Source organism: Cupriavidus sp. GA3-3 (assembly GCF_000389805.1).
Classification (GTDB): domain Bacteria; phylum Pseudomonadota; class Gammaproteobacteria; order Burkholderiales; family Burkholderiaceae; genus Cupriavidus; species Cupriavidus necator_D.
This window is the reverse complement of the sequence record NZ_KB944502.1, coordinates 1-55,410: the sequence shown is the minus strand read 5'-3', so window position 1 is coordinate 55,410 and position 55,410 is coordinate 1. Positions and strand designations below refer to the sequence as shown.

General features: G+C 68.1%; 55 protein-coding genes and 1 other RNA gene (1 of these 56 only partly in view). 20 read left to right on the top strand and 36 right to left on the bottom strand.

Going from position 1 to position 55,410, the window contains the following annotated elements; translation table 11 throughout:
- From C265_RS25745 to rnpB, 5 genes are all read left to right on the top strand, one after another.
- On the top strand, positions 1–331 hold the final stretch of the coding sequence (locus tag C265_RS25745; RefSeq protein ID WP_010813912.1) for a tartrate dehydrogenase. 743 nt of this gene lie to the left of the window's left edge; only the last 331 of its 1,074 coding nucleotides appear in the window; the start codon falls outside the window, past its left edge; the stop codon is at positions 329–331.
- A complete protein-coding gene (locus C265_RS25740; RefSeq protein ID WP_010813911.1) occupies positions 328–1,635 on the top strand; it encodes a glycerate kinase in 1,308 nt (435 codons plus the stop codon). Before C265_RS25745 ends, C265_RS25740 begins: the two co-directional genes overlap by 4 nt.
- Positions 1,636–1,679: 44 nt before the next feature.
- A complete protein-coding gene (gene pyrC / locus C265_RS25735; protein ID WP_010813910.1) occupies positions 1,680–2,714 on the top strand; it encodes a dihydroorotase in 1,035 nt (344 codons plus the stop codon).
- A 20-nt stretch (positions 2,715–2,734) separates the two neighbouring features.
- Entirely contained in the window at positions 2,735–3,562 is an 828-nt protein-coding gene (locus C265_RS25730) for a DUF3025 domain-containing protein (protein ID WP_010813909.1), read from the top strand.
- Positions 3,563–3,596: 34 nt separating this feature from the next.
- Positions 3,597–3,937, top strand: an RNA gene (rnpB, locus tag C265_RS31090) — RNase P RNA component class A.
- Positions 3,938–3,991: 54 nt separating this feature from the next.
- Here rnpB and C265_RS25725 read toward each other — a convergent pair.
- Positions 3,992–4,414, bottom strand: a complete 423-nt coding sequence (locus tag C265_RS25725) for an OsmC family protein (RefSeq protein ID WP_010813908.1) — start codon at positions 4,412–4,414, stop codon at positions 3,992–3,994.
- A 722-nt stretch (positions 4,415–5,136) separates the two neighbouring features.
- On the opposite strand from C265_RS25725, the gene rplM reads away from it, so the two are divergent.
- The 4 genes from rplM (at position 5,137) to erpA (ending at position 7,184) form a co-directional block, all read left to right on the top strand.
- The gene (rplM, locus tag C265_RS25720; RefSeq protein WP_010813907.1) at positions 5,137–5,565 is read left to right on the top strand and encodes a 50S ribosomal protein L13; all 429 of its coding nucleotides are present in this window, start codon (positions 5,137–5,139) and stop codon (positions 5,563–5,565) included.
- A gap of 12 nt (positions 5,566–5,577) precedes the next feature.
- On the top strand, positions 5,578–5,970 hold the full coding sequence (gene rpsI, locus C265_RS25715; protein WP_010813906.1) for a 30S ribosomal protein S9: 393 nt from the start codon (positions 5,578–5,580) through the stop codon (positions 5,968–5,970).
- Between the two features lie 255 nt (positions 5,971–6,225).
- A complete protein-coding gene (locus tag C265_RS25710) occupies positions 6,226–6,714 on the top strand; it encodes a polymer-forming cytoskeletal protein (RefSeq protein WP_010813905.1) in 489 nt (162 codons plus the stop codon).
- 101 nt (positions 6,715–6,815) lie between these two features.
- A complete protein-coding gene (gene erpA / locus C265_RS25705; protein ID WP_010813904.1) occupies positions 6,816–7,184 on the top strand; it encodes an iron-sulfur cluster insertion protein ErpA in 369 nt (122 codons plus the stop codon).
- Between the two features lie 59 nt (positions 7,185–7,243).
- Here erpA and C265_RS25700 read toward each other — a convergent pair whose 3' ends face one another.
- The gene (locus C265_RS25700) at positions 7,244–8,041 is read right to left on the bottom strand and encodes a phytanoyl-CoA dioxygenase family protein (protein ID WP_010813903.1); all 798 of its coding nucleotides are present in this window, start codon (positions 8,039–8,041) and stop codon (positions 7,244–7,246) included.
- 90 nt (positions 8,042–8,131) lie between these two features.
- Between C265_RS25700 and C265_RS25695 the strand changes: the two genes are divergently transcribed.
- Positions 8,132–9,037 carry a LysR family transcriptional regulator gene (locus C265_RS25695; RefSeq protein ID WP_010813902.1) on the top strand — a complete coding sequence of 302 codons (906 nt, stop codon included), beginning with the start codon at positions 8,132–8,134 and terminating at the stop codon, positions 9,035–9,037.
- Here the strand turns inward: C265_RS25695 and C265_RS25690 are convergent.
- A complete protein-coding gene (locus C265_RS25690) occupies positions 9,034–10,164 on the bottom strand; it encodes an anhydro-N-acetylmuramic acid kinase (protein ID WP_010813901.1) in 1,131 nt (376 codons plus the stop codon). The genes C265_RS25695 and C265_RS25690 overlap by 4 nt on opposite strands.
- Positions 10,165–10,175: 11 nt before the next feature.
- Positions 10,176–11,567 (bottom strand): M23 family metallopeptidase, encoded by a 1,392-nt coding sequence (locus tag C265_RS25685; RefSeq protein ID WP_010813900.1) that lies wholly within the window; start codon positions 11,565–11,567, stop codon positions 10,176–10,178.
- Positions 11,568–11,812: 245 nt separating this feature from the next.
- Between C265_RS25685 and tyrS the strand changes: the two genes are divergently transcribed.
- The 4 genes from tyrS (at position 11,813) to C265_RS25665 (ending at position 14,964) form a co-directional block, all read left to right on the top strand.
- Complete coding sequence (tyrS, locus tag C265_RS25680; protein WP_010813899.1) at positions 11,813–13,054, top strand: tyrosine--tRNA ligase; 1,242 nt, start codon at positions 11,813–11,815, stop codon at positions 13,052–13,054.
- A 10-nt stretch (positions 13,055–13,064) separates the two neighbouring features.
- Positions 13,065–13,526, top strand: coding sequence for a D-aminoacyl-tRNA deacylase (gene dtd / locus C265_RS25675; RefSeq protein WP_010813898.1), 462 nt, complete (start codon positions 13,065–13,067; stop codon positions 13,524–13,526).
- Between the two features lie 51 nt (positions 13,527–13,577).
- The gene (locus tag C265_RS25670) at positions 13,578–14,225 is read left to right on the top strand and encodes a YbhB/YbcL family Raf kinase inhibitor-like protein (RefSeq protein ID WP_010813897.1); all 648 of its coding nucleotides are present in this window, start codon (positions 13,578–13,580) and stop codon (positions 14,223–14,225) included.
- Between the two features lie 64 nt (positions 14,226–14,289).
- On the top strand, positions 14,290–14,964 hold the full coding sequence (locus C265_RS25665) for a histidine phosphatase family protein (RefSeq protein ID WP_010813896.1): 675 nt from the start codon (positions 14,290–14,292) through the stop codon (positions 14,962–14,964).
- A 2-nt stretch (positions 14,965–14,966) separates the two neighbouring features.
- Here the strand turns inward: C265_RS25665 and C265_RS25660 are convergent, their stop codons facing one another.
- From C265_RS25660 to C265_RS25580, 17 genes are all read right to left on the bottom strand, one after another.
- On the bottom strand, positions 14,967–15,692 hold the full coding sequence (locus C265_RS25660; RefSeq protein WP_010813895.1) for a queuosine precursor transporter: 726 nt from the start codon (positions 15,690–15,692) through the stop codon (positions 14,967–14,969).
- A 166-nt stretch (positions 15,693–15,858) separates the two neighbouring features.
- Entirely contained in the window at positions 15,859–16,443 is a 585-nt protein-coding gene (locus C265_RS25655; RefSeq protein WP_010813894.1) for a YSC84-related protein, read from the bottom strand.
- A gap of 44 nt (positions 16,444–16,487) precedes the next feature.
- On the bottom strand, positions 16,488–17,081 hold the full coding sequence (locus C265_RS25650; protein WP_010813893.1) for a hypothetical protein: 594 nt from the start codon (positions 17,079–17,081) through the stop codon (positions 16,488–16,490).
- Between the two features lie 202 nt (positions 17,082–17,283).
- Entirely contained in the window at positions 17,284–18,342 is a 1,059-nt protein-coding gene (ruvB, locus tag C265_RS25645) for a Holliday junction branch migration DNA helicase RuvB (protein WP_010813892.1), read from the bottom strand.
- Between the two features lie 58 nt (positions 18,343–18,400).
- Positions 18,401–18,982: a Holliday junction branch migration protein RuvA gene (ruvA, locus tag C265_RS25640; protein ID WP_010813891.1), complete on the bottom strand. Its 582-nt coding sequence runs from the start codon at positions 18,980–18,982 to the stop codon at positions 18,401–18,403.
- 78 nt (positions 18,983–19,060) lie between these two features.
- On the bottom strand, positions 19,061–20,293 hold the full coding sequence (locus tag C265_RS25635) for a glycerophosphodiester phosphodiesterase (protein ID WP_081645162.1): 1,233 nt from the start codon (positions 20,291–20,293) through the stop codon (positions 19,061–19,063).
- An 80-nt stretch (positions 20,294–20,373) separates the two neighbouring features.
- Positions 20,374–20,919, bottom strand: coding sequence for a crossover junction endodeoxyribonuclease RuvC (gene ruvC, locus C265_RS25630; protein ID WP_010813889.1), 546 nt, complete (start codon positions 20,917–20,919; stop codon positions 20,374–20,376).
- Positions 20,920–21,066: 147 nt separating this feature from the next.
- Positions 21,067–22,641 (bottom strand): bifunctional phosphoribosylaminoimidazolecarboxamide formyltransferase/IMP cyclohydrolase, encoded by a 1,575-nt coding sequence (gene purH / locus C265_RS25625; protein WP_010813888.1) that lies wholly within the window; start codon positions 22,639–22,641, stop codon positions 21,067–21,069.
- A gap of 22 nt (positions 22,642–22,663) precedes the next feature.
- Positions 22,664–22,897: a Fis family transcriptional regulator gene (locus C265_RS25620; RefSeq protein WP_010813887.1), complete on the bottom strand. Its 234-nt coding sequence runs from the start codon at positions 22,895–22,897 to the stop codon at positions 22,664–22,666.
- Positions 22,894–23,955, bottom strand: a complete 1,062-nt coding sequence (dusB, locus tag C265_RS25615; RefSeq protein WP_010813886.1) for a tRNA dihydrouridine synthase DusB — start codon at positions 23,953–23,955, stop codon at positions 22,894–22,896. Before dusB ends, C265_RS25620 begins: the two co-directional genes overlap by 4 nt.
- A 287-nt stretch (positions 23,956–24,242) precedes the next feature.
- On the bottom strand, positions 24,243–25,481 hold the full coding sequence (locus tag C265_RS25610) for a UbiH/UbiF/VisC/COQ6 family ubiquinone biosynthesis hydroxylase (protein ID WP_010813885.1): 1,239 nt from the start codon (positions 25,479–25,481) through the stop codon (positions 24,243–24,245).
- Positions 25,462–25,941 (bottom strand): hypothetical protein, encoded by a 480-nt coding sequence (locus C265_RS25605; protein ID WP_010813884.1) that lies wholly within the window; start codon positions 25,939–25,941, stop codon positions 25,462–25,464. The genes C265_RS25610 and C265_RS25605 overlap by 20 nt, the downstream gene beginning before the upstream one ends.
- Positions 25,938–27,341, bottom strand: a complete 1,404-nt coding sequence (locus C265_RS25600) for an aminopeptidase P N-terminal domain-containing protein (protein ID WP_010813883.1) — start codon at positions 27,339–27,341, stop codon at positions 25,938–25,940. The genes C265_RS25605 and C265_RS25600 overlap by 4 nt, the downstream gene beginning before the upstream one ends.
- Before the next feature lie 106 nt (positions 27,342–27,447).
- Entirely contained in the window at positions 27,448–28,191 is a 744-nt protein-coding gene (gene murU, locus C265_RS25595) for an N-acetylmuramate alpha-1-phosphate uridylyltransferase MurU (protein ID WP_010813882.1), read from the bottom strand.
- The gene (locus tag C265_RS25590) at positions 28,191–28,514 is read right to left on the bottom strand and encodes an AzlD domain-containing protein (RefSeq protein ID WP_010813881.1); all 324 of its coding nucleotides are present in this window, start codon (positions 28,512–28,514) and stop codon (positions 28,191–28,193) included. Before C265_RS25590 ends, murU begins: the two co-directional genes overlap by 1 nt.
- The gene (locus C265_RS25585; protein WP_010813880.1) at positions 28,511–29,314 is read right to left on the bottom strand and encodes an AzlC family ABC transporter permease; all 804 of its coding nucleotides are present in this window, start codon (positions 29,312–29,314) and stop codon (positions 28,511–28,513) included. The genes C265_RS25590 and C265_RS25585 overlap by 4 nt, the downstream gene beginning before the upstream one ends.
- A gap of 4 nt (positions 29,315–29,318) precedes the next feature.
- Positions 29,319–30,353, bottom strand: coding sequence for an aminoglycoside phosphotransferase family protein (locus tag C265_RS25580; RefSeq protein ID WP_010813879.1), 1,035 nt, complete (start codon positions 30,351–30,353; stop codon positions 29,319–29,321).
- Positions 30,354–30,569: 216 nt separating this feature from the next.
- Between C265_RS25580 and C265_RS25575 the strand changes: the two genes are divergently transcribed.
- The 5 genes from C265_RS25575 to trpS are packed head-to-tail and all read left to right on the top strand — an operon-like array spanning position 30,570 to position 37,580.
- A complete protein-coding gene (locus C265_RS25575; protein WP_011614549.1) occupies positions 30,570–33,011 on the top strand; it encodes an LPS-assembly protein LptD in 2,442 nt (813 codons plus the stop codon).
- Between the two features lie 9 nt (positions 33,012–33,020).
- On the top strand, positions 33,021–34,496 hold the full coding sequence (locus C265_RS25570; protein ID WP_010813877.1) for a peptidylprolyl isomerase: 1,476 nt from the start codon (positions 33,021–33,023) through the stop codon (positions 34,494–34,496).
- 29 nt (positions 34,497–34,525) lie between these two features.
- Positions 34,526–35,629 (top strand): 4-hydroxythreonine-4-phosphate dehydrogenase PdxA, encoded by a 1,104-nt coding sequence (gene pdxA / locus C265_RS25565; RefSeq protein WP_010813876.1) that lies wholly within the window; start codon positions 34,526–34,528, stop codon positions 35,627–35,629.
- Positions 35,630–35,646: 17 nt separating this feature from the next.
- Positions 35,647–36,489, top strand: a complete 843-nt coding sequence (gene rsmA / locus C265_RS25560) for a 16S rRNA (adenine(1518)-N(6)/adenine(1519)-N(6))-dimethyltransferase RsmA (RefSeq protein ID WP_010813875.1) — start codon at positions 35,647–35,649, stop codon at positions 36,487–36,489.
- Between the two features lie 56 nt (positions 36,490–36,545).
- Complete coding sequence (gene trpS / locus C265_RS25555; protein WP_010813874.1) at positions 36,546–37,580, top strand: tryptophan--tRNA ligase; 1,035 nt, start codon at positions 36,546–36,548, stop codon at positions 37,578–37,580.
- A gap of 52 nt (positions 37,581–37,632) precedes the next feature.
- On the opposite strand, the gene C265_RS25550 is transcribed toward trpS, so the two are convergent.
- The 15 genes from C265_RS25550 to C265_RS25480 all read right to left on the bottom strand — a co-directional run bounded on the left by C265_RS25550 (position 37,633) and on the right by C265_RS25480 (position 53,695).
- Positions 37,633–38,538: a DMT family transporter gene (locus tag C265_RS25550; protein WP_010813873.1), complete on the bottom strand. Its 906-nt coding sequence runs from the start codon at positions 38,536–38,538 to the stop codon at positions 37,633–37,635.
- Between the two features lie 12 nt (positions 38,539–38,550).
- Complete coding sequence (gloA, locus tag C265_RS25545; protein WP_010813872.1) at positions 38,551–38,958, bottom strand: lactoylglutathione lyase; 408 nt, start codon at positions 38,956–38,958, stop codon at positions 38,551–38,553.
- Between the two features lie 83 nt (positions 38,959–39,041).
- Positions 39,042–39,902 (bottom strand): M48 family metallopeptidase, encoded by an 861-nt coding sequence (locus tag C265_RS25540; RefSeq protein ID WP_010813871.1) that lies wholly within the window; start codon positions 39,900–39,902, stop codon positions 39,042–39,044.
- Positions 39,899–40,663 carry a 1-acyl-sn-glycerol-3-phosphate acyltransferase gene (locus C265_RS25535; RefSeq protein ID WP_011614553.1) on the bottom strand — a complete coding sequence of 255 codons (765 nt, stop codon included), beginning with the start codon at positions 40,661–40,663 and terminating at the stop codon, positions 39,899–39,901. Before C265_RS25535 ends, C265_RS25540 begins: the two co-directional genes overlap by 4 nt.
- 41 nt (positions 40,664–40,704) lie before the next feature.
- On the bottom strand, positions 40,705–41,292 hold the full coding sequence (gmhB, locus tag C265_RS25530; protein ID WP_010813869.1) for a D-glycero-beta-D-manno-heptose 1,7-bisphosphate 7-phosphatase: 588 nt from the start codon (positions 41,290–41,292) through the stop codon (positions 40,705–40,707).
- Positions 41,293–41,313: 21 nt separating this feature from the next.
- Complete coding sequence (gene glyS / locus C265_RS25525) at positions 41,314–43,437, bottom strand: glycine--tRNA ligase subunit beta (protein WP_010813868.1); 2,124 nt, start codon at positions 43,435–43,437, stop codon at positions 41,314–41,316.
- A 36-nt stretch (positions 43,438–43,473) separates the two neighbouring features.
- Positions 43,474–44,103, bottom strand: a complete 630-nt coding sequence (locus C265_RS25520) for a hypothetical protein (protein WP_010813867.1) — start codon at positions 44,101–44,103, stop codon at positions 43,474–43,476.
- Entirely contained in the window at positions 44,100–45,047 is a 948-nt protein-coding gene (glyQ, locus tag C265_RS25515) for a glycine--tRNA ligase subunit alpha (RefSeq protein ID WP_010813866.1), read from the bottom strand. Before glyQ ends, C265_RS25520 begins: the two co-directional genes overlap by 4 nt.
- A 587-nt stretch (positions 45,048–45,634) precedes the next feature.
- Complete coding sequence (gene lnt, locus C265_RS25510; protein WP_010813865.1) at positions 45,635–47,245, bottom strand: apolipoprotein N-acyltransferase; 1,611 nt, start codon at positions 47,243–47,245, stop codon at positions 45,635–45,637.
- Positions 47,242–48,129 (bottom strand): HlyC/CorC family transporter, encoded by an 888-nt coding sequence (locus tag C265_RS25505; RefSeq protein ID WP_010813864.1) that lies wholly within the window; start codon positions 48,127–48,129, stop codon positions 47,242–47,244. Before C265_RS25505 ends, lnt begins: the two co-directional genes overlap by 4 nt.
- A gap of 144 nt (positions 48,130–48,273) precedes the next feature.
- On the bottom strand, positions 48,274–49,020 hold the full coding sequence (ybeY, locus tag C265_RS25500) for an rRNA maturation RNase YbeY (protein WP_010813863.1): 747 nt from the start codon (positions 49,018–49,020) through the stop codon (positions 48,274–48,276).
- Positions 49,021–50,019, bottom strand: coding sequence for a PhoH family protein (locus tag C265_RS25495; RefSeq protein ID WP_010813862.1), 999 nt, complete (start codon positions 50,017–50,019; stop codon positions 49,021–49,023). It lies immediately after the preceding gene.
- A gap of 33 nt (positions 50,020–50,052) precedes the next feature.
- Positions 50,053–51,405 (bottom strand): tRNA (N6-isopentenyl adenosine(37)-C2)-methylthiotransferase MiaB, encoded by a 1,353-nt coding sequence (gene miaB, locus C265_RS25490; protein ID WP_010813861.1) that lies wholly within the window; start codon positions 51,403–51,405, stop codon positions 50,053–50,055.
- An 89-nt stretch (positions 51,406–51,494) separates the two neighbouring features.
- The gene (locus tag C265_RS25485) at positions 51,495–51,896 is read right to left on the bottom strand and encodes a hypothetical protein (protein ID WP_010813860.1); all 402 of its coding nucleotides are present in this window, start codon (positions 51,894–51,896) and stop codon (positions 51,495–51,497) included.
- Positions 51,897–52,009: 113 nt separating this feature from the next.
- Positions 52,010–53,695, bottom strand: coding sequence for a ClcB-like voltage-gated chloride channel protein (locus tag C265_RS25480; RefSeq protein ID WP_010813859.1), 1,686 nt, complete (start codon positions 53,693–53,695; stop codon positions 52,010–52,012).
- A 299-nt stretch (positions 53,696–53,994) separates the two neighbouring features.
- Here C265_RS25480 and C265_RS25475 point away from each other — a divergent pair.
- A partial coding sequence (locus tag C265_RS25475; protein ID WP_010813858.1) for a DEAD/DEAH box helicase occupies positions 53,995–55,410 on the top strand: 1,416 nt, incomplete at its 3' end.

Below are 55,410 nucleotides of genomic sequence, written 5' to 3'. Positions count from 1 at the left end.
CCTGTCCGACCTGGGCCCGGCTTGCACCGGCACCATCGGCATCGCGCCGTCGGGCAATATCAACCCCGACCGCACCTTTCCCAGCCTGTTCGAGCCGGTGCACGGCTCGGCCCCGGATATTGCCGGGCGCGGCGTGGCCAACCCGATCGGCCAGATCTGGTGCGGCGCCATGATGCTGGAGCACCTGGGCCATGAAGCAGCCGGCGCCGCCGTACTGGGCGCGATCGAAAAGGTGCTGGCCGCGGGCCCCGAACACGCGCCGCTGACGCGCGACATCGGCGGCAAGGCCGGCACTGCCGACCTGGGCCTGGCTATCGCGGAGGCGCTGTGAGCGCGGCGGTCGCGGGCGATCCCCGCGCCTTGCTGCTGGACAGCTTCCACGCGGCGGTGGCGGCGGCCGATCCGCTGCAGATCGTGGCGCAGCACCTGCCACCCCCGCACGCGGGCGGCCGCACGCTGGTGGTGGGCGCGGGCAAGGCCGCGGCGTCGATGGCCGCGGCGGTCGAGCGTGCCTACGCTGGCAAGGCCACGCTGGAGGGGCTGGTGGTCACGCGCTACGCCCACGGGCTGCCGACCGACCATATCCGCGTGATCGAGGCCGGCCATCCGGTGCCCGACGAGGCCGGCGAGCAGGCCGCCGCCGATATCCTGGCCAGCGTGCAGTCGCTGACGCCGCAGGACCGGCTGCTGGTGCTGGTGTCAGGCGGCGGCTCCAGCCTGCTGTCGCTGCCGGCCGAAGGCATCCCGATGGCTGACCTGAAGGCCGCCACTCGGGAACTGCTGCGCTGTGGCGCGCCGATCACCGAGATGAATATCGTGCGCAAGCATGTCTCGCGCATCCAGGGCGGGCGGCTGGCGCAGGCAAGCCGTGCGCCGGTGACCACGCTGATCGTCTCGGACGTGGCCGGCGACGATCCCAGTGCGATCGCCTCGGGCCCGACCGTGGCCGACCCGAGCACCTTTGCCGATGCGCTGGAGATCCTGCGCCGCTGGGGCGCGCAGGTGCCGGCCAGCGTGCAGGCACACCTGGAGTGCGGCGCCCGCGGCGACGTGCCGGAGACGCCCAAGCCGGGCGATGCACTGTTCGCCCGGGTCGACCACCGCATGATCGCCACTGCACATGGCAGCCTGCAGGCGGCCGCGGCGCTGTTCCGCGAACGCGGCATCACCCCGGTGGTGCTGGGCGATACCGTGACCGGCGAAGCGCGCGAAGTGGCCCGCGTCTACGCCGCGCTGGTGCGCGAGATTCGCGCGTACAATGCGCCGTTTGCCGCGCCCGTGGCGCTGATTTCCGGAGGTGAGTGCACGGTCACTTTGCCTGCCGGCGGTGGCGCCACGAAGGCACGGGGCGGGCGTTGCTCCGAATTCCTGCTGTCGCTGGCGGTCGAGCTTGACGGCATGCCCGGCGTGCATGCGATCGCAGCCGACACCGACGGCATCGACGGTTCGGAAGACAATGCCGGTGCGCTGGCCGATCCGACCACGCTGGCGCGCGCCGCGGCCGCCGGCCTGCCGGGACTGCGCCAGCTGGACGCGCACGACGCCTGGGGCCTGTTCGATGCCATCGGCGACCTGGTAGTCACCGGCCCGACGCGCACCAATGTGAACGACTACCGCGCCATCCTGATTCTCTGATTTCGACGAACGCCAGCCGCCGCCGCGGCAGGCCCAAGCTAGCCATGACCCAGAAGCTCACCATCACCCGCCCGGACGACTGGCACCTGCACCTGCGCGACGGCGCGGCCCTGGCCGCCGTGCTGCCCGACACCGCGCGCCAGTTCGCACGCGCCATCATCATGCCCAACCTGAAGCCGCCCGTGACCACGGTGGCGCAGGCGCAGGCCTACCGTGCCCGCATCCTGGCGGCGCTGCCGGCCGGCCTGCAGTTCGAGCCGCTGATGACGCTGTACCTGACCGACAACACCACGGCCGAAGAGATCGCCGCGGCCAAGGCCAGCGGCTTTGTGCACGGCGTCAAGCTGTACCCGGCCGGCGCCACCACCAACAGCGACGCCGGCGTGACCGATATCCGCCGCTGCTACCCGGCGCTGGAAGCGATGCAGCGCGCGGGCCTGCCGCTGCTGGTGCATGGCGAGGTGACCGACCCCAGCATCGACATCTTCGATCGCGAAGCCGTCTTTATCGACCGCGTGATGACGCCGCTGCGCCGCGACATGCCCGAGCTGAAGGTGGTGTTCGAGCACATCACCACCAAGGATGCGGCCGAATACGTGCGCGACGCCAGCGGCCCGGTCGGCGCCACCATCACCGCGCACCACCTGCTCTACAACCGCAACGCCATCTTCACCGGCGGCATCCGCCCGCACTACTACTGCCTGCCGGTGCTCAAGCGCGAGACCCATCGCGAGGCCCTGGTGGCGGCCGCGGTCTCGGGCAGCCCGCGCTTTTTCCTGGGCACCGACAGCGCGCCGCACGCGCGCGGGCTGAAGGAGCACGCCTGCGGCTGCGCCGGCTGCTATACCGCGCTGCATGCGATGGAGCTGTATGCCGAGGCCTTCGACGCCGCCGGCGCGCTGGGCAAGCTGGAAGCCTTTGCCAGCTTCAACGGCCCGGCCTTCTACGGCCTGCCGCGCAACACCGGCACGCTGACGCTGGAGCGCGAGGACTGGGAACTGCCGGCCGAGCTGCCCTATGGCGACACCACGCTGGTGCCGCTGCGCGGCGGCGAGACGCTGCGCTGGAAGGCCCGCTAAACCCTGCTGCGGCCTTGCCCATGCAGGCGCAAGCGGGCGACGAGCCCTTCGTCGCCGCGCTGGCCGGGATCGACTGGTCCCGGCCGTGGTTCCAGCTGTTTGCTGCGCAGGGTGCCGCGCTCGCTGCGGCGGTGCAGGGCGGCGCCGATCTGCGCGCGCTGCTAAGTGCGCATGCAGCCCAACTCCGCCTGTGCAATGCCCGCGGCCTGCCGCTGCGTTTCATTGCCCAGCATGCCTTGCCGGAAGGCAGCGCCTATGAGGCGCATATCCATGCCACCGGCGAGATCCCGACCCGCGACAATCTCCACGATTTCTTCAACGCGCTGACCTGGCTGCATTTCCCGCAAGCCAAGCGCGTGCTCAACCAGATCCAGGCCGAGGTCATTGCGCGCGAAGGCGTGCAGACCACGCGCGGCAGCGTGCGCGATGCGGCGACCCTGTTCGACGAAAATGCGGTGCTGTTTGTCAGCACCGACCAGGACCTGGCGGATGCGCTCAAGGGGTTTGCGTGGCAGCGGCTGCTGGTCGAATCCAGGCCGGCGTGGGGCAGGGCCTGCACGGTGGTGCCGTTCGGCCATGCGCTACTCGAAAAACTGGTGCAGCCGTACAAGTCGGTCACTGCCCATGCATGGGTGCTGCCGCTGGCGCCGCAGCAGGCGGCAGGCCCGTGGCTGGACGTCATGCTGGCGCAATCCCTTGCCGCTGCGGCCCAGGCTGGCGCGCTGCGCGGCGGGCGCAGTTTTGCGCCGCTGCCGGTGATGGGCATTCCGGGCTGGTGCGACGATAACGCCGAACCTGGCTTCTACGCCGATACCTCTGTGTTCCGCCCAGGACGGCGCGCCGACTGAAGGCGCCGCCAATCGGTGTTAGACTGCGGGCCGCAAAGCAGGCCAGGCAACCGCTGCCTGCACCGCAAGGTGCAGGGGGAGGAAAGTCCGGACTCCACAGGGCAGGGTGTTGGCTAACAGCCATCCACGGCAACGTGCGGAATAGGGCCACAGAGACGAGTCTTGCCGCCGGGTTCGCCCGGCGGGAAGGGTGAAACGCGGTAACCTCCACCTGGAGCAATCCCAAATAGGCAGGCGATGAAGCGGCCCGCTGAGTCTGCGGGTAGGGAGCTGGAGCCGGCTGGTAACAGCCGGCCTAGAGGAATGGTTGTCACGCACCGTTTGCCGCAAGGCGGGCGGGGCGCACAGAATCCGGCTTATCGGCCTGCTTTGCTTCTTCTTCCGGCATGACCCGGCGCCACCACGGCGTACCGGGTCTGCATCTTCCTTTCAGGCTTCGACGATTTCCATCGTGTGCGTGATCTCGGCCGTCTTGGCCAGCATGATCGACGCCGAGCAGTACTTTTCGTGCGACAGCTTGATGGCACGCTCGACCGTGGCGGGGTTGAGATTCTTGCCGGTCACCACAAAATGGAAGTTGATGCGGGTGAAGACTTTGGGGTCCTCGCCGGCGCGCTCGGCCTGCAGCTGCACGCTGCAGCCGGAAACGTCCTGGCGGCCGCGCTTGAGGATCAGCACCACGTCATAGGCGGTGCAGCCGCCGGTGCCGAGCAGCACCATCTCCATCGGCCGCGGTGCCAGGTTATGGCCGCCGCCGTCGGGCGCACCGTCCATCGCCACGATATGGCCGCTGCCGGTCTGGGCCACGAAGCTCATGCCGTCGGCACCCATCCATGTCACTTTGCATTCCATTTTGTTCGTTCCTGTCGTTTATATTGTGTGCTTCCGATCACAGGCGCATGATCTCGAATCTTGCAATTCTCAGTATATGGCATCGCCCGGCTTGGGTTGCTGACGCCCAAATCCCTATGAAATCTGAGGGTTTCCTCTAGTATGACAGCTCAATGACATACCTTGATTTTTCGTAAGTCATTGATTTTTAATCGAAATGCCCTGTCTGGTGCGTCACGTTTTTCTTTCCGCAATACGAAATTGCATTTCGCAGTACAAATTTTGCTTGCACTGGGGAAAACCCCATGTATAATTTGAATCATTGAACGACGGCACTGACAGCGCGCCAGAGTGCGAAAGCGAAGCCCCAGGGCAAGCCGCACCGCCCGCCAGTCCCTCCGTCGATCTCCCAGTGTCTCCTCCACCCTCCTCCTTTGGTGGATTCAAACCCAAGCTCAACCGCTTGGGTTTTTTTTCGCCCCTGCGTTCTGGCGCGCTAAGCACTGAAAAGCGCGCGACGCTGCCCTGGTTTGGGCCCGCGATGGCGGCGACCTTGACGAAAAGGTCAGTCTTTGCTTGTGTGGTTCCGGTAGCCGCCAGTATAATGGAAGGCTTTCCGTCATACCCGCGGAAGAAAGAGCAGGATCAGGCCAGCCCTCACGGGCCAGCCACAAGACTTGCAGGGGCGAGTACAAGCCTTCGCGAGTCGGATTTCGGGTACGAACTAATAGTCAGGAAAAATCATGAAGACCTTTTCCGCCAAGCCTCATGAGGTAAAGCGCGACTGGTACGTGATTGACGCGACGGACAAAGTCCTCGGCCGTGTCGCCAGCGAAGTGGCACGCCGTCTGCGCGGCAAGCACAAGCCGGAATTCACTCCGCACGTCGACACGGGTGATTACATCATCATCGTCAATGCAGCCAAGCTGCGTGTCACGGGTACCAAGGAAACGGACAAGAAGTACTATCGCCATTCGGGCTACCCGGGCGGTATCTACGAAACGACGTTCGGCAAGATGCAGCAGCGTTTCCCGGGCCGTGCCCTGGAAAAGGCTGTCAAGGGCATGCTGCCGAAGGGTCCGCTGGGCTACGCGATGATCAAGAAGCTGAAGGTTTACGCCGAAGCCGAGCATCCGCATGAAGCGCAGCAGCCCAAGGCGCTGGAAATCTAAGGAGGCCAATCCATGATCGGTAACTGGAATTACGGTACTGGCCGCCGCAAGAGCGCTGTGGCTCGTGTCTTCATCAAGTCGGGCAAGGGCGATATCATCGTCAACGGCAAGCCCATCAAAGAGTATTTCGCTCGCGAAACCTCGCTGATGATCGTGCGCCAGCCCCTGGAACTGACCGCTCACGCTGAAACGTTCGACATCAAGGTCAACGTGACCGGCGGTGGCGAAACCGGCCAGGCCGGCGCAGTGCGCCACGGCATCACCCGCGCCCTGATCGACTACGATGCGACCCTGAAGTCGGCCCTGTCGAAGGCTGGCTACGTCACGCGCGATGCACGTGAAGTCGAGCGTAAGAAGGTCGGCTTCCACAAGGCGCGTCGTCGCAAGCAGTTCTCGAAGCGCTGATGCGTTTTCGCAGGTCCGGTACTGCCGGATCTTGCGAGACCAAAGAAACCGCACGCTGGCCGTGCGGTTTTTTTTCGCCTGCAGGGTACGGAAATACTCTGGCCTGCCGAAAAAGCGATTGGGCAGCCATACTTTTGTGGGGTATGGGCTGCGCGCGGCTACAATCACGCCCTGTCGCCATCGGCAAGTGCTGCTTGCCGGCGCGAATGCGCCACGGCCGGAGGGTTCGGCACGAACGAGAGAGGAGTGAGAGTGATGCTGTTTTCGAAAAAGAAGGGTCTTTCGATCGATACTCTGATCGGCGAACACACCGCCGTCGACGGCGACCTGGTATTTGCGGGCGGCCTGCGCCTGGACGGCCGCGTGCGCGGCAACGTCACCGCGGCGCCGGGCAAGCCGAGCATGCTGGTGGTCAGCGAAAAAGGCATGGTCGAGGGCGAGATCAGCGTCGGCCACCTGGTGCTCAACGGCACCGTCAAGGGCCCGGTGCAGGCCACCGACCTGCTCGAACTGCAGCCGCATGCCCGCGTGCTGGGCGACGTGCGCTATGCGGCGCTGGAAATGCACCAGGGCGCGCTGGTCGAAGGCCGCCTGATGCCGCTGGTGCAAGGCGAGATCAAGGCGCTGCCGAACCTGGTCGAGGCGGCGCCGGCGGTCGAAGTGACGGAAGCGGCGGACGAGGCTGCTGTCACGGACCGCGCAACGCCCGCTGCCGACACCCAACCCACTGAAAAGGCCGCCTGAGCGGCACCCGCCATGCCGGGAACCCCTTGAAAACACAGGGTTTCGGCACGATCTTTCAGTAGCGCTTAGAATACAGGCGTATCTAAACAGGAGAACCCCCCATGAACGCAGTCGCAGAGGCACCCGTTACCGAGGACGTGCCGGCACCGTTCGTCTTTACCGACAGCGCCGCCGACAAGGTCAAGCAGTTGATCGAGGAAGAGGGCAATGCCGAACTGAAACTGCGCGTGTTCGTGCAGGGCGGCGGCTGCTCCGGCTTCCAGTATGGCTTCACCTTCGATGAGGAAGTCAACGAAGACGACACCACCATGGTCAAGAACGGCGTCACCCTGCTGATCGACTCGATGAGCTACCAGTACCTGGTCGGCGCCGAGATCGACTACAAGGAAGACATCAACGGGGCGCAGTTCGTGATCAAGAACCCGAATGCCTCGACCACCTGCGGTTGCGGCTCGTCGTTCTCGGTCTGACCGGCACCGGCCCAGAAAAAAACGCACCTTCGGGTGCGTTTTTTCTTTTCCGCGATGGCTTACCGCGCGGCGCGCCAGACCACGGGAAACCAGTCTTCGCGCATGCGCTCGCCGGTCTGCTGATCGATGCCGGGAAAGGGCGGTGAGGTGCGCCCGGGCCGCTGCATGAAGCGCACGTCGTCGCCCAGGAAGCGCGCCGAGAACGCTCGCCGGCGCCCGCTGCCGGTATTGCCGGCAGCGCCATGCACGGTACGGAAGTCGAACACCACGGCATCGCCTGGCTCCAGTTCCGGTGCGAGCAGGGTGTAGCTGCCGTCTTCCACGTCCGGCATCTCCATGAAGGCGTCGTTACCTCCATAGAAGTTCTCGCTGCTGGCCCAGCGCTTGGGCCGCACCAGCCGCGCCCAGCGGTGCGAGCCGGCCACCACGCGCAGGGTATTGGCCTGCGTCACCGGGTCCAGCGGGATCCAGTAGCTCGCGGTCTGGGTGCCGTCGACACAGTAGTAGGGCAGGTCCTGGTGCCACGGCGTGGGCTTGGCCGTGCCGGGCTCCTTGACCAGGATGTGTTCGTGGAACACCTGCACCGCCTGCGACTGCATGATGCGCCCGGCAATGGCAGCCGCCGGCGACTGGCGGATAAAGTCATCGAACGGCGTAATGCGCTGCCAGTTGCAGTAGTCCTCGAAGAAGCGCCCGCTTTCGCCGGGCCGTACGTTCTCGATGGCGAAGGGGCCCGGCTCGGCCAGGTTCTGCGCAAAGCCGTCGCGCAGCCGTTCGACCCAGTCGGTGAAAGCGCCGCGCAGCACCAGCACGCCGTCGCGCTGGTAGGTGTCGATGTGTTCCTGGGTGATGTTCATGGCGATATTGTGTGGGGGCGATGTGCCCAGTATCGCCATGCATTGGGGATAGGAAAAGCATATATTTCCTATGTTGCGATATAGGAAATCATGATCCCCTTCTCTTTCCGCCAGCTCGAATACTTTGTCGCCGCAGCCGAGCACGGCAGCATCAGCGCGGCGGCTCGCGCGCGCCATGTGTCGCAGCCGTCTGTCTCCACCGCGATCGCGCAGCTGGAAGACACTCTGGGCGAGCCTCTCTTCAGGCGCCAGGTCAGCCGTGGGTTGTCGCTGACGCCCGCCGGTCAGCGCCTGCTGGGGCGGGCACGAGACATCCTTGCGCTGGCGGCCGGCCTCACCGTGGACGACGCCACCGGCCGGGGGTTGACCGGCCAGCTCTCGCTGACCTGCTTCCAGGACCTCGGGCCGTACTTTGTGCCACGTCTGCTGGCGGGGCTGCGCCGGCACCATCCGGGCATCTCGGTGACCTTGTTCGAGGCCGACCTGGCGACCGTCCACCGCACGCTGCAGGCGGGCAAGGCCGAACTGGCGCTGACCTATGAACTGGGGCTCGATTCCCGCACCGAGCGCCGCACGCTGGCGGAACTGGCACCCTATGCGCTGCTGCCCGCCGGCCATCCGCTGGCAAGCGGCACCGATGTGAGCCTGGCCGACCTGGCCGGCGAACGGCTGATCCTCGAGGACATCCCGCAGACGCGCGAGTACTTCCTGTCGCTGTTCTGGGCGCATGGCCTGCACCCGGTGCTGCACCAGTACACGCAGACCTTCGAGATGCAGCGCGGACTGGTGGCGCACGGCTATGGCGTGGCGCTGTCGTGCACGCGCCCGGCCGGCGACCACAGCTACGACGGCGTGCCGATCGCCTGCCTGCCGCTGCGCGAGCCGGTGACGCCGCAGCGCGTGGTGCTGGCGCGCTCGCCGGCCATGCGGGCCTCGCCGCTGGCACAAGCGTTCATGGATTGGGTGGAGGCGGGCGGCGCGATGCGCCTGCCTTAGCGCGGATAGATCGCGCCCAGCACGCGCGGCCCGGCGGCGCCGGTCACGGTGGGCACGTTGCCGGGCAGGCGCAGCAGGCACTGGCGTGCCAGCCAGGCAAAGGCGATGGCTTCGACCTGCGACACCGGCACGCCGTAGTCATCCGAGGTCTCGATGGCCACGCCGGGCAATGCCTGCGTCAGTCGTGCCATCACGAACGCATTGCGGGCGCCGCCGCCGCAGACGATCAGGCGGCGCGCATCAGGCGCATGGGTGCGCATGTCGCGCGCGATGGCCTCGGCAGTCAGCGCGGCCAGTGTCGCCTGCACATCGGCAGGCGCGAGGTGTTGGAACGAGGCGAGACGGGCTTCGAGCCAGCCCGGATGGAACAGGTCGCGCCCGGTGCTCTTGGGCGGTGCTGCGCTGAAGTAGGGCTCGGCCAGGCACTGCGCCAGCAGCGCGGCGTCGACCCGCCCGCTGGCGGCCCAGTCGCCGTTGCTGTCGAAGGGAAGCCCGCGGTGGCGGCCGACCCAGTAGTCGAGCAGCGCATTGCCCGGGCCGCAGTCAAAGCCGCTGACGGCGCCGCCCGCCGCGGGCAGGATGCTGATATTGGAGATGCCGCCGATATTGCAGGCAACGCGGGTTTCGGCGTCGCTGCCGAACAGCGCATGGTGCAGCGCCGGCACCAGCGGCGCGCCCTGGCCACCGGCGGCGAGGTCGCGGCTGCGGAAGTCCGCCACCACGTCGATGCCGGCGAGCTCGGCCAGATGCGCCGGATGCTGGCTTTGGCGGGTGTAGCCGATGCCGTCGTACAGGCCCGGCCGGTGGCGGATAGTCTGGCCGTGGGCGCCGATGGCGGCCACCGCGGCCGCGTCGACCTGGGCCTCGCTCAGCAGTGCCGCCACGCAGTCGGCGTAGACCTGCGCCAGTGCATTGGCTGCCAGCGCCTCGCGATGGATCTCGTCCTCGCCCGGCTGCTGCAGGGCAGAGAATGCCGCGCGCAGCGTGTCGGGGAAAGGCTGGCTGGCGGCCGCCAGCACGGCGGGCCGCGCGCCGCTGAAATCCACCAGCACTGCGTCGGCACCGTCCATGCTGGTGCCGGACATGATGCCGATATAGCGTTCGCTGCCAGGCGCGGGCTGGGTCACGATGGGCGCGGTCAGTTGGAGGCGGTCAGCACGTTGTAGGTGCGCAGCGCATTGATGCGGCTGAGCAGCCCGCTGGTGTAGGTCAGGAATTCCTGGCGCGACTTGCCGGTCAGCGTTGGCGATTCCATCAGCGTGATGGTCAGCGGGTTCTGCGGCACGTCGTTGAAGCGGAACTCATAGTGCAGGTGCGGGCCGGTGGCCCAGCCGGTCGAGCCGACATAGCCGATCAGCTGGCCCTGGCGCACCGGCTGGCCCTGGCGCATGCCGGCAAAGCCGGACAGGTGCGCGTAGTAGGTCGAGTAGCCGTTGGCGTGGTTCAGGATGACGATATTGCCGTAGCCGTTCTGCTGGCCCACGAACTCGACCACGCCGTCGCCGGTGGCCAGCACCTTGGTGCCGGTCGGGGCGGCGAAGTCCACGCCCTTGTGCTGCGCCCAGTCATGATGCAGCGGATGCTCGCGGCCGCCGAAGCCCGACGACACGCGCGAGAATTCCACCGGCGAACGCAGGAACGGCCGCTTCATGCTGCGCCCGTCGAAGGTGTAGTAGGCGCCGCCGTCCTTGCTGTCTTCGGGCGCGAACCACAGCGCCTGGTGCAGCTGGTTGCGGTTGATCAGCTCCAGTGCGACCACGCGGCCGTTGCGCACGAAGGTGCCGTCGCGGAAGCCCGCTTCGTAGATGATGCGGAAGCGGTCGCCGCTGGCGATGTCGTGGTGGAAGTCGATCACGCCGGAGAAGATCGACAGCATCTGCTGCACGACTTCGTCGGGCACGTTGGCCGCGTCCATGGCCTTGAAGAAACCGCCCGCGGAAATCGCGCCCGAGGCCATCTCATAGTGCACGTCATTGTCGACGCGCTGCACCTTGGCCTTGTAGGCGGCGGCGGTGTTGTCGCTGGCCGCGCGCACGCGTTCGATCACCAGCTCGCGCGAGGCGGCTGCGTCGCCGCCCAGGTTGGCCTGCAGCGACACCAGCGTGTTGCTTTCGTCGATCTCCGCCTGCACCGCCTGGCCGGGGTTCAGGTTGAACAGGCCGCGCGCGGTCGGGTTCTTGACGATGAACGCCTGCGCGTCGGCATCGTCCACGCCCAGCCGCTTGAGCAGGCTGGCGATGGTGTCGCCGCGCTGCATGCGTTCTTCGCGCACGTAGACGGCCTGGCTGTCGGTAAGCTGTTCAAGTTGCTCGCGCACGTCGGGCATGCGCAGCGCCTGCTGCGTGCGCGGTGCGAGCGGATCGTCAAAGGCGCTGCGCGGCGCAACGCCCATCGCCGCGGCCATGCCGAGCGTGAAGATTGCGCCCACCGAGGCCGTCAGTTGTTTGCGCCGCCGCGCGTGCTGGGGGTTGGTCGGATCGACAAGAACCACCAGCTCACGCGCGAAAACTTCGCGGAGTCTGGACCACATCACGTAAAATTCAACCTTGGTCTGAGCACCGCTGCCGGGGACGATGTGTCTCGTCTGCCTTCCTCCCCCGAGGTGCGGCGCGGGCTCTTCACTGTTATTTGGCCGCCTGCATTGCTGCATAAAGTGGCGGGTGGCGCACTGGAAAGGCTTCCGTAGGCGCCGGGAATCGCGGATTATACCAAAATCCGGCTCTGGCGGCTGTCAGGAAATTTCCTAAAATTTCAAGTATTTCAAAGACTTACGTCATGACTGAAGTTGCCACGGGCCCTACGGCCAAATACCCCCTGACGCCGTCGGTGATGCAGGCCCTGGAAGTCTCCAAGCGAGGCTGCGACGAACTGCTGATCGAATCCGAATGGGCGCAGAAGCTGGCGCGCAGCGAGGCCACCGGCGTGCCGCTGCGCATCAAGCTGGGCCTGGATCCGACCGCGCCCGACATCCATATCGGCCATACCGTGGTGCTGAACAAGCTGCGCCAGCTGCAGGACCTCGGCCACCAGGTGATCTTCCTGATCGGCGACTTCACCTCGACCATCGGCGATCCGTCGGGCCGCAACAGCACGCGCCCGCCGCTCACGCGCGAGCAGATCGAGGCCAACGCCCAGACCTACTACCGCCAGGCCAGCCTGGTGCTGGACCCGGCCCGCACCGAGATCCGCTACAACAGCGAGTGGTGCGATCCGCTGGGCGCGCGCGGCATGATCCAACTGGCGGCCAAGTACACCGTGGCGCGCATGATGGAGCGCGACGACTTCACCAAGCGCTTCCGCTCCGGGATTCCGATCTCCGTGCATGAGTTCCTGTACCCGCTGATGCAGGGCTATGACTCGGTCGCGCTCAAGTCAGACCTGGAGCTCGGCGGCACCGACCAGAAGTTCAACCTGCTGGTCGGGCGCGAGCTGCAGAAGGAATACGGCCAGGAGCCGCAGTGCATCCTGACCATGCCGCTGCTGGTGGGCCTGGACGGCGTCGAGAAGATGTCCAAGTCCAAGGGCAACTACGTCGGCGTGACCGAGGCGCCCAACGAGATGTTCGGCAAGCTGATGAGCATCTCGGACGACCTGATGTGGCAGTACTACACGCTGCTGTCGTTCCGCCCGCTGGCCGAGATCGAGCTGATGAAGCAGGAAATCGCGCTGGGCCGCAATCCGCGCGACTGCAAGGTGCTGCTGGCGCAGGAAATCGTGGCGCGCTTCCACAGCCAGGCCGATGCCGAGAAGGCGCTGGAAGACTTCAACCACCGCGCCCGCGGCGGCGTGCCGGACGATATCCCGGCAGTGAGCCTGACTGGCGCGCCGCTGGGCATCGCGCAGCTGCTCAAGCAGGCCAACCTGGTGCCGTCCACCTCGGAAGCCAACCGCAATATCGAGCAGGGCGGCGTCAAGATCGATGGCGCCACGGTCAGCGACAAGGCCACCAGGGTGGCAGCGGGCACCTATGTCGTGCAGGTGGGCAAGCGCCGTTTCGCGCGCGTGACGCTGGCCTGAGGCGGCCGGGATGATCGCGCTGATCCAGCGGGTGGCCCAGGCCCGCGTCACGGTCGAAGGCCGCACCACCGGTGAAATCGGCGCCGGCCTGCTGGCGCTGGTCTGCGCCGAGCGCGGCGACACCGAGGCGCAGGCCGAGCGGCTGCTGGCCAAGATGCTGTCGTACCGGGTGTTTTCCGATGCTGCCGGCAAGATGAACCTGCCGGTTCAGAACATGGACGGCAACGGCAACGCCGGCGGGCTGCTGGTGGTTTCGCAGTTCACGCTGGCGGCCGATACCAACAGCGGCACGCGGCCGAGTTTCACGCCCGCTGCCTCGCCCGAGGACGGCCGGCGCCTGTACGAGCATTTCGTGGCGCAGGCGCGCGCCGCCCATCCGCAGGTGCAGACAGGCGAGTTCGGCGCGATGATGCAGGTCAGCCTGGTCAACGACGGCCCGGTCACCTTCTGGCTGCGGGTGCCGCCGGCCTGAACAGATTCCAAGCTGCCGCGCCCCGGCGCGGCACCAAGACAGGAGAGACAAATGAAACTCTGGAGCAAGTCCTTCAACGACAACGCGCCGATTCCCGGCGAGTTCGCCTTCTGCGTGCCCGACGCCGCCGCCCACGTGGCCCTGTCGAATAACCGCAATCCCGACCTGCGCTGGGAAGACGCCCCGGCCGAGACGCGCTCGTTCGTGCTGATCTGCCACGACCGCGACGTGCCCAGCAAGGGCGACGACGTCAACCAGGAAGGCCGCGAAGTGCCGGCCGCGCTGCCGCGCGTTGACTTCTTCCACTGGGTGCTGGTCGACATCCCGCCGGGCCTGACCTCGATCGCGGCGGGCTCGCACAGCGACGGCGTGATCGCGCGCGGCAAGCCGGGCCCCGAAGCCACCGGCGGCACCGCCACCGCGGGCGGCCTGCGCCACGGCATCAACGACTACACCGGCTGGTTCGCCGGCGATGCCGACATGAAGGGCGACTACTACGGCTATGACGGCCCGTGCCCCCCGTGGAACGACACGCTGCTGCACCACTACGTGTTCACGCTGTATGCGCTGGACATCGACCGGCTGCCGCTCGATGGCACCTTCACCGGCGCGCAGGTGCGCGAGGCGATCCAGGGCCATGTGCTGGCGCAGGCCAGCCTCACCGGCACTTATACGCTGAACCCCAATCTGGCGAAATAACGTCTGGCCGGCGCCGCGCCAGCCGCGCGGCGCCGGCCTCAAAGGAAATCCCGAAGGAAACGGCATGTCGCAAAGCCCCGGGCCGCATTCGCTGGCCTATACCCACCTGATCGTGATCCGCCACGGCGAAACGGCCTGGAACCGGGAGCGCCGGCTGCAGGGCCAGCTCGACATTCCCCTGAACGAGACGGGCCGCGCCCAGGCGCGCGCGCTGGCCACGGCGCTGGCGGGCGAGCCGATCGATGCGGTCTATGCCAGCGACCTGTCGCGTGCGATGGAAACCGCTGCGCCGCTGGCCGAGGTGCTCGGGCTGCAGGTGCGCCCCGATGCGCGCCTGCGCGAGCGCAGCTACGGCACGCTGCAGGGTAAGACCTACGCCGAAGTAGCCGAGCACCTGCCCGAGGATTTCGCCCGCTGGCAGGCGCGCGTGCCGGACTACGCGCCGCCTGAAGGCGAATCGCTGCTGGGCTTCCATGAGCGCGCGGTCGAGGTGGTGCTGGCGCTGTCGCGCCGGCACCCCGGCGAGCGCATCGCGCTGGTGGCGCACGGTGGCGTGCTTGACTGCCTGTACCGCGAGGCCACCGGCATGACGCTGGAAGCACCGCGCCAGCATGAACTGCTCAATGCCAGCGTCAACCGGCTACGCAGCGACAGCAGCCACCTGACGCTGGCGCAGTGGGGCGATGTCAGCCACCTTGAAAACCTGGCGCTGGACGAGGTGGACCGGCGCGTGCCTTAGCGCTACACGCGGACGCGGAACGGGGTGAAGTCGGTATTGCGGTCGAAATAATCCTCGTTCTCGGCCCGCTTCAGGAACCCGACTACCTTGTACGTCACCGGTGTCATCACCACTTCCCAGCCGGTCTTCAGCACGTACTGCGCCACTGCCACCTGGATCACCTTCTCCAGCGGCCAGATGCCGTAGAACGCGATCACGTAGAACAGCGACGAGTCGACCAGCTCCCCGGCCAGCGTAGAGCCGATCGTGCGCGTCCACAGCCACCTCCCCGAGGTCCACAGCTTCATCTTGGCCAGCACGTAGCTGTTGGTGAAGCTGCCGCAGCAGAAGGCGATCAGCGAGCCGAGCGCAATCCGCCAGGTGTTGCCGAACACGTCCTGCAGGCTTTTCTGGTAGTCCGCCATGAAGGGCGCCACCGGCATGTTCAGCACCACCAGGCTCATGAAGGTGGCGAAAGCCAGCGCGGCAAAGCCGGCCCAGACCACGCGCCGGTCGCGGCCGTAGCCGTAGACCTCGGTCAACACGTCGCCGAAGATGTAGGAGATCGGGAAGAACAGCACGCCGGCGCCGAAGGTCACCGTGCCGATCACGGGCAGCGTCACCTGTGCCGCCTTGGCCGCGCCGATCAGGTTCGAGCACAGCAGCACGGTGACAAAGGCCACCATGACGAAGTCATAGTAACGGTAGACGCGGCCAGCGGGGCCTGCGCTGGCGGGGATGGCGGACATGGGGGCTCCCGGTCGGACGCGCTGGCGCGCGGTGTTTTGGGCGCGATTATGCCAGCGGACCCCGGATTCTGCCGCGGCATGCGCAAGCGTTGCTGCGGCCGCCTGAAATGAAAATTCCCGGCCGAAGCCGGGAATTTCAGGTGGAGCGGCGCAGCCGGTGGCCGGGTCAGATATCCAGCTTGCTGATCTTGGAGCCGTTTACCGAGACGTCGAACATCAGGCCGGCATTGGTCTGCACGAAGGCAATCACCGGCTGCTGGCTGGTCAGGGTGTCGAGCCTGCCGTCCGCGCCGACCTTGGCCACCGCCACGTTGGCATCGGCGCCGGCGGTCCAGCCCTTGCTGGCAACAAACTTGTTGTAGGCCTCCGGGGTCATGAACATGATGATGACGGCCTTGGACTGCCCGCCGGCGGTCAGCCCGACCGAGGCCTGCGTCGTGCTGTAGTAGCCGACCGTCGCGCCCTTCGATCGCAGCGCACCCTCGCCGTACTCGCCGCCTACCACCAGGCCGGCCGAGATGACACGCGGGAACACCAGGACTCCTTGCGCACGCTGCGCCAGGTCGCGTGCGCCGGGGTTGGCGGAGAACAGCCGGTTCAGCGCTCCGTCCACCCCTGCATCGATTTCCTGCTTCTTGGCGACCGGGTCCTTCGAGGCGCTGGTGCCGGTGGTGGTGCAGCCTGCCGCCATTGCGGTGGCAACGAGCAGGCCCGATCCGGCAACCCGGGTAACAAAGTGGCGACGATTCATAGGTAACCTCCTGATGGGAAAAGTACCGCGTCTGGCTCAGTGGCTCAGTTGGCTGCGGCTGCCGCGGGTGCCTTGACCGTAATGGCCACGACTTCACGGTAGACGATCTTGGCCATCTGGCCCTGCTTGATGCCGTTCAGGTCGATGGCCGGATCCTGCACTTTCACGGTGCGCAGCGTCTCGCGCGGACCGCGGAAGGTGATCAGGCGCTTGGCCGGGTCGACCTTGGTGATCTGTGCGGTCACTGTGGTGGTGATCTCGCGCATGATGCCGGGCTTGCCGCCCTCGGCGGCGCGCGTGGTGCGGTCGACCGATTCGGCCAGTGCGGTGGCCTTGCTGTCGACCGGCTCAAGCGCGGCGACCAGCGCGGCGCCACGCGCCACGGTGAGGATGTCGCCCTTGCGGATCTGGCCAAAGTTGCGGGCCTCGTCGCCAGCCACCAGTTCGACCACGTTGCCGCGCGGGCCCTGGACCAGCACGGCCTTGGATTCGGGATCGATATCGACGATCTTGCCGCTGATGACCGCCTCTTCGGCCACGCCGACCGGCGCCGGCGGGCGCTGGGCGTTGGCACTGCCGGCGGCGAACGCGGTGGCGGCGAGGGCTGCGGCGAGCAGGCTGGACGAATGGCGAATCATTGGCTTTCCTTGACGTATTTGTGAAGGTGCCGTGCCTGGCGGGGCGCGGCCATCGCAGCACCGGGCCGGTGCCGATAAAGCCATTGTGGACAATCGGCCACGGGCCAGCAATCCACTTCGAAAAAATTTGGAGCGCGAAATTAAAACGTTTAATTGGTGCTGCGCCGGGGCCCTGCCAAGGCGCTGTTGCTGCTTCGTGCTGTCAGGCGTCGCCGAACAGTTCGCTGGCGCCGCTGCCTTGCGGGTTGGCCAGGCCGAAATGCCGGTAGGCGGCAGCCGTGGCCACGCGCCCGCGCGGCGTGCGCTGCAGGTAGCCTTGCTGGATCAGGTAGGGCTCGAGCACGTCCTCGATGGTGTCGCGCTCCTCGCCGATGGCCGCGGCGAGGTTGTCCACGCCCACGGGGCCGCCGCCGAACTTGTGCAGCACGGCTTCCAGCAGCTTGCGGTCCATCAGGTCGAAGCCGACGCTGTCCACGTCCAGCATGGCCAGCGCCGCGTCGGCCATGGCGCGAGTGATGTTCCCGTCACCCTTGACCTCGGCGTAGTCGCGCACCCGGCGCAGCAGCCGGTTGGCGATACGGGGCGTGCCGCGCGCGCGCCGGGCGATCTCCAGCGCGCCCTGCGGGTCGATACGGGCATGCAGCAGCTGCGCCGAGCGCGTGACGATGCGGGCCAGCTCATCGGCGGTATAGAACTCCAGCCGCGCCACGATGCCGAAGCGGTCGCGCAGCGGGTTGGTCAGCATGCCGGCACGCGTGGTGGCGCCCACCAGCGTGAACGGCTGCAGGTCGAGCTTGACCGAGCGCGCCGCCGGGCCCTCGCCGATCATGATGTCGATCTGGTAGTCCTCGAGCGCCGGGTACAGGATCTCCTCGACGACCGGCGAGAGCCGGTGGATCTCGTCGATGAACAGCACGTCGTTGGCTTCCAGGTTGGTCAGCAGCGCGGCCAGGTCGCCCGGGCGCTCCAGCACGGGGCCCGAGGTCTGGCGCAGGTTGACGCCCATCTCGCGCGCGATGATGTGGGCCAGCGTGGTCTTGCCCAGGCCCGGCGGGCCGAACAGCAGCACGTGGTCCAGCGCCTCGCGCCGGTTGCGCGCGGCGTGCATGAAGATATCGAGCTGCCCGCGCACCTTTTCCTGGCCGACGTACTCGTCCAGCAGCTTGGGCCGCAGCGCGCGCTCGAACGCCTCCTCCTGCGACGAGGCGGGGGTGGCGGCAATTACGCGGGCGGGGGCGGCAAGCTTGTCAGTTTCGATCATGGTGGTCAGGGGCCCGGACAGCGGCAACAATCCGCCATTCTACGCGCCTATGCAGGTCTCAAGCCTTGGACAATGCCTTGAGCGCCAGCTTGATGCCGTCCGACACGCCGGTCCCCGCCGGCACCTGCTTGATCGCGGCGGCGGCTTCCTTTTCCGAGTAGCCCAGCGCCAGCAGCGCATTGAGCACGTCGACGGCGCTGTCCGGCACCGCCGGCGTGCCCGGCACGTGGCCCAGCTCCGCGCCCAGCTTGCCCTTGAGCTCCAGCAGCAGCCGCTCCGCGGTCTTCTTGCCGATGCCGGGAATGCGCGTGAGGCGGCCGGCTTCCTGCAGCGTGATGGCCTGCGCCAGCTCGGGCACCGACATGCCCGACAGCACCGCCAGCGCCATGCGCGCGCCGATGCCGGTGATCTTGATCAGCTCGCGGAAGGTGTTGCGCTCCGATGCGGTGCCGAAGCCGTACAGCAGGTGCGCGTCCTCGCGCACGATCAGCTGCGTCAGCAGTGTCACCGGCTGGCCCACCGCGGGCAGGTTGTAGAAGGTGCTCATCGGCACGTCCACCTCGTAGCCGACGCCGTGGCAGTCGACCAGCAGGTGCGGGGGATTCTTCTCGATAAGGGTGCCGGCGATGCGTCCGATCATGGTGCGGAGGAGGGAATGGAAGGTGGGGGTCAGGGACCAGGCGGCCGCAAGTGTAGCCCAGCGGCCGCCCTGCCGGGGTCAGCGCGCCGGCGTATCCACCGCGCGCCGGCCCAGCGCCGGGTCGTCGGTGAAGAAGCCATCGATGCCGGCCGCGATAAAGGCCTGCACTTCCCGCTCCATGCCGGACGGGCTGCGCGTGGCGTCGTCGCCGCCGGTCTGGAGCGCCTTGGGCAGGAAGCTGTTTTCCGGACGGAAGGTGTAGGGATGGACGAACAGCCCGGCAGCATGCGCCTGGCGCACCACCGGCGTCGGCGCAGCCAGCGCGCCCTGCGCATCGCGCGGCACCACGCTGCTCTTCTCGGGGCCGATGCCGTCGGCATAGGCTGCCACCTCGCGCAGGCCGGTTGCGCCCAGCATGTCGCCGAAGGTGCGGCCGTCGCCCGCCAGCTTCCAGTCGGCCGGGCCCTTGCGCGGGTTGCCGATGAGCTGCACCAGCTTCACGTTGGGCTGCCCGCTGCCAAGCGTGCGCCGCAGCGCGCGCAGGCTGCCGGTCTCGAAGCATTGGATAAACACGGGTGCGTTGCGCAGGTAGGGTTGTGCCCGCAGCGCGGCCACCAGCTTGTCCTCGAGCGGCAGCCCGATGCCGCGGAAGTAGCTCGGGTGCTTCAGCTCCGCGTAGATGCCGATGGGTTTGCCGGTGCGCAGCGCGGCCTGCTCGGCCAGGCGCACGATCTCGTCGAAGGTCGGCACCTCGAACTGGTCGTTCAGGCGCGCATTGTCCGGGCGCAGGCGCGGGATGCGCTCACGCGCGCGCAGCGTCTTGAGCTCCGCCAGCGTGAAGTCTTCGGTGAACCAGCCGCTCAGGCGCTCGCCGTCGATCACCTTGGTGCGCTTGCGCTCGGCGAACTGCGGCAGTTCGGCCACGTTGGTGGTGCCGGTGATGTCGTTCTCGTGGCGCGCTACCAGCACGCCGTCGCGTGTCATGACCAGGTCGGGCTCGATGGCGTCGGCGCCGTCCTCGATGGCTTTGGCGTAGGCGGAAAGTGTATGTTCGGGGCGCAGCGCGCTGGCGCCGCGATGGGCGATCACCAGCGGTTTGGGAGGCTGGGTGGCGGCGGCCGCAGGCGCAGCGCTCGCGGCGGGTGCCGGCACCGGAGCCGCGGACACGGGCTTAGGGCGCGGCGCGGTGGCGCAGCCCGCGACCAGCGCGGCCCAGGCCGCGGCGGCCGGAAACAGCCAACGCCGGAAGGCAAGAACAGGGAAGAGGCTGGGGCGCCGGCGCGGCGCGCTCAATCGGGACTGACTAGGCATGCAGCGTTCCTGTGGTGAGACCAAGGCCCGATTGTAAGAGATGGGGAAGCGGGCACAGCAAGCGCCAGCCGCTGGCGTGTTCAGCCGACCAGCCGCCCGCGCCGCACGCGCATGCCTTTGCGCACCAGGTCGGGCGCCAGGCCCGACAGCGTGCCCAGGGTATCGCTGCCGTTGGCATGGCAGATCGCCACGCCGAGCGCATCGGCCGCATCGCTGCCGGGCTGGCCGGGCAGCATCAGCAGCCGCGTCACCATTTCCTGCACCTGCGCCTTGTTGGCGCGGCCGTAGCCGACCACCGCCACCTTGAGCTGCAGCGCGGTGTACTCGAACACCGGCAAGCCGTAGCCCACCAGCCCGCAGATCGCCGCGCCGCGGGCCTGGCCGAGCAGCAGCGTGGACTGCGGGTTGACGTTGACGAAGACCTTCTCGATCGCCGCGCAGTCGGGTGCATAGGTGCGCGACACTTCGCTGATGCCGTCGTAGAGCGTCTTCAGCCGTTCCGGCAACGTTGAATTGCCGTCGCTCTTGATCGTGCCCGAGGCCACGTAGGCAAGCTTGTTGCCGTGCTTCTCGATCACGCCGAAGCCGGTGGTGCGCAGGCCGGGGTCGATGCCTAGGATTCGCATTGGGTGGGTAGGATGGATGCCGTCGCTAGTGTATTGCTTTTTGCACCGGCACCTAAGGCAAAAAGCGGTTTCGCTTTCCCTTGCAGGAGAACGAAACCGCTTCGGAGCCGGCGGCCTTGCCAGGCAAGGCCGCAAGCCTGCCAGTGCTTAGTGGCGGAAGTGGCGCGTGCCGGTCACCACCATGGCGATGCCGCGTTCGTCGGCGGCGGCGATCACTTCGTCGTCGCGCATCGAGCCGCCCGGCTGGATCACGCAGGTCGCGCCCGCGTCGACCACCACGTCCAGGCCGTCACGGAACGGGAAGAACGCGTCCGAGGCCACTGCCGAGCCGGCCAGCGTCAGGCCGGCATTCTGCGCCTTGATGCTGGCGATGCGGGCCGAATCCACGCGGCTCATCTGGCCCGCGCCCACGCCCAGCGTCATGCCGCCGCCGCAGAACACGATGGCATTGGACTTGACGAACTTGGCCACGCGCCAGGCGAACATCAGGTCGTCCATTTCCTTCGGGTTCGGGTGGCGGCGCGTCACCACGCGCAGCTCGGACGGCTGCACGTTCCTGGCGTCCGGGCTCTGCACCAGCAGGCCGCCGCCGACACGCTTGAAGTCATACTGGTTGATGCCCTGGCCCAACGGGATCTCCAGCAGGCGCACATTCTGCTTGGCCGCGAACACGGCACGCGCGCCGGCGCTGAACGACGGGGCGATCAGCACTTCGACGAACTGCCTGGCCACGGCCTGCGCGGCGGTTTCGTCCAGCTCGACGTTGAAGGCGATGATGCCGCCGAAGGCCGAGGTCGAATCGGTCTTGAAGGCCTTGTCATACGCTTCCAGCGCATTCGCGCCCAGCGCCACGCCGCACGGGTTGGCGTGCTTGATGATGACGCAGGCGGCGCCGCTGGCGGCGTCGAACGACTTGACGCATTCCCAGGCCGCGTCGGCGTCGGCGATGTTGTTGTACGACAGTTCCTTGCCCTGCAGCTGCACGTAGTTGGCCAGCGCGCCGTCCACGGCCCTCAGGTCGCGGTAGAACGCGGCGGACTGGTGCGGGTTCTCGCCGTAGCGCATTTCCTGCACCTTGTCGAAGGCGAGGTTCAGCGTCTGCGGGTAGGCGCTGCGGCCCTGGTGCGACTTGTCGGCACCCAGGCTGGTCAGGTAGTTGGTGATGGCGCCGTCGTACTGGGCGGTGTGCGCGAACACCTTGGTGGCCAGGCGGAAATTGGTGTCGTAGCCGACGCTGTTGGCGTTGGCGCGCATTTCGTCGAGCACCACGGCGTAGTCGGCCGGGTCGACGATCACGGTCACGTCGCGATGGTTCTTGGCCGCCGAACGCAGCATGGTCGGGCCGCCGATGTCGATGTTCTCGATCGCGTCGGGCAGGGTGCAGTCATCCTTGGCCACGGTCTGCTGGAACGGGTACAGGTTCACCACCAGCAGGTCGATGGTCGGGATGTCGTGCTCGGCCAGCGCGGCCATGTGCTCGGGCAGGTCGCGGCGCGCCAGGATGCCGCCGTGGACCTTGGGATGCAGTGTCTTGACGCGGCCGTCGAGCATTTCCGGGAAGCCGGTGTAGTCGGCCACCTCCGTCACGGGCAGGCCGCTGTCGGCCAGCAGCTTGGCGGTGCCGCCGGTGGAAAGCAGCGTGACGCCGAGCGCGTTCAGTTCGCGCGCGAAATCGACGATGCCGGTCTTGTCGGAAACGGAGAGTAGGGCTTGCTTGATCATGGCTGTGGGAGACGCTTCAAATTCAAAGTAAACCGTGCTGCTGCAGCTTCTTGCGCAGCGTATTGCGATTGATGCCCAGATAGGCGGCGGCCAGCGACTGGTTGCGCTCTGCGCGCACCATCACGGCTTCCAGCAGCGGCCGTTCGACCGCCTCGAGCACCATGTTGTACATATTGGACGGCTCTTCGCCGTCCAGGTCGCGAAAATAAGTGTCCAGGCTTTCCCGGATGCACTGGTCGATAGCGTTGCGGCTCATGCGGCAAGCAACTCCCCGTTTTTGTTGTTGTTCGCTTCGTCTTGGTCTTGTGCTGCGTCGTCCACGTACACCAGCCGGTCAGAGATCTGCGCCTGCTCGTCGAAGAACGCATTGACCGCCGCCAGTTGTTCGGCGGTGCTCTCCAGTGTGTTCATGCGGTGGCGGAACAGGTTGGCGCCGCGCAGCCCGCGCGTGTACCAGGCAATATGCTTGCGCGCGGTGCGCACGCCGGTGAATTCGCCATAGAAGGCGTAGTGGTCTTCCAGGTGCGCATTCATGATGGCACGGATCTCGGCCACTTCCGGCGACGGCAGCATCTCGCCGGTCTTCAGGAAGTGCTCGATCTCACGGAACAGCCAGGGCCGGCCCTGCGCCGCGCGGCCGATCATGATCGCGTCCGCGCCGGTCAGCGCCAGTACTTGCTTTGCCTTCTGCGGCGTGGTGATGTCGCCGTTGGCGACCACCGGGATCGAGACCGCTGCCTTGACCGCGGCAATGGTCTCGTACTCGGCGTTACCGTGGTACAGGTCGGCGCGGGTGCGGCCGTGGATGGTCAGCATGCTGATGCCCGCGTCCTCGACCATGTGCGCGATGCGCAGCGCATTGCGGTTCTCGCGGTTCCAGCCGGTGCGGATCTTCAGCGTGACCGGCACCCGGTCGCCCACTGCGCCGACCACGGCCTGAACGATGCGCACCACCAGCGGCTCGTTCTGCAGCAGGGCCGAGCCGGCGGCGACGTTGCACACCTTCTTGGCCGGGCAGCCCATGTTGATGTCGATGATCTGCGCGCCGCGGTCCACGTTGTAGCGCGCGGCCTCGGCCATCATCGACGGCTCGGCGCCGGCGATCTGCACGGCGATGGGTTCGACCTCGCCGGCGTGGTTGGCGCGGCGCATGGTTTTCTCGCTCTTCCACAGCTGTGCGTTGGACGCCACCATTTCCGACACCGCATAGCCCGCGCCGAGCTGCTTGCACAGCTGGCGGAAGGGCCGGTCCGTCACGCCCGCCATCGGGGCGACAAACAGGTTGTTGCGGAGTTGGTGAGGTCCGATCTGCACGGTTGGGCGGCGGTTCTGAGAGGCCGTCCCGGTGACCGTAGCGTTCCCCTCGCGGCGTGGATGGCGCCAGGGAAGGGGTCGGGACAGCCTGCTCTGAGACGGAAGACGAAACGGAAAAACATGCCCCTGCCGAAACTGCAGCCGGCCTTGGATCGGGACATGTGCGAGGGCAGGATTCTACCGCCAAACCATCGCCATTGCCCAAGATTTGAGCATCCGGAGCGCAACCGGGCAGGGGCCGTGGCGCAAACGCCGCCATGCGCGTGGCGCTTGCGCCACTGGCGGGGTCAGCGACGCATCCCGAACATCATGTGGCGCGCCAGCGCATGCCGCAGCGGCGGCAGGCAGGCCAGCACGGCCAGCGACGCGCCCCGCGCGTGCGCGGCCAGCGGGTAGGCGATGCCGAACACACGTGGCAGCAGGTCGGTCACGCCGATGGTGACGGCGCGGTCGAGCCGGTGGCGGCTGGCGAAGGCTTGCAGCGCCTGCGGCGTGCAGGCGCTGCGCAGCGAATCGGCCAGCGCGAAGGCGTCGCGCAAGCCCAGGTTGAGTCCCTGTCCGGCCACCGGGTGCAGCGTTTGCGCGGCATTGCCGACCGCCGCCACGCGGCCGTTGACGGTCACCGGGGCCGCATTCAGGCCGAGCGGGAAGGCATGGCGCTTGCCGGCCAGCGTGAAATGGCCCATGCGGTCGCCAAAGGCCCGGCCCAGTTCCGCCGCGAACTCCGCTTCCGGCAGCGCGATGCGCCGCGCGGCCTGGTCCGGCGGGCAGCACCACACCAGCGCATAGCCCGGCACGCCATGCTCCTCGTGCGGCAGCAGCGCCAGCGGGCCTTCGTCGGTAAAGCGCTCCCAGGCCCAGCCCGGCTGCGGGCGCGAGCAGGTCACATGGGCGATCACCGCGGTCTGGCGGTAGTCGCGCGTGCGCGCGCCGCGGCCCTGGTGGGCGGCCTGCTGGTGGAACAGCCCGCCCTCGGCCTGCACCACCAGGCGCGCGGCCAGGTGTGCCACCTGGCCGTCGTGGCCGGTGCCGGCCAGTTGCACGGCGCCGGCATCGGGATCGTCCGCGGCGCTCGGCGCAGGATCCTGTGCGATCTGGTCGATGCGGGTCTCGAACACACGCTGCAGCCGGCCTTCGCCCGCCGCCTGCGCGGCATGGGCGAGCGCGCGCTCCAGTGCCTCGCACAAGTCGCCGTAGCGGACCACGTAACCGAGCGCCGGCACGCCGTAGTCGTCATGGTGCAGCCGCACATGGCCGAAGCGGCCGCGCTGCGAGACATGGATATGCTCGATCGGGCTGCCGGGCACCGGCCAGGCGCCGATCTGCTCCAGCAGCTGGCGGCTGCCATGCGACAGCGCGATCGCGCGCGGATCGCGCGCGGCGCGCGCCGGCGTGGCGGCATCGACCAGTGTCAGGCGCCAGCTGGTAGTGCGGAGCAACTGGCAGGCCAGCGCCAGCCCGACCGGGCCGCCGCCGACGATGGCGATATCGCGCAGGCTTTGGAAATCAGGCTGCGCGGCCGGCATCGTCGCTGCCTCCTGCATGACCCGCATCCGCCTCCGTTGGTGCTGCCGCATCGCGCTTCCAGCAGATCGCATCCGAGCGCGATTTGCCGGCCGCGGCGTCGCGCAGCGCGTTCTCGAGCTTCTGGTGGTTGAAACCCGGCAGTGCGCGCAGCTGCTCAAGCAGTGCACCATGGTTGGCGGCATTCAGCGGCGCCACGCAGCCCTGGCCCGAATCGGGCGTGCCGATCAGGATCAGCCAGGCCGTGCCGGCCCAGGGCGCGCGGTCGGACACCCGGACCACCACGCGCTCGAGCGTGTCCCAGGCGACTTCCTCGCGCTGGCCGTCGGGGCGGTGCACCACCACGCGGTCGTCGTACAGGTTGATGATGAAGGGTTCGGACGGATCGGGCCGGCGGTCGCTGCCAGCATTGCTGCCGCTGCGGGCCTGGCCCGGAAAGATCCTGCGCAGCCAGCCGATCATCGCAGACCTCCGGCAGCATTGGCGTTATCGCGCATCAGCGCCTCGATCTCGTCGGCCAGCACCGGCACGCCGCGCGTGATCAGCTCGCAGTCGCCGTCGGTGACCACGGCGTCGTCCTCGATGCGGATGCCGATATGCCAGTAGCGCTCGGGCACGTCCTCGGCCGGGCGCACATAGATGCCGGGCTCGATGGTCAGCACCATGCCCGGCTGCAGCGGCCGCCACGGGCGCTCGCCTTCGCCGCCGTGGCTGGCCACGCGGTATTCGCCCACGTCATGGACATCCATGCCAAGCCAGTGGCCGGTGCGGTGCATGTAGAAGCGGCGGTAGCTGCCGCTGGCGAGCACGTCGTCGAGAGTGCCTTCCTTGTTGCGGTCGAGCAGGCCGGTATCGAGCATGCCCTGCGCCAGCACGCGCACGGCGGCGTCATGCGGCACGTTGTAGGGCACGCCGGCGCGGGTCTCGGCGATGGCGGCGTCCTGCGCGGCCACCACCAGGTCGTACAGCTCTCGCTGCGCCGGCGAGAAGCGGCCCGAGACCGGGAAGGTGCGGGTGATGTCCGAGGCGTAGCCGTCGAACTCGCAGCCGGCATCGATCAGGCAGAGGTCGCCGTCCCTCAGTTCGGCGGGGCCGGCGCGGTAGTGCAGCACGCAGGCGTTGGGGCCGGCCGCGACGATCGAGTTATAGGCCACGCTCTGCGCGCCATGGCGGCGGAACTCATAGAGCAGTTCCGCCTCCAGGTGGTATTCACGCAGTCCGGCGCGGGTGGCCTGCATGGCCCGTACATGGGCCCCGGCGGAGATCTGCGCCGCGCGGCGCATGGTGGCCAGCTCGCCGGCATCCTTGAACAGGCGCATTTCGTCGAGCACGGTGCGGATGTCGAGCGCAACCGACGGCGCGGCCACCCCGGCGCGGCCCTGCATGCGCACGGCGTCCATCCAGCGCCGCATCTGCACGTCGGTGCGGGTCGAGTCGGCCAGCGGGTAGGCAATCTGCGCGCGGTTGGCCAGCAGCGGCGGCAGCGCGGCGTCGATCTCTTCGACCGAATGCGCTTCATCGAAGCCGAACGCGGCGCGCGCGCCATCCGGGCCGAAACGGAAACCGTCCCAGATCTCGCGCTCTTCATGCTTGGGGCGGCAGAACAGGATGCTGCGGTCGGCATCGGCGGGGTCGCCCGGCGCGCCGGCCACCAGCACCAGCACGGCCTCGGGCTCGGTAAAGCCGCTCAGGTAATAGAAATAGCTGTCGTGCCGGTACGGGTAGTCGCTGTCGCGGTTGCGCATGGCTTCCGGCGCCGTGGGCAGGATCGCCACACCGCCGCCGCCGGCGCGCAGGTGCTGCAGCACACGGGCGCGGCGGTCGCGGCAGGCGGCGAGGAGGGCGTTGTCGGGTGAGGACATGGTAGGGCCTGGGATGAGGAGGATCAGGGCGATTCTACCGCCGCTGGCGCCTCGCTGGCCGCGGGATCGTCCGGGCGCCTTGCCAGCCCCCGCCCAGTCAGCCGACCTAGCGCCCGTGCGCCGCCACAGGCGCTGCTGTTGCAAGCGCCGCATCCAGCTCGGCCAGCTGCGCCGGCGTGCCCACGTTCTCCCAGCGCCCGTCGAAGCGTTCGCCGGTAGCGGCGCCGGCGTCGATGGCCTCCCAGTAGTAGGGTGTCATCGGCATTTTGGTGCCAGGTTCGATGGCGGTGAAAAGGCGCGTGTCGTACAGGCCGATATTGCCGAATGTCAGCCGTTCGCCACCGTTGGCCAGTGTCCCGTCGAGCGTCAGCAGCCCGTTCGGTTGCAAGGTGAAGTCGCCGTTCGGGTGAAAGTCCGGGTTGGGCACCATCACCAGGTGCATGCGCGGGGCGGGCGCGCCGGCCATGTCGTGCGCGCGAGGCAACAGCCTGCGGAAGTCGTAGTCGCAGAAAATGTCGCCCGACACGGCCAGGAAGATCTCGCCGCGCTCCGGGTGCGTGGACAGCAGTGGCAGGGCCTGTGCGATGCCACCGGCGGTTTCCAGCGCAGTGCCCTCGGCAGAATAGGCCAGCCGCACGCCAAAACGGCTGCCGTCTCCCAGCGTGGCTTCGATCTGTCCGCCCAGCCAGGCATGGTTGATGACGATGTCGCGCAGGCCGGCACGCGCCAGCGCCTCGATCTTCCAGACGATCAGTGGCTTGCCGCCCACCGCCAGCAGCGGCTTGGGGCAGGTATCGGTCAACGGACGCATGCGGTCGCCGCGGCCGGCGGCGAAGATCATGGCCTTCATCAGAACAGAGCCTCCAGGGCAAGCAGCGCGGCCATGCCACCGGCGATGGTCCAGCCCACGCTGCGGGTTCGAGCGGCGATCAGGATGGCCACCACGCCGGCCACCAGCCGCGCGTTGGCGGGGGTGAGGGCAAGCTCGCCATGCTGCATCAGCAGATCAGGGGCGATCAGCGCCGACAGCATCGCTGCCGGCACGAACTGCAGCGCGGTGCGGAACCACGACGGCAGCCGCACGCGGCCTTCCACGGCGATGAACGACAGGCGGATCAGGAAGGTTGCCAGGCCCGCGGCAAGGAAGACCCACAGCAGGGTCATCGCACTCATGCGGCCTCCTTGCCGGCTGTTCCGCCTGGCGTGGCATCGGCGCCACGGCTGGCCGGGCGTTGCCCGGGGCGGTTGCCGCGGCCCAGCAGCAGCATGCCCACGGCAATGCCGCCGAGCGCCGCCACCATCAGCCCGAGCTTGTGCGGCAGGCTGTAGCAGGCCACCGCCAGCACGCTGGCGGCCAGCGCCGCGGCCACGTGCGAGCGGTGCTTCAGGCCCGGCACGATGATGCCGATGAAGGTCAGCGGCAGGAAGAAGTCGAGCGGCCAGTCGCGCGGCACCTGGGCGCCGACCAGCACGCCGGCCAGCGTCGACAGCTGCCAGCTGGCCCACAGCGCGAAGCCGCCGCCGAAGTAGTACCAGTGGCGGTAGCGGGCGCGCGGGCCGCTGTCGCCAAGCCGGTGCGTCATCGCGGCAAAGGCTTCGTCGGTCAGCAGGTAGGCGATCAGCGCCTTCCAGCGCCGCGGCAGGTGCGCGAGCGTGGGCGCGATGGTGGCGGAATACAGCGCATGGCGCAGGTTGACCATGGCCACCGTCAGCGTGATTACCACTGCCGGGGTGCCGGCGGTCCACAACTGGGTCAGGATCATCTGCGAGGCGCCGCCGAACACGACCACGCTCATCGCGCAGGCCAGCCACGCCGGCATGCCGGCGCCGACGGCCAGCACGCCGTAGATCAGGCCGAACGGCACCACGCCCAGCAGCATCGGCGCGAGCGCGCGCGCGCCGGCCAGCCATTCGCCGGCGGCGGTGATGGCGGGCGCGCGGTGGTCGCGCAGAACGGGCTGGTTGTCGGGCACGGCGTCAGAACGTGTAGCCGGCCGGGCTGGCCACGCCTTCGAGCGCGTCCAGTAGCCGGATCAGCTTGCGCAGTTCGGTGTAGCGGCCGGCCACCTGGCGGGTGTACTTCATCACCAGCGGCAGGTTGGCGAGGTAGCCATCCTTGCCGTCGCGGTGGTACAGGCGGGCAAAGATGCCCAGCACCTTGAGGTGGCGCTGCAGGCCCATCCACTCAAAATCGCGATAGAACTCGCCAAAGTCGGCGCTGACCGGCAGGCCGGCCTTGCGCGCGCGCTCCCAGTAGCGGATCAGCCAGTCCAGCTGCTGCTCCTCGTCCCATTCGATATAGGCGTCGCGCCATAGCGAGACCGCGTCGTAGGTGATCGGGCCGATCACCGCGTCCTGGAAGTCGAGCACGCCCGGGTTGGCGCCGCCATCGAGCACCATCAGGTTGCGCGAGTGGAAATCGCGGTGCACGTAGACCTGCGGCTGCGCAAGGATATTGATGAGTAGCGCTTCAGTCACTTCGCGCAGGTCCGCCTGCTGGGCCTCGGTCAGAGTGGCGCCCAGGTGCCTGGCCACATACCACTGCGGGAACAGGTCGAGCTCGCGCTGCAGCAGCGCGCGGTCGTAGGCCGGCAGTTCGCCGGGGCGGGTGGCGGCCTGGATGCGGACCAGGGCGGCGGCCGCGTCGGCGTACATGGCGTGGGCGGTGGAGTCATCGAGCCGCGACAGGTAGGTCTGGTTGCCAAGGTCGGCCAGCAGCAGGAAACCCTGCTCCAGGTCCTGCGCCAGCACGGTCGGCACGGTCACGCCGGCCGCGCCGAACAGCCCGCATACGTGGATGAACGGGCGGCAGTCCTCGTGCGCCGGCGGGGCGTCCATCACGATGGCGGTGGGATGCGCCGGATGGCCGGTGCTGACGCGGAAATAGCGCCGGAAGCTGGCGTCGGCCGAGGCGGGGGCGCAGGAATCGGGATCGGCGGACCAAGTCGGGCCAAGTCCGGATACCCAGGCCTTGAGCTGGTCCAGGCGCGGGTCGTGGGGGAGAGCTGCCATACAGATACGTGTGGGGAACGGGCGCAGAGTGGAAACGTAAATGAAACCGAAAGTAAGCGGGAAGGCGACCCTAGGTTGCCCCGTATAATACCCGACCAGACCCGGGCGCCGGGCGGCCCCCGGGTGGGGCCATTCGGTGCCCCGCAGCCTGCTCCGGCGGGGGCTGGCGGCTTGCAGGCGGGCCGCAGCCGACGCCGAGACTGACAACCCGTGCGAATGACCGAACAACGACGATCACCGAACAACAGGGCCTTGCCTTCGCCTGCCCCAACCAGCGTTCCTGCCCGAGCCAGGCGCGCCGGCGGCCTGCACGCGGGCGCGCTGCGGCCGCTGGTGCTGGCCATGGCCAGCCTGTCGGCCGGCGCACACGCGCAGATGTCCGGTTCGGCGATCCCCGATCTCGACCAGGTCGAGCCGGTGTTCGAAGCCGCGCCGAAAGCGCCGCCGCTTCCGGTGGAATCCGGCGAACTGGTGCCGCGGCTTGCCGAACCCGGCAAACAGTCTGACGCCGGCTCCGACGCCCCGACCTTTATCGAGGCCGACCGCATGACCGGCTACAGCGAGCGCGGCGTCGAGCTGGAAGGCCATGCCGAGCTGCGCCGTGACGGCGGTGCGATCAAGGGCGACAAGCTGACCTACGACCAGGACACCGACGAAGCCTTTGCTCAGGGCAATGTGCGCATGTCGCGCAGCGGCACGCTGGCGGTCGGTCCCGAGGCGCGGATGAAGGTCGAGGCCAACGAAGGCTATATGCTGTCGCCGGACTATTATTTCCAGCAGACCGGCGGCTCGGGCAAGGCCGAGCGCATCGACTTCCTGGACAAGGACCGCAGCACCGCCAGGCACGCGTCATACACCACCTGTTCGCCGGACAACGCCGACTGGTATTTCAGCGCGAACCGGATCGACCTGGACAACGACCGCCAGGTGGGCGTGGCCTACGGCGGCGTGCTGAATTTCTTCGGCGTGCCGATCGCTGCGGCGCCGGCGTTCAGCTTTCCGCTGAACGACGACCGCCGCAGTGGTTTCCTGCCGCCGCTGATGGGCTACGGCTCGCGTTCGGGCTTCGACCTGACCACGCCATACTACGTCAATATCGCGCCGAACCGCGACCTGACCATCTATCCGCGGCTGATGACGGAGCGCGGCCTGCAGCTCGGCGGCGAATACCGTTATCTGGGCCAGGGCTACAACGGGCGCCTGCGCGCCGAGTTCCTGCCGGACGACAAGAAGACCAATTCGAACCGCTGGGCCTACTCGATCCAGCATAACCAGAACCTGGCCAAGGGTCTCAATGCCTACCTGAATGTGAACCGGGTATCGGACGACCAGTACCCGGACGATTTCAACCGCAGCGTGTCGCAATCGACGCTGCGCCAGTACACGCAGGAAGGCGGCGTTACTTATAACTGGCAGGATTTCACGTTCCTGGCCCGGGTGCAGAAGTTCCAGACGCTGCGCCCAAGCGAGCCGTCGTACGAGCGCGTGCCGCAGCTCAACGGCAAGTACATCCGCTATGACCTGGGCGGCTTCGACGTGCAGGTGGAAGCGGACTACACGCGCTTCCGCATTCCGCTGACGTCCACCGGCTTCCAGCAGCCGCAGGGCGAGCGCATGTTTATCCAGCCGAGCATCAGCTACCCGATCGTACGGGCGGGCTGGTACGTGACGCCGAAGGTCACCTTCAACGCGACCCAGTACCAGATGGAGGCGGCCTCCAACACGCCTACGGTGCAGAATAATTTCTCGCGCGTGCTGCCGACCATGAGCCTGGACTCGGGCATGACATTCGAGCGCGAGGCACCGACGGTCAGCCGCCTCTTCGGCGTGAACTATGTGCAGACGCTGGAGCCGCGCCTGTTCTACGTGTACACCCCGTTCCGCGACCAGAGCCAGTTCCCGCTGTTCGACACGGTGCAGTCCGACTTCGGCTACGGGCAGATCTTCAGCGAGAACCCGTTCACCGGCTACGACCGCGTCGCCGACAACAACAAGCTGACCGGCGGCCTGACCACGCGCCTGATCGAAGCCGACACCGGAATCGAGCGCTTCCGTGGCACCATCGCGCAGCGCTACGACTTCACCGGCCAGCGCGTGCAGATCAACGGCACGCTGGCGGATCCCAAGGCGGGTTTCTCGGATCTGCTGGCGGCCACCACCATCCAGATGTTCCGCGGCTATTACCTGGACGCGGGGGTGCAGTACAACCCGGACAGCGACCGGATCAACTACGGCAACGTGGCGGTCTCTTACCGGCCCGAGTCGCGCAAGGTGATTAACGCAGGCTACCGCTACCGCCGCCCGACCTCGGTGACCGACAACACCGCGATCGACCAGTTCGAGGTGTCAAGCCAGTGGCCGATCACGCGCCGTGCCTACGGCATCGCACGCTTTGCCTTCGACCTGGCCGCAAGCCAGATGGTCGATGCGCTGGCCGGCGTCGAGTACGCCGCCGACTGCTGGGTCGGCCGCGTGGTCTACCAGCGCTTCCGCAACACCACGCAAGGCTACACCGGGCGGGTCTTCCTGCAGGTGGAGTTCCGTGGCCTTTCCAAGATCGGTTCCAACCCGTTGAACATCCTGCGCCTGAACGTGCCCGGCTATGAGCCCGTGTCGGCCAAGCCGGTGCCGACGACCCAGTTCGATCACTATGAATGACGGATTACGATGAAACGTCAAGAATTCGCCGTGTTTTCCTTTCTCCTGACGTCCTGGCATCGCTTGCTGCTGCCGGCGGTGCTGGCCGCCATGACGGTGCCGGCTGCCGCGCAGCTCAAGGCGCCCGGGACGGCGCCGCGCTCCAGTGGCATCTTCGTGCCGCAGGCGTCTGACGTCGCGGCGCCGTCGAGCCAGCCCAAGCTGGGCGTGCCCCAGGCCGGCGGCCAGAAGCGTTCGCAACTGGTCGACGAAGTGGTGGCAGTCGTCAACAACAGCGTGATCACGCGGCGCGAGCTGCTCGACCGTGCCGACGAGATCGAAGGCCAGCTGCGTGCCGCCGGCCGCCCGGTGCCCGCGCGCGCCGACCTGCTGGGCGAGGTGCTCGAGCGCCTCGTAATGGAGCGCGTGCAGACCCAGGCCGCACAGGAGGCCGGCATCCGCGTGACCGACCAGGAAATCGACCGCGCCATCGAATCGGTGGCACAGCAGAACCGGCTGAACGCGACCGAGCTGCGCCGCCGCGTCGAGGCCAGTGGCATGACCTGGACCAAGTACCGCGAGGAACTGCGCAAGCAGGTACAGGTGATCCGCCTGCGCGAGCGCGAGGTCGATTCCAAGGTGCAGGTCTACGACGGCGAGATCGACAACTACCTGGCGGCGCGCGGCGGCCAGGGCGCCGCCAGCGGCCCGACCGAATACAACGTGGCGCAGATCCTCGTGCGCGTGCCCGAGAATGCCTCGGACGCACAGAAGCAGGCGCAGCGCGCCAAGGCCGAAGGGCTGCTCAAGCAGGCCCAGGGCGGTGCCGACTTCGCGCAGCTGGCGCAGGCCAATTCCGAGGGCCCCGAGGCGGCCCAGGGCGGCGCGATGGGCTTCCGCGAGATCGGCCGCCTGCCGGCACTGTTCGCCAACGCCGTGGTCGACTTGCAGGCTGGCGGGGTGGCGCCGCAGGTGGTGGAAAGCGCGGCGGGCTTCCATGTGGTCAAGCTGGTGGCCAAGCGCGCGGCGCCGGCATCCAGCCCGGCCGCGGCCTCGAAGATCACCCAGACCCAGGTGCGCCACATCCTGATCCGCACCGGCCCCAACATGCCCGAAGCCGAGGCGCGCCGCCAGCTCAGCACGCTGCGCGACCGCATCACCCACGGCGGCGATTTTGCCGACGCGGCCAAGCGTTTCTCGCAGGACGGCTCGGCGCAGAACGGCGGCGACCTCGGCTGGGTCTCGCCGGGCGAGCTGGTGCCCGAGTTCGAGCAGGCGATGAGCCGCCTGCGCCCGAACGAGATCTCGGAGCCGGTGGTCACGCAGTTCGGCGTGCACCTGATCCAGGTGCTCAACCGGCGCGAGACCGAGATGTCGCCCGAGAAGCAGCGCGACTTCGCCCGTGCCGAAGTCCGCGAACAGAAGCTGCGCGCAGCCTATGATGACTGGGTGCGCCAGCTGCGCTCGCAGGCGTACGTGGAGTATCGGGTCAACCGGCAGCGCTGAAGCGCCGGTCCCCGATCCGCTGACCTGACATGCCCGACCCGCTAGCCCTTGCCATCTCGACCGGAGAACCCGCCGGCATCGGTCCCGATATCACCATCGGGGCGTTGCTGCAGCTGGCGGGCGCCAACAATGGCGTCGGCGGCGGGCAATACCGCTTCCATGTGCTGGGCGATGCCCGCCTGCTGGCCGATCGCGCCGCGGCGCTGGGCGCCACGCACGCCTGGGAGCGGCGCATTGCCGACGGCGACGTGGTGGTCGAGGACATACCGCTGGCGGTCGCGTGCGAGGCCGGGCGGCTCGACGCGCGCAACGGCCCCTATGTGCTGAAGCTGCTCGATGCCGCCATCCGCGGCTGCCGCGCGCGCGGCAAGTCCGCGCCCCGGTATGCCGCAATGATCACGGCGCCGGTGCAGAAGAGCACCATCAACGACGCCGGCGTCCCCTTCACCGGCCATACCGAATACCTGGCCGAGAGCGCCCGCGTGCCGCGCGTGGTGATGATGCTGGCCGGCCCGCAGCCCGCGCACGACGGCGCCATGCTGCGCGTGGCGCTGGCCACCACCCACCTGCCGCTGCGCGCGGTGCCCGATGCGCTGTCGGTGCCGCTGCTGGTGCAGACGCTGTCGATCATCGATGCCGACCTGCGCCGCTACTTCGGCATCTCGCGGCCGCGCATCCTGGTCACGGGCCTGAACCCGCACGCCGGCGAAAGCGGCCATATGGGCCGCGAAGAGATCGACATCATCACGCCCGCGCTGGCGCAGGCCAAAGATGCCGGCATCGACGCGCGCGGACCCTTTCCGGCCGACACGCTGTTCCAGCCGCGCCACCTGCGCGATGCCGACTGCGTGCTGGCGATGTACCATGACCAGGGGCTGGCGCCACTGAAATACGGCACCTTCGGCCACGGCGTGAATATCACGCTGGGGCTGCCCTTTATCCGCACCTCGGTGGACCATGGCACCGCGCTCGACCTTGCCGGCACCGGCCAGGCCGAACACGGCAGCATGATCGAGGCCATCCGCAGTGCGGTCACCATGGCCGGCCACGCCAATGGCCGGCGCCCTGGCAGCAACGGTGCCACGGGCAGCCATCCTGGCCACACCCATTCCGGCCTGCAGCCGCCATGCTGAAGCTGGACGAATAACCCATGCGTTCAAACGTGCACCAGGGCCATGTGGCCCGCAAACGATTCGGGCAGAACTTCCTGGTCGACGACACCATCATCCACGGCATCGTCAATGCCATCAGCCCGCAGGCCGACGACGTGCTGGTCGAGATCGGCCCCGGCCTGGGCGCGCTGACCGACCCGCTGCTCGAACGGATCCCGCAGATGCAGGTGGTTGAGCTGGATCGCGATCTGGTCGAGCGCCTGCGCCGCCGCTATGGCGAGCGCCTGCAGGTCCACGCCGGCGATGCGCTGGCGTTCGATTTCGACAAGCTCGCCGTGCCCGGCCGCCCGCTGCGCATCGTCGGCAACCTGCCGTACAACATCTCCAGCCCGCTGCTGTTCCACCTGATGGATTTCGCCGACCACGTGCGCGACCAGCACTTCATGCTGCAGAAAGAGGTGGTGGAGCGCATGGTGGCCGAACCCGGCAGCAAGGCCTTCGGCCGGCTCTCGATCATGCTGCAGGTGCGCTACTACATGGAACACGTGCTGGACGTACCGCCGGGCGCCTTCAATCCGCCGCCCAAGGTCGATTCCGCCGTGGTCCGCATGATCCCGTGGCCGCGCCACAGCGACGGCCGGCTGCGTTCGCCGCATGCCGATTGCGACATCACCGTGCTGGGCGACGTGGTCACTGCAGCGTTCTCGCAGCGGCGCAAGGTGCTGCGCAACACGCTCTCGTTCCTGCGCGACCAGGTCGACTTCGATGCGATGGGTTTCGACCTCGGCCGCCGCGCCGAGGAAGTGCCCGTCGGCGAATATGTCGAACTGGCCCGGCGCCTCGGTGGTACGCCATCCGGCCGGGCCGGACAGGCCGCCTGAGGCCCGCGCATCCCGATTCCCGAATTTCCCGCGACTATTTCGTGCAAGACCGTCCCATGACAGCCCAGACCCAAACCAACCGGCGTCCCGTGATCCTGACCGGCGACCGTCCCACCGGCCCGCTGCACCTTGGCCACTATGTCGGCTCGCTGAAGAGCCGCGTGACGCTGCAGGACACGCATGAGCAATACGTGCTGCTGGCCGACACCCAGGCCATGACCGACAACGCGCACGATCCCGACAAGGTGCGCCGCAACGTGCTGGAAGTGGCGCTGGACTACCTGGCCGTGGGCATCGACCCGGCCAAGACCACCATCACCGTGCAGTCGCACCTGCCGGCGCTGGCCGAGCTGACGCTGATGTACCTGAACTTCGTCACGGTGGCGCGGCTCGAGCGCAACCCGACCATCAAGGAAGAGATCCAGGCGCGTGGCTTTGGCCGCGACATCCCGGCCGGCTTCCTGTGCTACCCGGCATCGCAGGCCGCGGACATCACTGCCTTCAAGGCCCACGTGGTGCCGGTGGGCGAAGACCAGGCGCCGCTGATCGAGCAGACCAACGAGATCGTGCGCCGCATCAACCACCAGGTCGGCCGCGAAGTGCTGCCCGAATGCAAGGCCCTGATCCCCGAGTTCGGCCGCCTGCCTGGCGTCGACGGCAAGGCCAAGATGAGCAAGTCGCTGGGCAACGCGATCGCGCTGGGGGCTTCGCCCGAGCAGATCAAGGCTGCGGTGCACAGCATGTACACCGACCCCAACCACCTGCGCGTGTCGGACCCGGGCCAGGTCGAGGGCAACGTGGTGTTCACCTACCTGGATGCGTTCGACCCCAACACCGAGGAAGTCAAGGCGCTGAAGGAGCACTACCGGAAGGGCGGCCTGGGCGACATGGTGCTCAAGCGCCGCGTCGAGGGCATCCTGCAGGACATGCTGGCCCCGATCCGCGCGCGCCGCGAAGAACTGGCCAAGGATCCGGACTATGTGTTCGACATCCTGCGCCAGGGCACCGCGAAGGCACGCGCACTGACCCAGCAGACGCTGGACGAAGTGCGCGACGCGCTCGGCATGTTCTCGTTCGAGGCACGCCGCTGAGCGTCAGGCAGCGGCGGCTCCGGCCGCCGCAGTATTGCGCTTGCCGCGCCGCTCAGGCGCGGCGATTGACCAGCACGATGCCGGCCAGCACCAGGAGTGCCGCCACGGCAAAGCGCGGGCCCACCGCGTCGTGCATCAGCACCACGCCGAAGGCGACCCCGAACAGCGGCGTCAGGAAGGAAAATACCGACAGCCGCGACGCCAGGTAGCGCCGCAGCAGCCAGAACCAGGTCAGGTAGCTGGCAAACGCGATCAGCACTGACTGGTAGAACAGGCTCGCCAGCACCACCCCGTCGATCTGCACGGTTGCGGTCTGGCCGGCGGCCACCGCCATCGCCAGCAGCATCACCGCGGACACCGCCAACTGGTACAGCAGGGTCTTGCTGGCCGGGGCGCTGGCCAGCGGGCTGGCGCGCACCACCAAGGTGGTGGCGGCCCACAGTGCGCCGGCGAGGATGCCAAGCGCATCGCCCGGCAGCGTGCTGCCCTGCGCCGACGGCGCGGCAATGCCATCGGCAAAGGCCAGTGCCATGCCCGCGAACGCGAGCGCCACGCCCAGCCATTGCCAGGTGTGGAGCCGCTCACCCGGCACCACGAAATGCAGGCCCAGCGCGGTGAAGATCGGTGCGGTGTACAGGAACACCGCCATGCGCGAGGCCGTGGTGTGTCCCAGCCCGACGAAGATGCAGAAGAACTCCGCGCCGAACAGCAGCCCGGCCAGCAAGCCGGCGTTCAGCGTGCCGTCGCGCCGCCACAGCGGCGTGCCGCGCCAGGCGGCAAAGCCGAACACCAGCAACGCCGCCACCGCCGAGCGCACGCCGGCCTGCAGCACCGCGCCCATCACCGGCGCGGTGACCTTGATCACCACCTGCTGCAGGCCCCAGGCGGCGCACAGCACCACCATCAGGCCCACGGCGATGCCGTCGAGCGGCTGCCGGGTCAGGGCTTGCGTGCTCATCGCCAGCGTCCGTCAGGGACGCCTGGCGTCGCGGGTCGAATGGCGCTCGATCAGTTCGATCTTGTAGCCGTCCGGGTCTTCGACAAAGGCGATCACGGTGGTGCCGCCCTTGACCGGGCCGGCTTCGCGCGTGACCTTGCCGCCGGCGGCGCGGATGCGCTCGCAGGCGGCCGCGGCATCATCGGTCTCCAGCGCGATATGGCCGTAGGCCGTGCCCAGGTCATACTGGTCGACGCCGTAGTTGTAGGTCAGCTCCAGCACCGCGGTCTCGCTCTCGGGGCCGTAGCCGACGAAGGCGAGGCGGTACTTGTACTCAGGGTTGTCGCTCTGGCGCAGCAGCTGCATGCCGAGCACGCGGGTATAGAAATCGATGGAGCGCTGCATGTCGCCGACGCGCAGCATGGTGTGGAGGAGTCGCATTTGAGGGCCTTCAACTGTTTTAGGTATAGGAAGGCGCCATTTTAGTGCGTTTGGCCGAAACGTACCGGCCCGCTCCCGCCCGCTCAGAAAGTCGGCAACAGCTCGGGCGGGTGTGCCCGCAGTTGCGCGCGCGCATCGCGGAACTCGGGGAAGATCGATTCCACGGTCTGCCAGAAGCGCGGGCCGTGGTTCATTTCCTTCAGGTGCGCCAGCTCGTGCGCGGCGACATAGTCGATCATCGACAGCGGGAAATGCATCAGGCGCCAGTTCAGCCGGATCTTGCCGTCGGCGGTGCAGCTGCCCCAGCGCGTGGCAGCCGAGGTCAGCGCAAAGCCGGTGTGGCGCACGCCCAGCTTGTCGGCGTAGATATCGAGGCGCTCGGCCAGCAGCCGGCGTGCCTGCTGCTGCAGCCAGCCCTGCACGCGGTCCTTGATCTGCTGCTCGTCGGCATGGCCCGGCAGCGCCAGGTGCAGCACGCGGCGGTCGGCATCGAACAGCAGCGCGCCGAGCGGCGACTCCAGCGACAGCGTCAGCGGCTGCCCCAGGAAGGGCAGGCTGGCGCCGTCGCGCCATTGCACCGTGGGCAGGATGCGGCGCGACTCGCGGTGGCGCCACTCGCCCAGCTTGTTGAAGATCCAGCGCTGTTTTTCCAGGATGGCCGACTCGATGTCCGCCAGCGTGACCCAGCGCGGCGCCGTGATCGACAGGCCGCGGTCGTCGATGGTGAAGCCGATGGTGCGGCGCGCCGAGCGCTTGAGCGTGTAGTGCAGCGGCCGTTCGCCGATACGCAGCAGGCGTGCATTGGGTTGCGGCACCGGCCAGGCGGGCTGCTGCGGCGGCTCCGGCGCAGGCGGGGCCGCAGGCTGCGGCGCCTGGGCGGACTCCGCCAGCGGCAGCTCCAGCTGCGCGCCGTCGGCGTCGGTGGCGGGTCGCAGCAGCTTCATGCGGCGGGCCCGCCCGGGGCCGCGCTCCGGTAGCTCTGCGGATCGATGCGGCGCATATCGCGCTCGATCCATTCCGCCACCTCCTGGTTGAGCTGGTCCGCGGTCTTGTTGGCCGAGGCGATCGCCGGGCCAACCGAGATCGTCACCATGCCCGGGTGCTTCAGGAACGAATTGCGCGGCCACACCCGGCCCGAGTTGACCGCCATCGGCAGCACCCAGGCGCCGGTTTCCACCGCCAGGCGCGCACCGCCGCTCTTGTAGCGCGCCTTCTCCAGGCCCGAAGGCGTGCGCGTGCCTTCCGGGAACATGATGATCCAGGCGCCTTCGGCCAGCCGCTCGCGGCCCTGACGCGCGGCCGAGGCGAAGGCGCGGGTGCCTTCCTTGCGGTTGATATGGACCATCTTCAGCATGCCCAGCGCCCAGCCGAAGAACGGCACCAGCAGCAGCTCGCGCTTGAACACGAAGCACAGCGGCTTGGGCATCAGCGCCACGTAGGCCACGGTTTCCCAGGCTGACTGGTGCTTGGACAGCAGCACCACAGGCTTGTCGAGCATCACGTCCATATGCTCATGGCCTTCAATGCGGTACTGGATGCCGCAGATGCCGCGCGCGGCCCAGATCACCAGCAGGGGCCAGCCGCGCACGAAGCGGAAGCGCTGGTCGGCATTCATGAACGGGAACACCAGGAAGCAGGCGCAAGCGTACGGCGGCGTCAGCACCAGCAGGTACAGCGCAAACAACAGGGAACGGAGAAACGTCATGCGGGGGGGCGGGGGTGCGAATAGGGAATGGATGCGGGCGGTCAGCCGGCGCTATGAGTGGGTGGGCGCTGTGCGCCGCCGTTGCCGGTCAGCCAGCGCGCAAACGCGAGCAGGTCGTCGTGCACTTGCGTGCCCGGCGGCAGGGCGCCCTGGTCGAGGGTCTTCTGGCCCTTGCCGCTGCGTACCAGGTGCGGCGCGCAACCGACCGCCACGCCGGCTTCCAGGTCGCGCAGCGAATCGCCAACGATGGGCACGCCGCGGAGCTCGATGCCGAAGCGCTCGCTGATCTGCTCCAGCATGCCGGGCTTGGGCTTGCGGCAGTCGCAGCCGTCCGCGGCGGTATGGGGGCAGAAGAACACCGCGTCGACGCGCCCGCCCAGGCGCGCGAGCAACGTGTGCATCTTCTCGTGCATGGCGTTGAGCGCGCTCATCTCGAACAGCCCGCGGCCGATGCCGGACTGGTTGCTGGCGAGGACCACGCGGTAGCCGGCCTGGTTCAGCGCGGCGATGGCCTCCAGGCTGCCGTCGATCGGCACCCATTCATCGGGCGTCTTGATGAACTGGTCGCTGTCGAGGTTGACCACCCCGTCGCGGTCCAGGATGACAAACTTGGGCGGCGTCTGCGGCATGTGCGGCTCCGGTGGCTGAGATCAGGCGGCCAGCTTGGAGATGTCGGCCACGCGGTTGGCCATCGCGTGCAGCGAAGCCAGCAGCGCCAGGCGGTTGGCGCGCAGCTGCGCATCCTCGGCCATCACCATCACATCATTGAAGAAGCGGTCGACGGCATCGCGCAGCTGGGCCAGGTCGCGCAGCGCGGCGGTGAAATCGCCGCTGGCGAAGGCGGCTTCCACGGCCGGGCGCACGCGCTCGATGGCGGCGTGCAGCGCGCCTTCGGCCTCTTCCCGGAACAGCGCCGGATCGACCGCGCCGACCGGTTCGGTGTTCTTGCGCAGGATGTTGGTGATGCGCTTGTTGGCGGCGGCCAGGGCCTCGGCCTCGGGCAGCGCGGCAAAGGTGCGCACGGCTTCCATGCGGCCCAGGATGTCGTGCAGCTGGTCCGGGCGCAGGCTGACCACGGCCTCGACTTCGTTGGTGGTGTAGCCCTTGTCCTTCAGGTAGCCGCGCACGCGGTCGTACAGGAAGTCGGCGATTGCGTCGGGTGCCGGCTTGACTGCAGCGATGCCGGCAAAGGCCTGTTGCGTCAGCGCCAGCAGCGACGACAGCGACAGCGCCAGCGGCTTTTCGATCAGCATGCGCAGGATGCCCAGCGCATGGCGGCGCAGCGCGAACGGATCCTTCTCGCCGGTGGGCTGCAGGCCGATGCCCCAGATCCCGACCAGGGTCTCGAGCTTGTCGGCCAGCGCCACGGCGGTGCTGACCGCGCCTGCGGGCAGCGCATCGCCGGCAAAGCGCGGACGGTAGTGTTCGGAGCAGGCCAGTGCCACGTCTTCGGCTTCGTCGTCGTGGCGGGCATAGTACGTGCCCATGGTGCCCTGCAGCTCGGGGAACTCGCCGACCATGTCGGTCAGCAGGTCGGCCTTGGCCAGTTCGGCGCCGCGCATCGCGGCGGCCTTGTCGGTCGGCACGCCGCTGCCGTTGAGGGCGTCAGCGATATGGCCGGCGATCTGCTGCAGGCGCTGCACGCGGTCCAGCTGGGTGCCGATCTTGTTGTGGTAGACCACGCTGGCCAGCTGCGGCACGCGCGACGCCAGCGTCTTCTTGCGGTCCTGGTCGAAGAAGAACTTGGCATCGGCCAGGCGCGGGCGCACCACGCGCTCGTTGCCGGTGATGATCGACTGCGGCGTCTCGGTGGCCAGGTTCGACACGATCAGGAAGCGGTTGCGCAGGTGGCCGTCGGCATCGGTCAGCGCAAAGTACTTCTGGTTGGTCTGCATGGTCAGGATCAGGCATTCCTGCGGCACCGCCAGGAAGGCTTCCTCGAAATGGCAGGCATAGACCACCGGCCATTCCACCAGCGAATTGACTTCATCGAGCAGCGACTCGGGCATGATCACCTGGTCGGCGCCGGCTTCCTTGAGCAGCGCGGCGCGCATGCGCTCGCGGCGCTCGGCGTAGCTGGCGACCACGTGGCCGGCGGATTCCAGCCGCTGCGCATAATCATTGGCATGCGCGATCTCGATCACGCCATGCGACAGGAAGCGGTGGCCCTGGGTCAGGTTGCTGGCCTGCAGCCCCAGCAGCGTCACCGGCAGGATCTCGGCGCCGAACAGTGCGATCAGGCTGTGCGCCGGGCGCACGAAATGCACGGTGCTGCCGTCCGGGCGCTGGTAGCTCATGACCTTGGGGATCGGCAGCTTCGCAATGGTGTCTTCCAGCGCTGCCTGCACCGCGGCAGCCAGTTCGGCGCCGCGTGCGGTATAGCGGTAGAAGAAGGCCTCGGCCTTGCCGTCGGAGGCGCGCTCCAGCGACTGCCAGTCGATCTCGGCAACGCCGACCGACTTGGCCAGCGCAGCCAGCTTCTTGGCCAGCGGCGCGGTGGGCTCGCCGTTGGCGTCCAGCGCGACCGACAGCGGCAGGACCTTCTCGCGCTGCTCGCGGTCCGGCGCGCTGCGGCGCACGCCCGACACCAGCGCGGCCAGGCGGCGCGGGGTGGCGAACGGCGTCACGGTGGCGCCCGGCTCAAGCAGGTCGCGCTCGCCCAGGCCGGCGAACAGGCCCTGCGCGAAGGAGTCGCCCAGGCGCGCCAGCGCCTTGGGTGGCAGCTCTTCGGTGAACAGTTCGATCAGCAGCGAGTCGGTCATGGGTTGCGACATGAATCGTATCCAACAGGTTGTAGCGCGCGCCGCTTATCAGCAGCGCGGCGAAAGATTAGGTTCCACTCCGGACAGCAGCCACAGGCCGTTCTGTTGCCGGAATTGCAGCGTGGTGTAGGCGCATTGCGCGGCCGCCGCGGCGCTGGCCGCGCCGTTGCTGCCGCCGCGGCTGCCTGCAGCCGGGAAGCGTGCGTCGATGCGGCGCAGGCGCTTGTCGTAGCGGATCTCGTCGATGCGCCCGCCCACCCAGAAATCGATCTTCGGCGGCAGCTGCGCCGCCGAATAGTAAGTCTTGACCGTGCGGCGGGTGCGGCCGTTGCGGGTCTCCATCTCCACCCACGTCAGCGGGTAGCGGATCGCGCTTTCATAGGCGCGCAGCGGCACGCGGTGCCACCCCAGGTCGCGCTGGCCGGACAGGTCGCACGAGAACGAGCGCACCAGCTGCGCCCACTGGTCGAGCGCGTTCAGCGACGGGCGCCATTGGCGCGCCATGGCCAGCTGCAGCGCCTGCGGATCGGCCTCGCACACATTGCTCAGTTCGGCCGGCAGCATCAGCACCTGCGCGCTGGGTGCCGCCTGCGCGCGCGCGCCGATGGCATTGCCGGCGGCGGCGAGCGCGGCGATCGCCATGGCGCAGCACAGCGCGCTGCGCGCCAGTTGCGTCATGCCCGGGCTCCGCCGTTGCCGCACATCGGGAAGCCGAGGGCCTCGCGCGAGTCGTAGTAGGCCTGCGCCACCTGGCGCGACAGGTTGCGGATGCGGCCGATATACGCCGCGCGCTCGGTCACCGAGATCGCGCCGCGCGCGTCCAGCAGGTTGAAGGTGTGGGCGGCCTTGAGCACCTGCTCGTAGGCGGGCAGCGCCAGGCGCGTGCCGGCGGCCTGGCCTTCCTCGGCGCCATCGCCGTTGCCCATCAGCCGCTTGGCTTCGCCTTCGTGCTCGGCGAAATGGCGGAACAGGATCTCGGTGTTGCTGTGCTCGAAGTTGTAGGTCGACTGCTCGACTTCGTTCTGGTGGTACACGTCGCCATAGGTCAGGCGGCGCGTCTCGCCGTTCTCGACCCACTCGGTCCAGATCAGGTCATAGACGTTCTCGACCTTCTGCAGGTACATCGCCAGGCGTTCGATGCCGTAGGTGATCTCGCCGGTGATGGGCTTGCAGTCGATCCCGCCCACCTGCTGGAAGTAGGTGAACTGCGTCACTTCCATGCCGTTGAGCCAGACTTCCCAGCCCAGGCCCCAGGCGCCCAGCGTGGGGTTCTCCCAGTCGTCCTCGACGAAGCGGATGTCGTTCTGCTTCAGGTCCAGGCCGAGCGCCTCGAGCGAGCCCAGGTACAGCTCCAGGATGTTCTCCGGCGCGGGCTTGAGCACCACCTGGTACTGGTAGTAGTGCTGCAGGCGGTTGGGGTTCTCGCCATAGCGGCCGTCCTTGGGGCGGCGCGACGGCTGCACGTAGGCGGCACGCCACGGCTCGGGGCCGAGCGCGCGCAGGAAGGTGTGTACGTGGGATGTGCCGGCGCCGACCTCCAGATCGATGGGTTGCAACAGCGCGCAGCCCTGCCGGTCCCAATAGGCCTGCAGGGTCAGAATCATTTGTTGGAAGGTCAGCATATGAAGACTAGGTAGAGGCACCCGGGCGCGGTCGCGGCGCCCGGCATGCAGGCCGCGCGGCGCGTGCCGGAGCCGGCGCATGCGGATTTTGCCAAACCCTGAATTCTATCGGCTTTTTGGCGAGGCGCCCCGTTTGGCGGGGCCGGCTAGGTCACGCACCGATGGTGGAGGATGCCCGCCAATGTCGGTCCTACGCAACGCATCGGGAAAATACCGAGGCGGATTTCAGGTTTGGCCGCTGCTGGCCGATAACGTTTTTGTATACAGTATGAGTAAGCAACCCGTTTCAGAGCGTTGCGATTGACAGTCCGTGCCGGCATGGCGGGCACGGCGGCTGCTGGCTGGCACCGCAGTAGCCGTTTGTCGGTAACTGATTATTGATGGGGACTTGGCATCATGGCACTTCTTTCTCGCAAACCTTACCTGGTCGCAATCGTGGTCATGATCGCCGCGGCCACCGTGTCCGTGGCGACCGGGCTGCTGAACTGAACCGGCTGGCGCCCACCTGAGGCGCCACCACCGGCACCGCAATCCAGCGCCGGACGGCGGCGGCGATCCCGCCGGGTCCGGTGCCTGCTCCTGTGCCTTCAGCCTGCACCGCGCAGCTTGCGCACACGCCAGGCAGCAAGCCCCAGCACCAGTGCAAACAGCGCCAGCACCGGCGCGTTCCCCCAGCGGATATAGGGCGTCAGCCCCTGCATGCCCTGCACCTCGGCCGCCAGCGTGCCGACCGTGAAGGTCGGCAGGCGTTGCTGCACCGAGCCGTCCGGACGCACCACCGCGGTCATGCCGGTATTGGTCGAGCGCAGCATCGGCCGGCGCGTTTCCAGTGCGCGCATGCGCGAGATCTGCAGGTGCTGGTCCAGCGCGATGGTGTCGCCGAACCATGCCAGGTTGGTCAGGTTGGCCAGGACATTGGCCGGCGCCGGCTGCTGGCGCAGCGTCTGCGCGATCTCCTCGCCGAACAGATCCTCGTAGCAGATATTGGGCGCCACGCGCACGCCGCGCACCGGCAGCGAGGCCTGGTCGAGCCCGCCGCGGCGGAAGTCGCCCAGCGGCATCTTCATCATGTCGACGAACCAGCGGAACCCCAGCGGGATGAATTCGCCGAACGGCACCAGGTGGTGCTTGTTGTAGCGGTACAGGCGTTCGGTCTCGGGGCCCAGGCCGAAGACGCTGTTGGTGAAGTCCACCGGCGAGTCGGCGCCGGCGGCGCCGAACAGCACCGTGGTGCCGCTGGCCAGCGCGTAGTCGCGCACCGCCACGGCCACGTCGACCGGCAGCTCCTGCAGGATGACCGGGAACGCGGTTTCCGGCGTGACCACGAGGTCGGCCGGCGCGGCGGTGATCATGTCGCGGTACAGCTCGATCGAGCGCTGGATGCCGGCGGGCTCGAACTTGATGTCCTGGGCCACGTTGCCTTGCAGCAGCCGCACCGACAGCGGCTTGCCGGCGGGCGTGGTCCAGGCCAGCGGCGCCAGCGCGGCGCCCGCGGCGGGCAGGGCCAGTGCCAGTGCCAGGGCGCCCAGCGCCCGGCCGCGCTCGCCGCGGCCCAGCCCGCGTACTGCAGCCGCCAGCAGTGCCGCCACAGCGGCTGCCAGCGCGCCGATGCCGTACACGCCAAGCAGCGGCGCGAAGCCGGCCAGCGGGCCATCGGCATGGGCATATCCGCCCGACAGCCACGGGAAGCCGGTAAACACCACGCCGCGCAGCCATTCGGTGAGTCCCCAGGCAGCGCCGAAGGCCAGCGGCGCCAGCAGCGTGGCCCGGGGCAGGCGCGCCGTCAGCCGATGCCACAGCGCGCCGGCCAGTGCCGGGTAGAGCGACAGGAAGCCCGAGAACAGCACCACCGCGAGCGCGGCCATCCACGCCGGCATCTCGCCGTAGACGTGCATGCTGATATAGAGCCACCAGATGCCGGACAGGAACCAGCCCAGCCCGAAGGCATAGCCAGTGGCGGCGGCCAGGCGCGCGCGCGGCGCGTCGGCCATCAGCGCGGCCAGGCCGGCCAGCGACAGGATCTGCAGCCACCACCAGTCATGGGGGGCAAAGGCTTGCGTATGGGCGATGCCGAGCACGCCGGCCAGCAGCAGCCGCGCCATGGTCGCCGTGCGCGAATGCGCGCGCGTGCCAGGCACGCCCGCCGGGGCGGCGTCGGCAGCGGCGGCGCCGTTGAGGATCGGGGCGGAACGCTTCATGCGCCGGCCGCGCCCGCGTTGTCGCCGTTGGATTCCCGGTGCACCTGCAGCAGGTGCACCTGGCGCGCGTCGGCGCGCAGCACTTCGAAGCGGATCGGCGGCAGGGTGATGACCTCGCCGCGGTGGGGCACGTGGCCCACGTGGTTGGATAGCAGCCCGCCCACGGTATCGACATCGTGGTCGGAGAAGGCGGTGCCGAAGGCGTCGTTGAACTGGGCGATCTCGGTCAGGCCGTGCACGCGCCAGCTGCCGTCGGGCATCGGCAGGATATTGTCCTGGTCTTCGTCCAGGTCGAACTCATCCTCGATGTCGCCGACGATCTGCTCCAGCACGTCCTCGATCGTCACCAGGCCTGCCACGCCGCCATACTCGTCGACGACCATGGCGATATGGTTGCGGTTGATGCGGAAGTCGCGCAGCAGGATGTTCAGGCGCTTGGACTCGGGGATGAACACCGCCGGGCGCAGGGTCTCGCGCAGGTCGAAGGCGGGGTCGGTGTAGTAGCGCAGCAGGTCCTTGGCCAGCAGGATGCCGATGATGTTGTCACGGCTGCCTTCATAGACCGGGAAGCGCGAGTGCGCGGTCTGCTGCATGAAGGGGATGAACGCCTCCGGGGCATCCGCGATATTGACCATATCCATCTGCGCGCGCGGCACCATGATGTCGCTCGCGGTCAGTTCGGAGACCTGGAACACGCCCTCGATCATCGACAGCGAGTCGGCGTCGATCAGGTTGCGCTCATGCGCTTCCTGGAGCACTTCGAGCAATTCCGCGCGGGTGTCCGGCTCGGGGGAAATCAGGTCTGACAGGCGTTCGAGAAGCGATCTGGGCCGATCGGCCTGCTTCAGGTAAGCGGGCTTCGAACTGGGATAAGGGTCGTTCATTTCGCGGCGAGCGCGTGGTGGAGATCGTCTGAAGGATACACTAAAAGCCTGGCCGTCCCGTGACGGCGGGCGGTGGCCTGCGACAATATGTGCAGCAGGCGGCGCCCGGTCGGCGCCGCCCGTGAGAAAGGAATTACGCGGGGATCACGCGGTGCGATCGCCCTGGTAAGGGTCGGCGTAACCGAGTGCCTGCAGCGTTTCGGTCTCGATCGCCTCCATTTCCTCGGCCTCGGCGTCTTCCTCGTGCTCGTAGCCTTGCGCATGCAGCACGCCGTGCACGATCAGGTGCGCATAGTGCGCTTCCAGCGGCTTGCGCTGCTCGCGCGCCTCGGTTTCCACCACCGGGCAGCAAAGCACGATATCGCCCGTGACCGGGTCTTCCTCGTTCTCCGCATAGGCAAAGGTCAGCACATTGGTGGCGTAATCCTTGCCGCGATAGGTGCGGTTCAGCGTGCGGCCCTCTTCCTCATCGACGAAGCGGATGGTCAGCGCGGCGTCGGCATACAGCGCCGACTTGACCCAGGTCTCGATCTTGCGGCGCGGCGGCAGGCCGGCGCGCTTGCCGACGCCGTCGCCGTTCTGGATCTCGAGTTCGAGTCCGGGCGGGGTGGCCGGCGTGCCGGTGGTGGTGACCACCGGCGTGGCGGTCACGGCCACCGACAGCGAGTCATGGTTGTCCGGGCGCACCAGCAGGCCAGCCTGCTGGTTGGTGTCGGTGTGCTCGGCCAGCAGCGCGACCACGCCGTCGGCGGCCTGCGACAGGTCCAGCGTCAGGCTGCGGCCGTCGGGCAACTGCACGCGCAGCGCGTGCGCGGCGCTCTTGCGCGCGCGGCCGTCGCCGTCGAACAGGGTCAGGCTCACGGCGGAAGACTTGGATTTCTGGGATTTCAATTAAGCGTCCTTGTGCTGGGCGTGGTATTCGTCATAGGCATCGACGATGCGGGCCACCAGCGGATGGCGCACCACGTCGATGCTGGTAAAGCGGGTGCAGGCAATGCCGCGCACGTCGCGCAGCACGTGCAGCGCCTCCACCAGGCCGCTCTTCTGCCCCCTGGGCAGGTCGATCTGGGTGGTGTCGCCGGTGATCACCGCCTTGGAGCCGAAGCCGATGCGCGTGAGGAACATCTTCATCTGCTCGGGCGTGGTGTTCTGCGCCTCGTCCAGGATGATGAAGGCATGGTTCAGCGTGCGCCCGCGCATATAGGCCAGCGGCGCGATCTCGATCATCTGGCGCTCGAACATCTTCTGCGTGCGGTCGAAGCCAAGCAGGTCGTACAGCGCGTCATACAGCGGGCGCAGGTAGGGGTCGACCTTCTGCGCCAGGTCGCCAGGCAGGAAGCCCAGGCGCTCGCCGGCTTCCACCGCCGGGCGCGTCAGCACGATGCGCTTGACCGCGTCGCGCTCCAGCGCATCGACCGCGCACGCCACTGCCAGGTAGGTCTTGCCGGTGCCGGCCGGGCCGACACCCAGCGTCAGGTCGTGCGACAGGATATTGCGCAGGTAGTCGCGCTGCGCCACGGTGCGGCCCTGCAGGCCGGTGCGGCGCGTGTGCAGCACCGGCGATTCGTCGCCGATCTCGCGCTCTTCGACATTGTCGCCGTTGCCGGGCAGGTAGCTGCCATGCGCGGACAGCTGGCGCGTTTCCACCAGGCCCAGCTGCACGTCGTCGATCGACAGCGGCGTGCGCGCCTGGTTGTAGAAGCGCTCCAGCGCCGTTGCCGCATCCTGCGCGTTGCCGCCGCGCACCGTCATGCGGTGGCCACGGCGCTGGATGTTCACGTCCAGCGCCTGCTCGATCTGGCGCAGGTTCTCGTCGAGCGGCCCGCACAGGTTCTGCAGCCGGGTGTTGTCGTCCTTGGGGGCGACGAATTCTGCGGAAGGGATTTTCATCGGTAGGCGATGGCCTCGCTGGATGGTGCCTGGTTACTGCCGAACCACGATCTCGCCGCGCAGCGAGTGCGGGAAGGCCTGCGTGATGCTGACATCGACCAGCTGGCCGACCAGCCGGTCGCGGCCTGCCTGCGGCACGCCCGGCAGCGCAAAGTTGACCACGCGGTTGTTCTCGGTGCGCCCGTGCAGCTCGGTCGGATCCTTGCGCGCGGGGCCTTCCACCAGGATGCGCTGCACCGTGCCGACCATGTTCTGGCTGATGCGCTGCACGTTTTCCTCGATGGTGGCCTGCAGGCGCTGCAGCCGGCGCAGCTTGACCTCGTGCGGGGTGTCGTCGTGCAGGTTGGCAGCGGGCGTGCCCGGGCGGGGGCTGAAGATGAACGAGAACGAGGTGTCGTAGCCGATCTCTTCGATCATCGCCATCAGCTTCTCGAAGTCGGCATCGGTCTCGCCGGGGAAGCCCACGATAAAGTCCGAAGACATCGACATATCCGGGCGCAGCACGCGCAGCTTGCGGATGATGCTCTTGTACTCCAGCACGCTGTAGCCGCGCTTCATCGCCATCAGGATGCGGTCGGACGCATGCTGCACCGGCAGGTGCAGGTGGTTGACCAGCTTGTCGCAGCGGCCGTACAGCTCGACCAGGCGCGAGGTGAATTCCTTCGGGTGGCTGGTGGTGTAGCGGATGCGCTCGATGCCGGGGATCTCGGCCACGTACTCGATCAGCAGCGCAAAGTCGGCGATCTCGGTGGTGTCGCCCATTTTGCCGCGGTAGGCGTTGACGTTCTGGCCCAGCAGCGTGACTTCACGCACGCCCTGTTCGGCCAGGCCGGCGACTTCGGCCAGCACGTCCTCGAACGGGCGCGACACTTCCTCGCCGCGGGTATAGGGCACCACGCAGTAGCTGCAGTACTTGGAGCAGCCTTCCATGATCGAGACAAAGGCGCTCGGGCCTTCGACGCGTGCCGGCGGCAGGTGGTCGAACTTCTCGATCTCGGGGAAGGAGATATCCACCTGCGACTGGCCGGTGCGCTGGCGGCGCGCGATCAGGTCGGGCAGGCGGTGCAGCGTCTGCGGGCCGAACACCACGTCGACATAGGGTGCGCGCGAGACGATGCTGGCACCTTCCTGGCTGGCCACGCAGCCGCCCACGCCGATCACCAGGTCGGGTTTGACGGCCTTGAGCGCCTTCATCCGGCCCAGTTCCGAGAACACCTTCTCCTGCGCCTTCTCGCGCACCGAGCAGGTGTTGAACAGGATCACATCGGCGTCTTCGACGTTGTCGGTGGGTTCCAGCCCCTGGCTGGCGTTGAGGACGTCGACCATCTTGTCCGAGTCGTACTCGTTCATCTGGCAGCCGTACGTCTTGACGAAAACTTTCTTCATATGCCGATCTCAGTGGTTGACCTGGGGGCATCAGGATGTTGCAACAACACGGCCGGCGCGTGGGGCACGCTGGTCGCACTTCCGGGGGACTACGATTTCTTCTTCAGCGCCTTCTGTTCCGGCTCGCTCAGCACCCAGGCGGTCAGCAACTGGCCGTACAGGTCCAGCTTGTACCGCACCGGCAGCTTCTGGCCCGCCACCGCGGCACTGGCCAGCAACTGGTTGTCGGAGCCGAACAGGCGCAGGCCCGGCGCCACGCCGACGGTCTTGCCGTCGAGCGTGGCCGTCTGCGGGGCACCGGCAGACGGCGTGGCGATAACGAGCCTGGCCGCCTGCGCATCGTCCGGGATCGCCCGCACCGGCTGGGCCATCGCGCTTGCCGCACCGAGCAGCAGGGCGGCGGCGCAGGCCAGCGCTGGCAACAGCCTGCGGGCGCGCCCGGGTTGGACAGACTCCGGCGCCTCGCGGCGCGCATCACGACCTGCTGGCATGGGGGAGAACTCCGACAAATGGGACGACGCGTTGGCGGGAAACGCCCAAAGGCGGGCGCAACCCGGCATTTTACCCCGCTGGCGGCCTGGCCGGGTCGGCGATGCGGCGGGGCTCAGAACAGGCAGGATGCCTCTTGCAGCACACGCTGCTTGGACACCGTGCCCATCAGTTCGCGGCCGGCGCTGTCGCGCACCAGCGGGATGCGGTTGATGCCGTGCTCGGCAAACACCGCCAGGGCGTCGCGCAGGCGCGAATCCGGCGTCAGCGCGGGGAAGTCGCGCTCGGCCAGCGCCAGCACGTCGTCCGCGGCGCCCTCGCGCTGGGCGCGCTGCAGCGCATGGATTGACAGCGCGCCCAGCAGGCGGCCATCCGCTTCGACCAGATAGAGGTAGCGCGTGCCGGTCTCGGCAAACTTGTCGGCTGCGGCCGACAGGGTGGCGTTGGGGTCGAGCACGGTATCGGTCGGGTCGCACAGGCCCGCCAGCGTCAGCGTGCGGGCGTGTTCGGCCGCGGCCGAGGCCTGCGCGCGCTCGGCGATCACGCTGTACAGCGACAGCGTCTGGCAGCGTGACGCGGTGTAGTACGCCGCCACTGCGCCGATCATCGACGGCAGCAGCAGCGCGGGCGCCAGCGTCATCTCGAACACCATCAACACCGACATCAGCGGCGCCTGGCTGGTGGCCGCCAGGAACGCGCTCATGCCCACCAGCGGCAGCAGCGGCGCCGCAGCGGCCGCCGTGCCCTGCATGCCGATGGCCAGTAACTGCCCGAGCGCCGCCCCCACGAACAGCGACGGCGTGAACACGCCGCCGACCGCCCCCGAGCCCATGCTGATCACCGTAGCCACCAGCTTGGCCAGCAGCACGCCGGCCACCGGCACGCTCAGCGGCTGCTCCTGCAGGATGGTCTGGATGGTGGAATAGCCGTTGCCAACCACCTCGGGCACCGCCATCGCGAGCACGCCGACCAGCGCCCCGCCCAGCGTCAGCCGGGCCACCGGGCCGCCAGGCATCGCTGCAAAGCGGCTGCGCGCAAAGCCCGCCGCACGCATGAACAGCGCGCCCGCAATGCCGGCGGCCACGCCCAGCGCGGCCGCGGCCAGCAGGATGTGCGGGCGCAGGTCGGGGGCGATATCCAGGCCCGGGTAGAGCGGCTGCAGGCCGCCGTGCCACTGGCTGACCATGGCACCGGCCACCGAAGCCAGGAAGAGCGGCATCAGGCGCTGCACCGCGAGCGCCCCGAACACCACTTCGGCAACGAAGACGGCAGCGGAGAAGGGGGTGTGATAAACGGTGGCAAGGCCCGCCGCGGCCCCGCAGGCGGTCAGCATGCGGCGCATGTTCGAGCCGCCGCCGCGTTCCAGCCGGGTCGACGGGAACAGCGAGCCGCACAGCGCCGCCAGCTGGATCATCGCGCCTTCCTTGCCGACCGAGCTGCCGCTGACGATCGAGAAAAACGACGAGAGCGCGCGCAGCAAGGTGATCCGCACCGGCAGGCGGCCGCTGCCGCTGGCCACCGCTTCCATGTAGTCGGTGGCGCCGCCGTGGCTGCCGGCCAGGCGATTGGCCAGCACCAGCAGGCTGCCCGCCAGCGCGCCGCCCACGGCCGGCACCACCACACGCCACGCCAGCGCCAGCGTGGCGAATACGGCGACCACGTCGGCATGGCTGGAAAACAGGACCACGCCCGCGCCATCCAGCGCCTCCTTGAACAGCGTGGTGGCAATGGCCGCGACGATCCCGACCGGGATGGCCGCGAACAGGGTGACTTCCTGGTCTTCGAGGAAACGCAAGCGCATGGCGGCTTTCCGGGGCACATGTGGAGCGGGTGCGGAGCCGGAGAGGGGCGGGCAGAGGCTGTCATGATAGCGCAGCGCCACCCGCGCAGACCCGATGTGCGCCGGCGCGCATGCGGGGCCGCGCGCGGTGCAGAACCCGCTGGTCCCGGACTGGTACACTACCGCTCTTTCCTTCGCGGGCGGGCCGGTGCCCTGCCATGCCGGCTTCCCGGCGTTCGCGTTCCGATTCCGATCCGATTACCAGGAGCCATCCGGCGTTTGGCGCACCGCGTGCGCAGCGATGGCCCAAGCAGCAATTCATGTCTTTTTCTGAACTCGGCTTGTCCGACAAGATTGTGCGTGCCGTGGCCGAACAGGGCTACACCACGCCGACTCCCATCCAGGCCCAGGCGATCCCCGCCATCCTCAAGGGCGGCGACCTGCTCGCCGGCGCGCAGACCGGCACCGGCAAGACCGCCGGCTTTACGCTGCCGATGCTGCAGCTGTTGTCCGACTCCGCGGCGCGCGGCGCCAATGGCGCGCAGCGTCCGGCCCGCCTGCCGGTGCGCGCACTGGTGCTGACGCCCACGCGCGAACTGGCCGCCCAGGTCGAGGAGAGCGTGCGCAACTACGGCAAGTACCTGCGCCTGCGCTCGATGGTGATGTTCGGCGGCGTCGGCATCAATCCGCAGATCGAGCAGCTCAAGCGCGGCGTCGAGATCGTCGTGGCCACGCCCGGCCGCCTGCTGGACCACGTGTCCCAGCGCACCATCGACCTGTCGCAGGTGGAACTGCTGGTGCTGGACGAAGCCGACCGCATGCTCGACATGGGCTTCATCCACGATATCCGCAAGATCCTCAACGTGCTGCCGGCCAAGCGCCAGAACCTGCTGTTCTCGGCGACGTTCTCCGACGACATCCGCGCGCTGGCAGACCGCCTGCTGAACAACCCGGCCTCGATCGAGGTGGCGCGGCGCAATACCACGGCCGAGACCGTGGACCAGCGCGTCTACCCGGTGGACCGCGAGCGCAAGCGTGAACTGCTGGCCCACCTGGTGCGTCAGCATGACTGGCACCAGGTGCTGGTGTTCACCCGCACCAAGCACGGCGCCAACCGCCTGGCCGAGCAGCTGACCAAGGACGGCCTGTCGGCACTGGCGATCCATGGCAACAAGAGCCAGTCGGCGCGCACGCGCGCGCTGTCGGAATTCAAGTCCGGCACGCTGCGGCTGCTGGTGGCAACCGATATCGCCGCGCGCGGCATCGATATCGACCAGCTGCCGCACGTGGTCAATTTCGACCTGCCCAACGTGCCCGAGGACTATGTGCACCGCATCGGCCGCACTGGCCGCGCCGGCGCCGAGGGCGAAGCGATCTCGCTGGTCTGCGTGGACGAGATTGCGCTGCTGCGCGATATCGAACGCCTGATCAAGCGCAAGCTCGAGCAGACTGTGCTGCCGGGCTTCGAGGTCGACCCGAGCATCGCACCCGAGCCGATCCAGAAGGGCCGCCAACAGCGTGGCGGTGGTGGCCAGGGGCAAGGACAAGGCCAGGGCCGCGGACGCGCCCAGGCGCGTCCGGCCGGCAACGAAGGTGAGGGCGCCCAGCGCCAGCGCCCGGCGCGCGAAGCGCAGGCTGCGCCGCGGCAAGCCCAGGGCGGCCAGCCGCGCACGCGGGCTGCCGAAGGCGGCCAGCGCGGCAACGGTGCAGCCAACGGCAACCGTGGCGGCCAGCCC

Excerpts from the sequence above, each read along its gene's own strand:
- pyrC (WP_010813910.1), top strand. The coding sequence starts at position 1,680 with ATGACCCAGAAGCTCACCATCACCCGCCCGGACGACTGGCACCTGCAC.
- C265_RS25730 (WP_010813909.1), top strand. The coding sequence starts at position 2,735 with ATGCAGGCGCAAGCGGGCGACGAGCCCTTCGTCGCCGCGCTGGCCGGG.
- C265_RS25725 (WP_010813908.1), bottom strand. The coding sequence starts at position 4,414 with ATGGAATGCAAAGTGACATGGATGGGTGCCGACGGCATGAGCTTCGTG.
- rplM (WP_010813907.1), top strand. The coding sequence starts at position 5,137 with ATGAAGACCTTTTCCGCCAAGCCTCATGAGGTAAAGCGCGACTGGTAC.
- rpsI (WP_010813906.1), top strand. The coding sequence starts at position 5,578 with ATGATCGGTAACTGGAATTACGGTACTGGCCGCCGCAAGAGCGCTGTG.
- C265_RS25710 (WP_010813905.1), top strand. The coding sequence starts at position 6,226 with ATGCTGTTTTCGAAAAAGAAGGGTCTTTCGATCGATACTCTGATCGGC.
- erpA (WP_010813904.1), top strand. The coding sequence starts at position 6,816 with ATGAACGCAGTCGCAGAGGCACCCGTTACCGAGGACGTGCCGGCACCG.
- C265_RS25700 (WP_010813903.1), bottom strand. The coding sequence starts at position 8,041 with ATGAACATCACCCAGGAACACATCGACACCTACCAGCGCGACGGCGTG.
- C265_RS25695 (WP_010813902.1), top strand. The coding sequence starts at position 8,132 with ATGATCCCCTTCTCTTTCCGCCAGCTCGAATACTTTGTCGCCGCAGCC.
- C265_RS25685 (WP_010813900.1), bottom strand. The coding sequence starts at position 11,567 with ATGTGGTCCAGACTCCGCGAAGTTTTCGCGCGTGAGCTGGTGGTTCTT.
- tyrS (WP_010813899.1), top strand. The coding sequence starts at position 11,813 with ATGACTGAAGTTGCCACGGGCCCTACGGCCAAATACCCCCTGACGCCG.
- dtd (WP_010813898.1), top strand. The coding sequence starts at position 13,065 with ATGATCGCGCTGATCCAGCGGGTGGCCCAGGCCCGCGTCACGGTCGAA.
- C265_RS25670 (WP_010813897.1), top strand. The coding sequence starts at position 13,578 with ATGAAACTCTGGAGCAAGTCCTTCAACGACAACGCGCCGATTCCCGGC.
- C265_RS25665 (WP_010813896.1), top strand. The coding sequence starts at position 14,290 with ATGTCGCAAAGCCCCGGGCCGCATTCGCTGGCCTATACCCACCTGATC.
- C265_RS25660 (WP_010813895.1), bottom strand. The coding sequence starts at position 15,692 with ATGTCCGCCATCCCCGCCAGCGCAGGCCCCGCTGGCCGCGTCTACCGT.
- C265_RS25655 (WP_010813894.1), bottom strand. The coding sequence starts at position 16,443 with ATGAATCGTCGCCACTTTGTTACCCGGGTTGCCGGATCGGGCCTGCTC.
- C265_RS25650 (WP_010813893.1), bottom strand. The coding sequence starts at position 17,081 with ATGATTCGCCATTCGTCCAGCCTGCTCGCCGCAGCCCTCGCCGCCACC.
- ruvB (WP_010813892.1), bottom strand. The coding sequence starts at position 18,342 with ATGATCGAAACTGACAAGCTTGCCGCCCCCGCCCGCGTAATTGCCGCC.
- ruvA (WP_010813891.1), bottom strand. The coding sequence starts at position 18,982 with ATGATCGGACGCATCGCCGGCACCCTTATCGAGAAGAATCCCCCGCAC.
- C265_RS25635 (WP_081645162.1), bottom strand. The coding sequence starts at position 20,293 with ATGCCTAGTCAGTCCCGATTGAGCGCGCCGCGCCGGCGCCCCAGCCTC.
- ruvC (WP_010813889.1), bottom strand. The coding sequence starts at position 20,919 with ATGCGAATCCTAGGCATCGACCCCGGCCTGCGCACCACCGGCTTCGGC.
- purH (WP_010813888.1), bottom strand. The coding sequence starts at position 22,641 with ATGATCAAGCAAGCCCTACTCTCCGTTTCCGACAAGACCGGCATCGTC.
- C265_RS25620 (WP_010813887.1), bottom strand. The coding sequence starts at position 22,897 with ATGAGCCGCAACGCTATCGACCAGTGCATCCGGGAAAGCCTGGACACT.
- C265_RS25610 (WP_010813885.1), bottom strand. The coding sequence starts at position 25,481 with ATGCCGGCCGCGCAGCCTGATTTCCAAAGCCTGCGCGATATCGCCATC.
- C265_RS25605 (WP_010813884.1), bottom strand. The coding sequence starts at position 25,941 with ATGATCGGCTGGCTGCGCAGGATCTTTCCGGGCCAGGCCCGCAGCGGC.
- C265_RS25600 (WP_010813883.1), bottom strand. The coding sequence starts at position 27,341 with ATGTCCTCACCCGACAACGCCCTCCTCGCCGCCTGCCGCGACCGCCGC.
- murU (WP_010813882.1), bottom strand. The coding sequence starts at position 28,191 with ATGAAGGCCATGATCTTCGCCGCCGGCCGCGGCGACCGCATGCGTCCG.
- C265_RS25590 (WP_010813881.1), bottom strand. The coding sequence starts at position 28,514 with ATGAGTGCGATGACCCTGCTGTGGGTCTTCCTTGCCGCGGGCCTGGCA.
- C265_RS25580 (WP_010813879.1), bottom strand. The coding sequence starts at position 30,353 with ATGGCAGCTCTCCCCCACGACCCGCGCCTGGACCAGCTCAAGGCCTGG.
- C265_RS25575 (WP_011614549.1), top strand. The coding sequence starts at position 30,570 with ATGACCGAACAACGACGATCACCGAACAACAGGGCCTTGCCTTCGCCT.
- C265_RS25570 (WP_010813877.1), top strand. The coding sequence starts at position 33,021 with ATGAAACGTCAAGAATTCGCCGTGTTTTCCTTTCTCCTGACGTCCTGG.
- pdxA (WP_010813876.1), top strand. The coding sequence starts at position 34,526 with ATGCCCGACCCGCTAGCCCTTGCCATCTCGACCGGAGAACCCGCCGGC.
- rsmA (WP_010813875.1), top strand. The coding sequence starts at position 35,647 with ATGCGTTCAAACGTGCACCAGGGCCATGTGGCCCGCAAACGATTCGGG.
- trpS (WP_010813874.1), top strand. The coding sequence starts at position 36,546 with ATGACAGCCCAGACCCAAACCAACCGGCGTCCCGTGATCCTGACCGGC.
- C265_RS25550 (WP_010813873.1), bottom strand. The coding sequence starts at position 38,538 with ATGAGCACGCAAGCCCTGACCCGGCAGCCGCTCGACGGCATCGCCGTG.
- gloA (WP_010813872.1), bottom strand. The coding sequence starts at position 38,958 with ATGCGACTCCTCCACACCATGCTGCGCGTCGGCGACATGCAGCGCTCC.
- C265_RS25540 (WP_010813871.1), bottom strand. The coding sequence starts at position 39,902 with ATGAAGCTGCTGCGACCCGCCACCGACGCCGACGGCGCGCAGCTGGAG.
- C265_RS25535 (WP_011614553.1), bottom strand. The coding sequence starts at position 40,663 with ATGACGTTTCTCCGTTCCCTGTTGTTTGCGCTGTACCTGCTGGTGCTG.
- gmhB (WP_010813869.1), bottom strand. The coding sequence starts at position 41,292 with ATGCCGCAGACGCCGCCCAAGTTTGTCATCCTGGACCGCGACGGGGTG.
- glyS (WP_010813868.1), bottom strand. The coding sequence starts at position 43,437 with ATGTCGCAACCCATGACCGACTCGCTGCTGATCGAACTGTTCACCGAA.
- C265_RS25520 (WP_010813867.1), bottom strand. The coding sequence starts at position 44,103 with ATGACGCAACTGGCGCGCAGCGCGCTGTGCTGCGCCATGGCGATCGCC.
- glyQ (WP_010813866.1), bottom strand. The coding sequence starts at position 45,047 with ATGCTGACCTTCCAACAAATGATTCTGACCCTGCAGGCCTATTGGGAC.
- lnt (WP_010813865.1), bottom strand. The coding sequence starts at position 47,245 with ATGAAGCGTTCCGCCCCGATCCTCAACGGCGCCGCCGCTGCCGACGCC.
- C265_RS25505 (WP_010813864.1), bottom strand. The coding sequence starts at position 48,129 with ATGAACGACCCTTATCCCAGTTCGAAGCCCGCTTACCTGAAGCAGGCC.
- C265_RS25495 (WP_010813862.1), bottom strand. The coding sequence starts at position 50,019 with ATGAAAATCCCTTCCGCAGAATTCGTCGCCCCCAAGGACGACAACACC.
- miaB (WP_010813861.1), bottom strand. The coding sequence starts at position 51,405 with ATGAAGAAAGTTTTCGTCAAGACGTACGGCTGCCAGATGAACGAGTAC.
- C265_RS25485 (WP_010813860.1), bottom strand. The coding sequence starts at position 51,896 with ATGCCAGCAGGTCGTGATGCGCGCCGCGAGGCGCCGGAGTCTGTCCAA.
- C265_RS25480 (WP_010813859.1), bottom strand. The coding sequence starts at position 53,695 with ATGCGCTTGCGTTTCCTCGAAGACCAGGAAGTCACCCTGTTCGCGGCC.